This window comes from Roseateles sp., from assembly GCF_039929605.1.
Classification (GTDB): domain Bacteria; phylum Pseudomonadota; class Gammaproteobacteria; order Burkholderiales; family Burkholderiaceae_C; genus Pelomonas.
In genome coordinates this window covers 1-40,409 of record NZ_JBDSQX010000168.1, presented here as the reverse complement: position 1 = coordinate 40,409, position 40,409 = coordinate 1, and the positions used below count along the sequence as shown (strand labels likewise).

Below are 40,409 nucleotides of genomic sequence, written 5' to 3'. Positions count from 1 at the left end.
GCGACCTACTTTTGGCGCCGCCCAAAAGTAGGCAAAAGGCTCTCCCCTGCGAAACCGCCCCTGTCGGGGTTCCCTGCGATGCTCGAAACCCGGGGCCGCGCCCAACTCACTTCGCTACGCTGCGTTCAGACAAAGGGGCGCGAAGTCAGTTGACGAAGCGCGCTGCGCGCGCGCCCCGGGCTTCTGCGCTTCTCGGCGGTTTAGAAGGGGAGGCTCCGGAACAGCCAACAGCCAAACCCGGAAACCGTTCGCCACGAGGTATTTCTATTCCCCCCTCTGAGCCCGCCGAGGAACGGAAGGGCTTGAGGCCGTGCGCGCAGCGCACTTCGAGAACTGACTCCGCGCAACTGTTTGACCGCAGCGTAGCGAAGGGAGTTTTGCGCGGGGCCTCGAGCCCTGAGTACCGCAGGGAACCCGAAGCGCAGCGAAGGGCGGGCGGATCGGGGGCGCTTTCTTTGCCTACTTTCTTGTGCGCACAAGAAAGTAGGTCGCCCGCCGGGGCGAAATCCCGGCATGAGCCTGGCCGTTAACGCGTCGCTCCGAAGCACCAACCATGCCCCGCAAACGCGCCCCCACCTTCGACGCCCAACGCGCCGACATCCTCGCCGCCGCCGCCCGCCTCTTCGCGGAGCAAGGCTTCAGTGCCACGTCGATGAACCAGGTCGCCGAGGCCTGCGGCGTCGCCAAGCCAACGCTGTATCACTACTTCCAGGACAAGCAGGCCCTGCTCGCGCAGATCTGCGACAGCCACGTCCACGCGCTGCTGGCGCTGGTGAACGAGGTCAAGGCTCAAGACCTCCCGCCCGACCAATACCTGCGCACGCTCATCGAGCGCTTCACCCGCGCCTACGCCAACGCGCAGCCTCAACACCGGGTGCTCACCAGCGAGATCAAGTTCCTGGCCGACGCCGAGCGCGAGCGGTTGCTCGACGTGGAGCGCCGCGTCGTCAACGAGTTCGCCACGGCCGTCAGCCTCGTGCGCCCCGAACTGCGCGACGCCAAGCTGCACAAGCCGCTGACCATGCTTCTTTTTGGCATGATCAACTGGACCTTCACCTGGCTGCGGCCCGACGGCGAACTCACGCACGAGGCGCTTGCGAGTCTGGTCAGCGATCTGTTCTTTGGCGGGCTCGGTGCGGTGCAAACCCGCCCATCCGCCCCATTCCATAACCACGAGGAGACGACCCCATGAAGCAATTCAAGCAACTCGCCCTGGCCCTGGCGGCCACGCTGAGCCTGGCGGCTTTGCCGGCCTCTGCCGACATCAACGTTGGTGTCACGCTATCGGCCACCGGTCCGGCAGCCTCGCTCGGCATCCCGGAGAAGAACACCGTCGCGCTGATGCCCACCACCCTCGGTGGCCAGAAGGTCAACTACATCGTGCTGGACGACGCCTCCGACACGACCACCGCCGTGGCCAACACGCGCAAGTTCATCACCGAGAACAAGGTGGACATCGTCATCGGCTCCACGGTCACGCCCAACTCGCTGGCGATGATCGATGCGGTGGCGGAGTCCGGCACGCCGATGATCTCCATGGCTGCGTCGGCCCGCATCGTCGAGCCCGTCGACGCCAAGAAGCGCTGGGTCTTCAAGACGCCGCAGAACGACATCATGATGGCCCTGGCCATCGTCACGCACATGGTGGACAACGGCATCAAGACGGCCGGCTTCATCGGCTTTGCCGACGCCTACGGCGAGGGCTGGTGGGGCGAGTTCAGCAAGATCGCCGCGACCAAGCACCTCAACGTCGTCGCGAGCGAACGCTACAACCGCACTGACACGTCCGTCACCGGCCAGGTGCTCAAGCTCGTGGCTGCCAAGCCCGACGCCATTCTCATTGCCGGTTCGGGCACGCCCGCCGCGCTGCCGCAGAAGGCGCTCAAAGAGCGCGGCTACGCCGGCAAGATCTACCAGACCCACGGCATTGCCAACAACGACTTCCTGCGCGTGGGCGGCAAGGACGTGGAAGGCACGCTGCTGCCGGCCGGCCCCGTGTTGGTGGCAGCGCAATTGCCGGCCGACCATCCGGTGAAGAAGAGCGCCGAGGCCTACATCGCAAGGTATGAAGCCGCGCATGGCAAGGGCAGCGTATCCACCTTCGGCGGCCATGCCTGGGACGCCGGTCTGCTGCTTGCGGCTGCCGTGCCCGAGGCGCTGAAGAAGGCGCAGCCGGGCACACCCGCTTTCCGCGCGGCGCTGCGCGATGCGCTGGAAAACGTGAAGAACGTGGCGGGCGCGCATGGCGTGTTCAACATGACGGCTGGCGACCACCTGGGCCTGGACCAGCGCGCCCGCGTGATGGTGCAGATCAAGGATGGCAAGTGGGTGCTGCTGAAGTGAGCACGCTTCAAAGCTATATCGGCGGTCGCTGGGTCGGCGAGCGCGCCGCCAAGCCGCTGGCGAGCGCGATCAACGGTCGCGTCGTCGCGCATACGCACGAGGAAGGACTGGACTTCGCCGAGGCCATGGCCTTCGCGCGCGGCACGGCCCTGCCTGGCCTGCTGCGCACGCACTTCCAGGACCGTGCCCGGGTGCTCAAGGCTCTCGCCGCCTACCTGATGGAGCGCAAGGAGGAGCTGTACGCGATCAGTGCCCACACGGGCGCGACGCGCAGCGACTCCTGGATCGACATCGAAGGCGGTATCGGCACGCTGTTCGCGTACGCCTCCATCGGCGGCAAGGACCTGCCGAGCAGCAATGTCTTGCATGAGGGCCCGCCGATGCGGCTCGGCCCTAACAACCACTTCATCGGCAGCCATGTGCTGGTGCCCAAACGTGGCGTGGCGCTGCACATCAATGCCTTCAATTTCCCGATGTGGGGCATGTTGGAGAAGTTCGCGCCGAGCTTTTTGGCCGGCATGCCTTGCCTGGTGAAGCCCGCCACGGCAACCAGTTATGTCGCCGAGGCCTGCGTGCGCGTCATCGTCGATTCGGGCCTCGTGCCGGCCGGCGCGCTGCAACTCATCATCGGCGGCACGGGCGACCTGTTCGAGCGCCTGGATGAGTCGGATGTCGTCACCTTCACGGGCAGCGCCGACACGGCGCTGATGCTCAAGGCCCACCCGAATCTGCTGAAGAAGAGCATCCCCTTCAACGCCGAGGCCGACAGCCTGAACTGCGCCATCCTCGCGCCCGACGTGACGCCGGATGACCCCGAGTTCGACCTCTTCATCAAGGAGGTCGCGCGCGAGATGACGGCCAAGGCGGGACAGAAATGCACGGCCATTCGTCGCGCCATCGTGCCCGCCAACCGTGTCGATGCCGCCGCTGCGGCGTTGAAGGCGCGGCTGTCCAAGATGGTCGTCGGCGACCCTGCGGTGGAAGGCGTGCGCATGGGCGCGCTGTCCAGCAAGGCGCAGCAGGCCGACGTGGCCGAGCGCGTGGCCCAACTGGCGAAGAATTGCGAGCTGTTGCTGTCCGAGCGCGACGGCTTTGCGCCGAAGGGCGAGGGCGTCAGCGAGGGCTCCTTCTTCGCGCCGACGCTGCTGCTGGCTCGCGACTCGGCTACCAGCGACGCCCACCACCTCGAAGCCTTCGGCCCCGTGACGACGTTGCTGCCTTACGGCGACTTCGAAGAGGCACTGCACCTGGCCACGCTCGGCCGTGGCAGCCTCGTCGGCACCATATGCACCAAGACACCGGCACTCGCCGCGCAAGCCGTGCCGACCTTTGCCGCCTGGCACGGCCGCATGCTGGTGCTGGACCGCGAGGCCGCGCTGGAAAACACCGGCCACGGCTCGCCGCTGCCCAAGCTCAAGCACGGCGGCCCCGGCCGCGCGGGCGGGGGCGAGGAACTGGGCGGCCTGCGCGCCGTCAAACACTATCTGCAGCGCTGCGCCGTACAGGGCTCGCCGACGATGATCTCGGCCATCACCGGCGAGTACCAACGCGGTGGGGCAGTGACCGAGAGCGATATCCACCCCTTCCGCCGCTACTTCGAGGACGTCGAGGTCGGCATGAGCCTGCTGACGCACCGCCGCACGGTCGGCGAAGCCGACATCGTCGCCTTTGGCGGCCTGTCGGGCGACTACTTCTACATGCACTTCGACGAAGTCGCGGCCAAGGAATCACCGTTCGGCAAGCGCATCGCCCACGGCTACTTCGTGTTGTCTGCGGCGGCGGGTCTGTTCGTCAGCCCGGCTCCTGGCCCGGTTCTGGCCAACTACGGGCTGGAGAACCTGCGCTTCATCACCCCCGTGGCGATTGGCGACACCATCCAGGCGCGCCTGACTGCCAAGCGCAAGATCGACCGCCCGCCGCGTGACGACCAGCCTGCGCAGGGTGTCATCGGCTGGGACGTGGCGGTGACCAATCAGCGCGATGAGCTGTGCGCGAGCTACGAGATCCTGACGCTGGTAGCCAAGCGTGTGGCGGGGTGATCGCCCACCCCCGAGGCGCCGCGCGCCTCCCCCTCAAGGGGCGCACCCAGTGGCTTGGCTGAGCCAGTTCCACGGGTGCTGCTGGATGAGGCGCGTGGCTCGCGCCCCGCTTCAACGAACCGCAGGCAGTTCGGCCGCAGCCTTTAGGTCGGCGCGGCGACCGCCCGTGAAGCGCTTGGCCCAGTAGGAGTCACGCATGTCCTCCACGCGCACGGCGCTGCCGGCGCGCGGGGCATGGATGAACTTGCCTTCGCCGACGTAGATGCCCACGTGGCTGAAGGTGCGCTTCATCGTGTTGAAGAACACGAGATCGCCCGGCTTGAGTTCATCACGGCGGATGGACATCAGGCTGTTGTCCTTGGCCTGCTCGTCGGCACGGCGCGGCAGCACGAGGCCCACGCTCATCTCGAAGATGTGGCGCGTGAAGCCGCTGCAGTCGAAGCCGTTCTCGACCGAGTTGCCGCCGCGCGTGTAGCGCACGCCAAGGAAGTTCATGGCCGACAGCACGAGGTCCGACGCGGTGTCACGCACGCTGGCCAGCAGGCGGGATGACCCGCTTACTTCACCAACCTGCAGCGTCAGGCCGCGCTCGCTGAGGAAGCGGCTGACGGCGTCACCGGCAGTAGTTGACTGTGCCGGCTTGGCTGCCACGGGCGTGGCCTTGTCCAGGGCGGCCTGCTGTTGCAGGCTCTGACCATAGGCGCCCGTCATCGTGCCCGGGGGCGGTGTCGCCAATGCGGTTGTCGCGGCCTGGGCCATGCCTTGCGCATGCGCCGCGCAACCGATGACCAGGAGGCCGGCGGCAGCGATGCGATTCAGCAGGGCGGTGGGGAAAGCCAGGGGCATTAGAGACAGAAACCGGGGCGGGCCGCAAAGCGGTCGCGAGTAGCAGAGTTGGGACAGCGGCGCGGAGGGTAGGAGGGGACCCTCGCACCGTCAATCAAAGCTGGCGGAAAACCGGCGATTCTGAGGGCAAACCCCGGCTGCCCAGGGCGTTGACCGGGTAAAAACCCTGAAACATTTCACGCAAAGCGCTCGTGAGACCGGCGCCCATGCCGGCGTAGGACGATGCCGCTGCATTTGACCTGGGTCAGATTGCCGTCAGTGCCTGCGGCCCACACTCGCCCGCATGATGCAGACCTATGCCGACTTCCACCAACGCTCGCTGACCGATCGCGACGCCTTCTGGGCCGAACAGGCCCGGCGCATCGACTGGCAAACGCCGCCGCAGCAGATCTGCGATGCCAGCAACCCGCCGTTCGCGCGCTGGTTCGTCGGCGGCACGACCAACCTCTGCCACAACGCGGTGGACCGCCACGCCGCAGCACGGCCTGGGGACCGGGCGCTGATCTGGGTGTCGACCGAGGTGGTGGATGTGAGCCCCCGGGCCGGGTCGGCTACCCGGCCTCCCCCCGAGGGGGGCGAGGCGGCTCGGGGCGGCCGAGCGCCGTTTCAGGAGCGCGTCTACAGCTTTGCCGAACAGCAGGCCGAGGTCGAGGCGATGGCCGCGATCTTGCTCGCCGAGGGCGTGGGGCAGGGCGACCGCGTGCTGATCTACCTGCCGATGATTCCGGAGGCGGCGTTCGCGATGCTGGCCTGCGCGCGCATCGGCGCCATCCACTCGGTCGTGTTCGGCGGTTTCGCCTCCAGCAGCCTGGCCAGCCGTATCGACGACGCGACGCCGAAGCTCATCGTCAGCGCCGACGCCGGCAGCCGCGCCGGCAAGCGCATTGCCTACAAGCCGCTGCTGGACGAAGCCATCGCGCTGTCCACCCACAAGCCGGCGGCCGTGCTGATGGTGGACCGTGGCCTCGTGCCCTTCGAGCGCGTGGCCGGCCGTGACCTGGACTACGCTGAATTGCGCCGTCAGCACGACGGCGCCCGCGTGCCCTGCGTCTGGCTGGAGTCCAACAGCATCAGTTACACGCTCTACACCAGCGGCACGACGGGAACGCCGAAAGGCGTGCAGCGCGACGTGGGCGGTTACGCGGTGGCGCTGGCCACGAGCATGGACTGGATCTTCGGCGGCAAGCCGGGCGAGACCTACTTCTCCACCAGCGACATCGGCTGGGTCGTCGGCCACAGCTACATCGTCTACGGGCCGCTGATCGCGGGCATGGCGACGCTGATGTTCGAGGGCACGCCGGTCCACCCCGACGCTGCGGTGCTGTGGAGCCTGGTCGAGAAGTACCGCGTGACCGTCATGTTCAGCGCACCGACCGCCGTGCGCGTGCTGAAGAAGCATGACGCCGCGCTCCTGACGCGGCACGACCTGTCGTCGCTGCGCGCGCTCTTCCTCGCCGGCGAGCCGCTGGACGAGCCCACCGCAAGCTGGATTGCCGACGGTTTGAACGTGCCCATCATCGACAACTACTGGCAGACCGAGACCGGCTGGCCGCTGCTGACGGTGGCACACCACATCCCGGGTGTCGAGGCCGTGCCGACCCGCCTGGGTTCGCCGGGCGTGCCGATGTATGGCTACGACGTGAAGCTGCTCGACGAGAACACCGGCAAGGAACTCACCGAGCCGAACCAGAAGGGCGTGCTGGTCATCAAGCACCCGCTGCCGCCCGGCGCATTGCAGACGGTGTGGGGCGACGACGCGCGCTTCGTCCGCACCTACTGGCAAAGTGTGCCCGGCCACGAGGTGTATTCGACCTTTGACTGGGCCGCGCGCGACGCCGACGGCTACACCTTCATCCTCGGTCGCACGGACGACGTCATCAACGTGGCCGGCCACCGCCTGGGCACGCGCGAGATCGAGGAGTGCATCTCGGGGCACGCGGCGGTGGCCGAGGTGGCGGTCGTGGGCGTCGCCGATCAGTTGAAGGGTCAGGTCGCCATCGCCTTCATCGTGCTGCGCGATCCGGGCCAGGCCTCGCCCGCGCTGGAGGGCGCGGTCATGAAGCATGTGGACTCGAAGCTGGGCGCCGTTGCACGGCCGGCGCGCGTGCACTTCGTGACTCTGTTGCCCAAGACCCGCTCCGGCAAGCTGCTGCGCCGCGCGCTGCAGGCTGTGGCCGAAGGGCGCGACCCGGGCGATTTGACGACGCTGGACGACCCCGGCGCGCTGGCCCAAGTCAAGGCCCTGTTGGGCATGCCAAACGGCTGAGGGCTGCGGCCACGCCAGAATCGCGGCCTTCCCACAAGGAGAGCCCGATGAAACCCGCCCTGATCACCCTGGCCGCGCTGCTGCTGACCGCAGCCGCCGCCCAGGCGCAGCCCAAACTGCCCGCCCCGAACTTCCCGACCTACGCCTCGGCCGCCGATGTGCAAACCCGCTGCGACAGCGGCCTCAAGGGCGCCACGCAGCGCGTGCAGGCGCTGGAGAAGCGCAAGGTCGACGCCGGCTGGCTGGCCGGCTACGACGACCTGACGGTCTACCTCGAAGACCATCAGAGCCCCAACGACTTCATCCTCAACGTTCACCCCGACAAGACCATCCGCGACGCCGCCCAGGCCTGCTCCCTGCGCTGGGCCGACTTCGGCTCCAGCCTCGGCCAGAACGAGAAGGTCTACCGCGCCTTGCAGAAGGCACCAAAGGCCGACGGCATCGATGCCGAGTTGGTGCGCCTGGCCTCGGGCCAGTTCGAGGACAGCGGCGTGGCGCTGCCCAAAGCCAAGCGCGAGCGCGCCAAGCAGATCCTGGACAAGCTGACCGAACTGGATCAGCAGTTCAGCAAGAACCTGCGCGACGCGGGCACCCGTGTCGCTTTCACCGAGGCCGAACTCAAGGGCGTGCCGGCCAGCGTGTGGGAAAAGGCCAAGCGCGACGACCAGGGCCGCATCCTGCTCGGCGTGGATTACCCGAGCTACGTGCCCGTTATGCGCACGGCCGAAAGCGGCGAGGCGCGCCAGCGCATGTGGCTGGCCAAGACCAACGAGGGCGGCCAGCCCAACCTCGACCTGCTGGCCCGGATCGTCACGCTGCGCGGCGAGTACGCCAAGCTGTTCGGCTACGGCAATTACGTCGACTTCAACTTGCGCCGCCAGATGGCCAAGGACGGCGCGACGGCGACGCGCTTTCTCGACGCCGTGACCGGCGCTGTCAATGCGCGCGAGAAGGTCGAACTGCAGGAGCTGCGCGCCGCCAAGACCCAGCACCTGGGCACCGCCGTCGATCAGACCCAGGTCGAGCGTTGGGATGCGACCTTCTACAGCGAGCGCGTCAAGCGTGAGAAGTTCAGCGTCGACCAGAACGCCTTCCGCCCGTACTTTCCGCCCCAGGCCAGCCTGGAGTTCGCCATGCACGTCATCGAGAAGCTGATGGGCGTGAAGTACCAGCGCGTCGACAACAAGCTCTGGCATGAGGAGGCGCAGACCTATGTCGTCAGCGACGTCGTGAGCGGCAAACCCATCGCCCAGATGTACGTCGACCTCTACCCGCGCGACGGCAAGTACAACCACGCGGCCGTGTGGCCGCTGCGAGGCAGCGCCACGCGCATCGCCCGCACGCCGGTCGCGGCCCTGGTCGTCAACTTCGACCGCAACGGGCTGACGCTGGACGAGGTGGAGACGCTGCTGCACGAGCTGGGCCACGCGGTGCACGTCAGCCTGTCCAAGACCCGCTACGCGGCCACGTCGGGCACGACGGTCATGCACGATTTCGTCGAGGCGCCGTCGCAGATGCTGGAGGACTGGGTTTACGACAAGCACGTGCTCAAGCTCATGCAGGAGGTCTGCCCGACCTGCAAGCCGGTGCCGGACGCGATGGTCGACCAGGCCCTCGCCGCCAAGCACTACGGCAAAGGCGGGCTGTTCGGGCGCCAGCACCTGTACGCCAGCTATGACCTGACGCTGCACCAGCAAGCCAAACCCGAGCCGCTGCCGCTGTGGGCCAAGATGGAAGGCGCCACGCCGCTGGGCTATGTGCCCGGCACGATGTTCCCCGCCGGCTTTGCGCACATCGCTGGCGGCTACGGCGCGGGCTACTACGGCTACCTGTGGAGTCTCGTCGTCGCCATGGACCTGCGCACGGCGTTTGCGGCCGACAAGCTCAGCCCGGAGGTCGGCAAGCGTTATCGCGACCTGGTGCTGGGGCAGGGCGCGCAGAAGCCGGCGCCGGAGCTGGTGAAGGACTTCCTGGGTCGCGACAGCAACTCGGAAGCCTTCTTCGACTACCTCAAGAAGTAGCGCAACTGCCTGAGCCGCAGTCGTGGCCGTCGGTCTCGGCCACCGGCTCCCGGCACTTCCCCGTCACCGGGTCAAAGCCGCGCTGCTCCATCGTGAACACGAGCGCCGCGTCCATCATCTCGGCGTGCTGCGGGAACCAGCCCGCCAGCTCGGTGCGCAGGATGTTCAACGGCTCGCGGTCGTTGAGCTGGGTCGCGTAGCGCAGCGCCTCGCGCATCACGTTCAAGACCATGGCGTGTTGGCTGCTGTGGCAGTTCTGCGGCTCGAAGCCACAGCGCGCCATCCAGTCCTCCTCCATCGCGAAGTGGGCCTCGGTGTGGGCCAGCAGCGCGTGGTAGGCCTGCAGGGCGTCGATGCCCGCGTCCAGCGCAGCGCCAAAACTGTTCAGCAGGCTAACGAACTCTTCGTGCGTGGTGTCCAGCGTGGGCTGGTTCAACACCAGCTTGTCGGTCCAGGCGAGCGTGGTCATGCCAGGCGAGCGCGGTGGCGTGCGATCTGCGTGCGCACCTGCGCTGGCGCCGTGCCGCCCAGCACGTTGCGCGCGTTCAGCGAGCCTTCCAGCGACAGCACGTCGAACACATCCGCCTCCACGCGGGCATCGAACGTCTTCAGCTCCTCCAGCGACAGCGCCGCCAGATCTACGCCCTTGGCCGTCGCGGCCTTCACCGCATGCGCCACGACCTCATGCGCGTCGCGGAAGGCCGCGCCCTTCTTGACGAGATAGTCGGCCAGATCGGTCGCGGTGGCATGGCCCTTCAGCGCGGCGGCGCGCATGGCCTCGGGCTTGGGCGTCAGGCCGGCCAGCATGTCGGCAAAGATGCGCAGCGTGTCCTTCAAGGTGTCGACCGTGTCGAACAAGGGTTCCTTGTCTTCCTGATTGTCCTTGTTGTAGGCCAGCGGCTGGCCCTTCATCAGCGTCACCAGGCCGACGAGGTGGCCGACGACGCGGCCCGTCTTGCCGCGTGCCAGCTCGGGCACGTCGGGGTTCTTCTTCTGCGGCATGATCGACGAGCCGGTGCAGAAGGCATCGGGCAGCGCGATGAAGCCGAAGTTCTGGCTCATCCACAGGATCAGCTCCTCGGACAGCCGCGAGATGTGCAGCATCAGCAGCGTGGCGGCCGAGCTGAACTCGATGGCGAAGTCGCGGTCGCTCACCGCGTCCAAGCTGTTCTGGCACACACCTTCCATGCCCAACGTGGCGGCCACGCGCTCGCGGTCTAGCGGGTAGCTGGTGCCGGCCAGCGCTGCGGCGCCCAGCGGCAGGCGGTTGACGCGCTTGCGGGTGTCCCCCATGCGTTCGGCGTCACGCGCGAACATCTCCACATAGGCCAGCAAGTGGTGGCCGAAGCTGACCGGCTGGGCCACCTGCAGGTGGGTGAAGCCGGGCAGGATGACGTCGGCATGCTCGCTGGCCTTCTCGACCATCACGGTCTGCAATGCGCGCAGCAGGCCGGTGATCTCGTCGATCTCGCCGCGCAGCCACAAGCGAACGTCGGTGGCCACCTGATCGTTGCGACTGCGACCCGTGTGCAGGCGTTTGCCGGCGATGCCGACGCGCTCTGTCAGCCGCGCCTCGATGTTGAGGTGCACGTCCTCCAGGTCCAGCTTCCACTCGAACTGACCGGCTTCGATCTCGGTGGCGATCTCGTTCAGGCCGCGCTGGATGGCGGCGTGATCTTCGGCGCCCAGGATGCCCTGCGCCGCCAGCATTTCTGCGTGCGCCAGGCTGCCGGCAATGTCGGCGCGCCACAGGCGCTGGTCGAAACCGACGCTGGCCGTGTAGCGCTTGACCAGATCGCTCATGGGCTCGGAGAACAGGGCGGACCAGGCTTGGGACTTGTTGGCGAGTTGGTTGTCTGACATGGAGCGAACGACGTTTTGGCGCGCGCACAATCGCGCGCAGCTCAGGATTATCGAACGGTACACACGAAGCTGGCCCCGGGGTCGCGGGGCAGCAGCATTGCCGGCGCCACTGAAATGAATTCCAAACAAAGCCACAGAGGCACAGAGGCACAGAGGCAGCGGGATGAAGGTCTCTCCGTGCCTCTGTGGCTGTGTTCTCTTGCCGCACGTCGGGCCTGACCCCCTGCCTCGATGCTGTCTCGATTGAGAATGGATCGTTGACATGCCTTTCTTCAAGCGCCGCAAGTCCCCGCCGCGCCAGGGCGCCTGGCAGGACTCCCTGGAGGTCAGCCAGTGGCTGGGTTTCGCGTCGACGCAGCCGCCCCAGCTCAACGCCGCCCCGCTGCTGGACCCGACCCGCGCCTTCGATGTCTGCCACGTCGGCCTCGTGCTGCGCGCGGTGCTGGGCGTGCAACTGCTGCTGGCCCTGGGCACGGCGCTGGTCGCGCGCGATGCCGCGCAGTGGCTGACGCTGGCGGCCAACGGCACGGTCGTGACGATGTTCGCGGCGCTGTCGTGGCTGCTCGTCGTCTGTGCCGCCAAGCGGCTGTGGCCGCGCCTGCCGGAGCCCGCGCAGTGGCTGGCGCTGATGACCCTAGGCGCCGCTGCCGCCTCGCTCGGCTTCGCACTGCTGAACATGACGAGCGACGAGCCCGCCTCGCCCTGGCGCTGGGGCAGCGTGGCCGTCACCGGCGCCAGCGGGGCCGCCCTGCTGCTCGCCTGGCTCAAGCAGCGCGAGCGCACGCAGCGCCCGGCCGACGCGCTGGCCCAGCTCGTCGAGCTGCAGTCGCGCATCCGGCCGCATTTCCTGTTCAACACGCTGAACAGCGCCATCGCCCTCGTGCAGATCGACCCGGCGCGCGCCGAAGGCGTGCTGGAAGACCTGGCCGAACTCTTCCGTGTGGCGCTCGCCGGCTCCAGCGCCTCCGTCACGCTGGCCGAGGAGGTGGAGCTGGCCAAGCGCTACCTGGCCATCGAGCAGATCCGCTTCGGCGAGCGGCTGCGGGTCACTTGGCACCTGGACCCGGCCGCAGACCACGCCAAGCTGCCGCCGCTGCTGCTGCAACCGCTGGTAGAAAACGCGGTGCGCCACGGTGTGGAGCCCAACGACGAGGGCGGCGACTTGGAAGTGACGACCGTCAAGCGCGGCGCCGAGGTCGAGATCCGCATCGTCAACAGCGTCGGCGCGCCTTCCCGCACCAGCGGCCACGGCCTGGCGCTGCGCAATGTGCGCCAGCGGCTCAACCTCATGCACGACGTTGCGGCGCGCTTCGAGCTGGAATCGACCGACACTCGTTTCGCCCTGCGTATCCTGCTGCCGCTATGACCCCTGCCCTGCGCATCCTCATCGTCGACGACGAGCCCCTCGCGCGGCTGCGGCTGCGCAGCCTGGTGGAAGCCATCACCGAGCCGCGCTGCGAGGTGGCCGCCGAGGCCGCCACCGGCTCGCAGGCTGCTGCCTGGCTGCGCGACCATGGCTGCGACCTCGTGCTGCTGGACGTGCAGATGCCCGGCATCGATGGCCTGCAGTTCGCCGATGGCCTGGCCCAGCGCGGCGCCGCCGGCCACGGCGTGCCGCTGATCGTCTTCGTCACGGCGCACGCCATGCACGCGCTGCGCGCCTTTGAGCTAGACGCCATCGACTACCTCACCAAGCCCGTGCGCCGCGAACGCCTGCAGGCCGCGCTGGCCCGCACCGTGCAGCGCCTGAACGAGCGCGCCGCCGTGCAGGTGCAGCAGCCCGCGCCGAGCGGCGACAAGCCCGCCGTGTCGGACGCCGACTTCGTCACCATCGCCGACCGTGGCCGCCTGAAGCGCGTGCCGGTCTCCGAGGTGCTGTATTTCAAGGCCGAACTCAAGTACGTGACGCTGCGCACGGCCAGCGAGAGCCATGTGCTGGATGGTGCGCTGTCCGACCTGGAGCAGCGCCACGGCGACCGCTTTTTGCGCGTACATCGCAACGCGCTGGTGGCCCGCTGGGCCGTGCGTGAGCTGGAGCGACACGCGGTGACGAACTTCGGCGAGCTGGACGGCGGCGACGGCGACGTTGGCGACGGCTGGGCCGTGCGCATCGTGCATGTGGACGAATGGTTAGCCGTGTCGCGCCGGCAGGTGGCGGCTGTGCGGGAGGCGCTGGCGGGGCAGGGGCGGTGAGGGCGCGGCGCAGGCCTCCACGGCCGGTCGTATTCACCAACCGGCTCGGCACGACCGGAAGCGTGCCGCCGATTGCCTATGCTGCGGCGCCATGACGTTGAAGCGCCGACATATCTTGCTGGGTTTGCTCGTCGCATTGCTGGCCGCGTTGCTAGCCTGGCTTGCTCTGCAGCGGACGACGACCGGCGCGACGGGCCCCCGAGCTGCTGCTGAGTCGGTTAGGCCCGCAGCGACGGGTCTTGCGACGCGTGTCGAGCGCTTAGCCTCCGGCGCGGCGCCAGCCGCCGCAGCCGGTCGGTTGGCTGCCTCTGGGCCGTCGGATGCGCGGGCCGACCTCGCGCGTCGCATGAAGGCCGACTGGTGCGGCTTCGGCGCGGCCGAGCATGGGCGGCAGGTCGAAGCCGCGTTAAGTGAAGAGCGCGAGTCGGTAGGGTGGCAGGTGGTTGAGGAAGCAAAGACCGATGCGCGGCGCCGTTGGATTTTGGCGCTGAGCCAGCGTCGCGACGAGCGGTCTCTGGCGGTGGCCGACTACCTTGAGGGTGGCGGCGGCGGCGAGGCGGCGCCAGTGGCCCGGGCGCGCCTTCAAGCCCGCGCTCGCAGCTCCAGCGACCCGATGGTGACGGCTCTGGCCTTGCAACAGCTTTGCGCGCCGGGTGCCTGCGCGAACGTGGAAGCCTCGCAGTGGTCGCGCCTGGAACCTGCCAATCTGCAGGCTTGGCTGGCGCTGGCGTTGGACCCTGCCAGCCGCGCGCGGCAAACGCAAGCCGCCTATGTGCTGGACCGGCTGGCGCAGGAGGCAAAGTACGCGCGCAGCTATCAGCGCGAATTGCATGCCGTGCTGTCGAGCCTGCCGCAGACGCAGATACCGGGGCTGCAGAACGAAGCGGAACTTCAGCTGATGTCCGCTCTGGTGTTCGGCTGGCCCTTGCTCAGTGTGGGTCCGCTCACGGATGTCTGCCGCAGTGGCCTGGCCGATACCGGCACGGCGTCGCGCTGCCAGGCGGTGGCGCAGCTGCTTGCGCGCCAGGACAACATATTGCATCGAGCCGTCGGTCTGGGCATCGCTCGAAATTTGGTGGCAGCGCAGCCAGCGATGCGGGCAGCGTGGGAAGCGCAGGCGCAGGAGTTCGAAGCGGTCAGCGAGTGGCGCGGGGGTGCTGCCGAACGCGCTGCGAGTGCATCCGAGCCCGAGGGGGCGGCACTGGCCTGCGGCGGGCAGGCCGAGGTGCGCCAGGTGCTGAAGGACCACCTGGCCCGCAGCGAATGGGACCGCATGCGCGATGGCATCGACGAAGCCGGCGTGGACGAAGCCACTCTGGCGTCACGCTGGCGCAAGCGGGAGGGGCGCAGCGTGCTGGACCCTCGGCCTGCGCCCCAGCCGGCGTCGGCACCTGCCAAGGCCGGCTGAGCTGAGAGCGTGAGCGAACGCATGACCGCGCCGAGCAAACGCGCCGTGGCGGCCTTCCTTCTCATCGTCGCTGCGGCCACAGGGGGATCGCTGGCGCATTGGCGGGCGCGGACCGTGGCAGTCCAGGCGGGCGGTCCGGCGATGCCCGTTGCTGCTGCATCGGCTGGCCCGATGGTTGCGGTTTCCGGCGCTGCTGCGGTGTCGTCCAGCAGTCGAGCTTCTTCGCCCGCTGTTGCCGTGGCGGCGACTGGGGCGGGGCCGGATGCGGAGGACATGCAGATCCCGCCAGAGGGGCTGGATGTCTGTGGCGTGCGGCGGGTGCCGGCGAACGAGCTGCGGCGCTGGAAGGCCGACCCGGTATTTGGCAAGGCGCAGATGCAGGAGATAGACGAACAGACGCAGCGCATCGGCGCCGCCGGGCTGGCCCGCATCTCCGCGCGTCTGGCTGCGGGCAATGACCGCCAGCAGGTCGCCGCCCGGCTGCTGATGCAGGACCGCGATGGCGCAGCTTTGCTAGCCGAACGGAGCACCGATCCACAGGCCTACCAGATGGCCTTGACGGCATGCGGTGGACTCGGCGGAGGCACGCCGAATTGCGCGCTGCTGAATCCACGCCGCTGGGCAGAACTGGACCCGACTGATGCGCGCCCCTGGCTGCGGCTGATGGAGGCTGCTCATCTGCGCAACGACGCCGTCGGCGTGGATGCCGCGCTGGCAGAGGCTGCCGTCCGGACGCGCCTGTCACGCGGATCTTTCCTTTTGGAGGCGCAGGCCGCGGCGGTGGCGGATGTCTTGCCGGATGCCGCAGCCCTGGGCCACGCATTGGTTGTCGTCATCGGAATCGACGCGGCGATGCCGGGCCTTGACGTCAGTGCGCCACTGCGGGTCTGCAAGGGTGACGGACTGCGCGATGCGACTCGGCTCAGACATTGCCGCGCGTTGGCAAGCCAGACACTGGCGAATGCGACAGACATCACCGACGCACAGATAGCGCTGAAGCTGGCCGAACGCGCGGGCGTGCCTCGCGAGCAGCAGGCTCATGACGCAGCGACGCTCAAGGCGGCACAAGACCGATTCGTTGAACGAGCCATACAAGATTTCAACGTGGATTGCGACTCCATGCGCCGCTTGAAGCGGCTGTCCATCGAACGCGCCGCTTCCGGGGAACTCGCGATGGCCCTGGCTTTGTTGCCGCCCCTTCAGCCGGCGCGCTGAATCAGCCGGCGGCCGACGCGCCCTGCACCGTGCGCAAGTGGTCCAGGATCAACGGATTGACCCGCTCTGCTTCGGCAATCGGCGCCATGTGGCCAACGCCTTCCAGCCCCACCAGTTGCACATGCGGCAGCTTCGCGGCCAGCGTCTGCGCCACGCGCCGTGCGCTGGCGCGCGTGGCGCCGCCGCAGATCAGGCGCACCGGCATCTGCAGCGTGGCCAGTTCGGCATCGCTCCAGCGCGCGGCGGCCAGGGCCTCGAAGTGGCGCCTGATCGTCGGCATGGGCTCGGCCAGGCGGGCGCGCTGGGCGGCGTCCAGTTCGGGCCAGACGTCGCGCCCCTGCCAGTAGCCGACGAAGCCGCGTGCCGCGTCATCCAGGTCGCCACGGTCCAGCGCTGCGGCCACGGCGGCGGCGACCTGCTGGGCTTCCTGCCAAGCTTCCTGCTGTTCGGGCAGGTCCTCGCCCAGCGCCGGCAGCAGGCCGAAGGCGACCGGCTCGTACAGCGTCAGCGAGCGCACGCGGTGGCGCTGCTGCAGCGCAATCTGCAGTGCCGTGGCAGCGCCGTAGCTGTGGCCCACCAGATGGAAAGTTTGGTCGGGCGGCAGGTCCAGGCCGGCCAATACGTTGTCGGCTTCGACGGACAGGCGGCTGGCCACGCCATCGGGCCAGCCAGGGCTGCCGCCGTGGCCCATCAAGTCGGGCGTGTGCCATGTCCAACCCGGGCCGCCTTCGGTGACCAGGCGGCGCTACTGCTTGCCGCCGGCACCGCTGGAGTGCAGGCAGACGACGGGCGTGGGCGTGGGTGACATGAGGACTCCGGAAGATTGCCCCGCACTGTAGGCCGGCGCCTACCGCAGGGCTGGCCTTGGGCCGATATCTGAACCGCAGGCTCGGCGCCTAGTCTGAGCTTCCTTAAAAACTCAGGAGCGCGCCATGAAGCACGCCATGCAATTTTCCGCTGCGGCCCTGGCCTGCGCGTTGTTGGCAGGTTCACCGCTCGTGGCCGAAGCGGCAACGCCGCAGCGAACCGCGCAAGCTGCGGCGCTGCGAGTGACCGGCTTCGACGTGGAGCAGGTCGACCGCCTCGAGCCAGGCGCGGAGCTGAACTTCACGGTCTGGGGCACGCCGGGCGCGGCGGTGCTGCTGCAGATCGACGGCAGCAGGCGCAGCGTGCGGCTGGACGAAACAACGGCCGGGCGCTACCAGGGCATCTACACGGTGGGCCGCTCGGATCGCATCGGCCAGGAGTCGCGCGTGCATGTCAACCTGCGCCAGGGCAACCGCGTGGCCACGGCGATGCTGGGCGAGGCGCTGCAGAGTGGCTGGCCGGTGCCGGGCGTAGCCGCGCTGCCGGAGATCCAGTCGCTGAACGTGGCGCGCGAGCCGGGGCGCGGGCGCACGGAGGCGCTGCGCTACACCTTGCGCGGCACGCCGGGCGGTCAGGCGTCGGTGCAGTTGCAGGGCAGCCAGGCCCGCAATGTCGTGCTGGACGAGGTGCGCGCGGGCGAATATTCAGGCACCTATGTGCTGCCGCAGGGCGCCTGGGTGGACACGCAGCAGCCGCTGGTGGCGCAGCTGCGCCTGGCCAATCGCACGGCGCAGACGAGTGTGGCCAATGCCTACGCCAACGTCGACCTGCGCGCCCGCCGGGCCGGCTACGACAGCTGCATCGACTGCGCGACCGTGCAGGCGGTGAACGAGGTGGTGGTCGACGGCGAGGGCAAGGTGCTGGGCACGGTGGCGGGCGGTGTGCTCGGTGCCGTGGTGGGCAACCAGATTGGCAAGGGCGACGGTCGCACCGCAGCGCGCGTGGTGGGTGCCGTGGGCGGCGCGCTGCTGGGCCGCGAGATCCAGCGGCGCAACAACCAGCGCACGCAGTACGAAGTCGTGGTGCGCATGAACGACGGCATGCAGCGGACGGTGGTCTACACGGAGGCGCCGAGCCTGCGCGTTGGCGACCGCGTGCGCGTCGTCGGCGAGACGCTGGAGCTGCAGCGCTGAGTCGTCAGGCGCCCTCACCGACGACGCGGTTGCGGCCCTGGCCCTTGGCTCGGTAGAGGGCTGCATCTGCGGCGGCGAAGAACTGGTCCGGCGGCCGCTCGCTGTCGTCCATGGCGGCAACGCCGAAGCTGGCGGTGATGTGCAGGCCGCCGAAGTCGTGCGCCGCCACGAGCGCGCGCAGTTTTTCGGCAATCGCCACCGCCTGCGTCAGGGTGGTGTCGCGGCAGATCAGCAGGAACTCCTCACCGCCCCAGCGCCCGAGCAGGTCCTGGCCGCGCACACGGCTGCGTACCAGCTCCGCAAGACCGGCCAGCACCCGGTCACCGGCCTGGTGGCCGTGGCTGTCGTTGACGGCCTTGAAGTGGTCGATGTCGATCAGCACCAGCCCGATCGCATGGCGGTGTTCGCGCCAGTCGGCCAGCGCCCGCTGCAGCGCGCCCTCCAGGCCCTTGCGGTTGAGGGCGCCCGTCAGCGCGTCGGTGTTGACCATGCGTGCGAGTTGGCGGCCGCGCCTTTGCAGGTGGACCACGCGCAGCAGCAGATACAGCAGGGCCAGCCCCAACCAGAGGCTGATGATGCCCAGGTACCAGCGTTCGGTGGACAGCCATTGCGTCTCGAGCTCGATCTTGCGGAGCACGAAGCGGTAGTTGCCGGGCGGCGCATCGGTGCCGGTGCTGACTTCCAGCGCGACGACGTTGGTGAACTCAGGCCGACTCAGGTGCGCCGGGATGTGGAATTGCGCCATCCACCAATTGGCCACGACGAAGTTCGCCAGGTCCAGTTCCACGGAACCGTTCACGATGGACGTGGCATTGATCTCGATCTGGTTGTATTTGGTGGCCTCGGCGGCCGTGGGCGCGATGCCGTAGGCCGGGTTGGCGTTGCGCAACAGCATCCGCAGCGTGGTGCCAGGACCCTGGTAGTCCACCCACAGCCGCAGCCGCTGCACCTCGCTCAGGTCGAGGCCCTTGAGCCGTTTCTGATCGAACTCCAGTGCGATGGCGCAATAGGGATAGGCGTAGCGTTCGCGCAGTGTGCATGCCACGTTCAGCCCGGGGCCGGGCCCTTGCGCGATCTCGGAGTTGCCGCCGTTGAGCTGGTCTGACGCCAGTTTCACGTGAACATGCTCACCGGGCACGATGACGCGAGTGCGGCCCAGCAGCAGATCGGAAAACTGCACCGCCGCCAAACTCAACAGCACCAGCAGCAGCAGCAGGTATTCAGAACGCCATCTCAAGCCCATGCCGCCACTCTAAGCGCGAATCTGGCCCGATCAGCCCCAGGTCAGCCCCTAACGATTCACGCCCGGCATGTGCATCAGCCGGTGTTGCGCAGCCCCGCCGCGATGCCGTTGATGGACAGGTGGATGCCGCGCTGCACGCGCTCCATGGCCGGGTCGTCCGCCGAGATGTGGCGGTAGCGGCGCATCAGCTCGACCTGCAGGTGGTTGAGCGGGTCGATGTAGGGGAAGCGGTGCTCGATGGAGCGCGCCAGCGACGGGTTGGCCGCCAGGCGGTTGTCGTCGCCGGTGATGAGGCTGAGCGCGGCGCGGGTGAGGTCGAACTCCGCGCGGATGGCCGCGAAGATGCGCTTGCCGAGCTTCTTGTCTTCCACCAGTTCGACGTAGCGCTCGGCCAGGGCCAAGTCGGCCTTGGCCAGCACCATGTCGAGGTTGGAGAGCAGCGCACGGAAGAACGGCCAGCCCTTGAGCATGCGCTTGAGCAGGGCCAGGTTCTTCGCACGCTGCGCGGGCTCCTCGCCGAGGAAGGCCTCCACGCCGGAGCCGAAGCCGCACCAGCCCGGCAAGGCCACGCGGGCCTGGCCCCAGGAGAAGCCCCAGGGGATGGCGCGTAGGTCTTCGATCGCGCGGGTGGCCTTGCGGGACGCGGGGCGCGAGCCGATGTTGAGCTCGGCGATTTCGCGGATGGGCGTGCTGGCGAAGAAGAAGTCGGCAAAGCCGGGCGTGTCGTAGACCAGGCCGCGGTAGGCCGCAAAGCTGGCGTCGGACAGGGTCTGCGCCGCCTGCAGGAAGCTCTTGGGCGCGCTCTGCGTGGGGTGCAGCAAGGTGGCCTCCAGCGTGGCGGCGACGAGTGTCTCCAGGTTGCGCCGGCCGATCTCCGGGTGGGCGTACTTGGAGGCGATCACCTCGCCCTGTTCGGTCAGGCGGATCTGGCCGTTCACGGTGCCCGGAGGCTGGGCCAGGATGGCCTGGTAGCTCGGGCCGCCGCCACGGCCGACCGTGCCGCCGCGGCCGTGGAAGAGGCGCAGCGTGATGGGGCCGACGCGCTTCAATTCGTCGAACAGCTCGACGAGTGCGATCTCGGCGCGGTAGAGCTCCCAGGACGACGTGAACATGCCGCCGTCCTTGTTGCTGTCGGAGTAGCCCAACATGATGTCCTGCTCGCCGCCGCTGCGGTCGATGAGGCCGCGCACACCGGGCAGCGCGTAGAACTCGCGCATGATGTCCGGCGCGATACGCAGGTCGCCGATGGTCTCGAACAGCGGCACGATGATGAGGTCGCTGACCGCGTACTCGGCCAGCACGCCGCGCAGCAGGCCGGTCTCCTTCAGCAGCAGTGCCACCTCCAGCAGGTCGCTCACCGACTCGGTGTGCGAAATGATGTAGTGGCGCAGCGCCTCGCGGCCAAAGCGGGCCAGGGCCTCGCGGGCGGCTTCGAAGGTGGCGAGCTCGAACAGCGCCTTGTCGGAATACGTCGCGCCGATGACGCGCAGCGGGCGGGCGTCGTTCAGCAGCTTCAGCAGCAGCTCGCGCTTGGCGGCTTCATCGAGCGCCGAGTAGTCGGACTCGATGCGCGCGACGGTCAGCAGCTCGGCCAGCACCAGCTCATGCTGGTCGCTGCTCTGGCGCAGGTCCAGCGTCGCGAGGTGGAAGCCGAACACCTGCACCGCGCGGATCAGCGGGCTCAGGCGCGGCGCGATCAGCGCTTGCGCGTGGTGGCTCTTCAACGATGCCTCGATGACGCGCAGGTCGGCCAGCAGGTCATCAGGCGAGCGGTAAGGGTCCTGCGGCGCGACGGCGTGGCGCAGCGCCTCGGTGCCGGTCAGCTCGTGCAGCGTGGCGGCCAGGCGCGCGTACATGCCGGTCAGCGCGCGGCGGTAGGGCTCGTCCATGCGGTGGGCGTTCTGGTCGGGGCTGCGCTCGGCCAGGGCCTGCATGTCGGCCGACACGCCCGTCAGGCGCAGTGAGATGGACAGCTCCGCGCCCAGTTCGTGCAGCTCGGTCAGGTAGTGGCGCAGCGCCACCTCGCTCTGGCGCTGCATGGCGCGCTTGAGCGTGGCGGCGCCCACGTTGGGGTTGCCGTCGCGGTCGCCGCCGATCCAGTGGCCCATGCGCAGGAAGCTGGGCAGCGTCTGGCCGGGGAGGTGCTCTTCCAGCTCAGCGTAGAGCTTGGGGATCTGGCGCAGGAAGGTCGCCTGGTAGTACGACAGCGCGTTCTCGATCTCGTCGGCCACCGTCAGCTTGGAGTAGCGCAGCATGCGCGTTTGCCAGAGCTGGGTGATGCGGGCGCGCAGCAGCGGCTCGACGTCGCGCAGCTCGCGATCCGTGCCTGCGCGGTCACGCGCCTCCAGCAGGCCGGCGACAGCGCGTTCGGCGTCCAGGATGCTCTTGCGCTGTACTTCGGTCGGGTGAGCCGTCAGCACCGGCGAGATGTAGCCGCGCTTGAGCACGTCGGCGATCTCGGTCGGGCGGATGCCGGCCTCGTGCAGATGCTCCAGGCAGTAGGCCAGCGAGCCGGGTTGCAGGCTGCCGGCGCGCTCGTGCACGTCGCGGCGGCGGATGTGATGGCGGTCCTCGGCGATGTTGGCCAGGTGCGAGAAATAGCTGAAGGCGCGGATGACGCTGACGGCCTGGTCGCCCGAGAGGCTCTTCAGCAGCTTGTCGAAGCGCTTGCCGGCTTCCTTGTCGTGCTTGTGCCGATAGGCCACGGCGAGCTGGCGAATGCGCTCGACCAGCTCGTAGGCCTCGCGGCCCTCCTGCTCGCGAATGACGTCGCCGAGGATGCGACCGAGCAGCCGGATATCGGCCACCAGCGGTTCGTTCTTGTCGGCCTTTTTGTCGATTTCGGGGCGGGCAGGAGCGGCTCGTGAGGGCATGGCGGTCGTCCGGGAAAAGGTGAGATTAAAAAAGGTAACGAAGTTACCTAAATATGACTCTAGCAGTTTCTTCCTTAAAACGGCCCTCCGGTCGTCGGGTTGTTGCTGCGGTTACGGGGGATTGCGGCCGACGGTAGGCCGACGATGGAGGACTGTGGATGGCGCCTCCACAGTCGCCCGGCAAGATGCGCGTATGCGTCTCGTCCATCAGCTCTCCCTGCTTCTCATCGCCACGGCGCTGGCGGCCGTCGCTGCCATGGCCGGCCTTGTCGTCTGGAACCTGCGCGCCGGCTTCTCGGACTATCTGCAAGCGCAGGACGGCGAGCACCTGGCGCGGCTGATGGACGCGGCCGAGCGTGACCTGGCCCAGCGTGGCGGCACGCCGCAGGACTGGCGGCCCGCGCTGCGGACCTGGCTGGAGGCGTCTCGTGTCGTCGCCACGCGCGGCGGCCCGCAGGACGGCCCTGAGGATCGCCCGGCACCGCGCGAGGCCCGGCGTGACCCGCCGCCGCCTCGGCGTGACCCGTCCAACTTCGGCCCGCGTGTCGTCGTGCTGGCGGCCGATGGCGTGACGCCGCTGGCCGGCCGCGGCGAGACGCTGGACAGGCCGGGCCAGACCCGCGTCGTCAAGCTCAACGGCCAGACGGTGGCGGTGCTGCGCCTGGCCGAGCGCGCCGGGCCGGCCGAGGGCGTGGATGCGAGCTTCCTGAGCCGGCAGTACGTCGGCCTCGCGGCGGTGGCCGGTGGCGTGCTCGTCATCGCGCTGGTGCTGGCCCGCGTCGTCGCTGTGCGCTGGGCGCGGCCGCTGGCCGAGGCGCAAGTGGCCGCTCGGCGCATTGCGGCCGGGGAGTTTGGCGTGCGCCTGCCCGCGCCCCAAACCGGTGGTGCGAGCGAGATCGCCGCGCTGCACGGCGACATCAACGCGATGGCGGGGGCGCTCTCCCGGCTGGAGACGAGCCGGCAGCGCTGGATTGCCGAGCTGTCGCACGAACTGCGCACGCCGCTAGCCGTGCTGCGCGGCGAGGTGGAGGCGCTGGTGGACGGCATCCGCCCGCTGGACCGCGCGGCGCTGGCATCGCTGCAGGAGGAGATCAAGCGGCTGTCGCGCCTGGTCGAGGACTTCCACCTGCTGGCCACGTCGGAGCTGCGTTCGCTGCCCTGTGAGTTCGAGGCTGTCGCGCCGGCGGCCTTGCTGCAGGCCGCGGTCGAACGCATCGCGCCGCGAGCCAAGGCGCTGGGCCTGGTCATCGAGGGGCCGCTTTCCCAGGTACTGCCGGCCGCGCAGTGGGACGCGGTGCGCATCCTGCAGCTGCTGGGCAACCTGCTGGAGAACAGCCTGCGCTATACCGAGGCGCCGGGGCTGGTGCAGGTAAGGGCGCGTTCGCTGGGCGGCGCCATCGAGATCCGCCTGGACGACACGCCGCCCGGTGTGCCCGAGGGCGATCTGGAGCGCCTCTTCGACCCGCTCTTCCGCGCCGACCCCTCGCGCAGCCGCGCCTTCGGCGGCTCCGGCCTGGGCCTGGCCATCGCCAAGGCCATCGCGCAGGAGCATGGCGGGCGGCTGCGCGCCGAGCCGTCGTCGCTGGGCGGCCTGGCCATCGTGCTGACGCTGCCGCTGACGCCGAACAAGGGAGGCGCCCTGTGAATGAACTCATTCTCGTCGTCGAGGACGAACCCAAGCTGGCCGCCGTGGTGCGCGACTACCTGCACGCCGCAGGCTTTCGCAGCGAATGGCTGGCCGACGGGCGGCAGGCGCTGGAACGGCTCAAGACCGGGCCGATGCCGGCGGCCGTGCTGCTGGATGTCATGCTGCCGGGCCTGGACGGGCTGGAAGTCTGCCGCGCCGTGCGCGCCTTCAGCGACGTGCCCATCCTGATCAACAGCGCCCGTGTTGACGAGCTGGACCGACTGCTGGGCCTGGAGCTGGGCGCGGACGACTATGTCTGCAAGCCCTTCAGCCCGCGCGAACTGATCGCCCGCGTGAAGGCGCTGCTGCGCCGCGCCCAGGGCCGGCTCGCGCCGGTGACGCTGGTGCCGGTGGCGGGCGGCTTTGCGGTCGACGAAGCCGGCCAGCGCATCCTCTGGCAGGAGCAGGCCATGTCGCTGACGCCGGTGGAGTTCCGTCTGCTGCGCCAGCTGCTGCAGCACCCGGGGCGGGTGTTCGAGCGGGCCCAGTTGCTGGACCTCATCCACGAGGATTTCCGCGACGTCTCCGATCGCGTCGTCGACAGCCACGTGAAGAACATCCGCCGCAAGCTCGCCGCGTTGCAGCCGGGGCAGGCGTGCATCACGTCCGTGTACGGGGTGGGCTACCGGCTGGACTTGGCCTGAGGAGAGCCCCCCTCCGGGCCTTTAGGGCCACTGAGGTCTTCCAACGTGGGCCGCCGGCCTCGGTGCTTGCCATAAACCCGATGCAAGCCCCAACGGGAGCGACTATCTTTGACAGCGTTGTCTATTTCGGACCAATCGTTAGCATTCGATCTGCGCGAAGGCTCGTGAGATCGCTACCACGCCTATTCGGAAAAGATGGGGCCATGTCCGTCCGACGGCATGGTTACGCCTTGAATCGGACGCGCGGAAGGGGTGTTGCGTATTGCGTGAAAGCGCCGCCAGAACGCGTGTAAACCCCAGCAGAACTGGACAAGGCAAAAAAATACAGTACGGTCACGCGCTTGAAGTGGCAACAACTTCAGAGACTGTTTGTTAACGCTAACATTCTTGATACCAATAGGCCACGCATGACGTCGTCAATCGGCTCAGCCTTGGGCCAAGCATGCAAGGAGACAAAATTGAAACACCCCCAGATTTCCAAAACCCGTCGGCAAGCTGCACGTGCGCGGCTTCACCCTGTGGCATGGGCGTCCACGCTGGCGCTACTGTCCGGTGCTGGTGCCGTCCAAGCCCAGCAGGCTGCTGCCCCCGCCGAGGCGAACCAACTTGAAACCGTCGTCATCACGGGTATTCGCAGAGCGCTTGACAGCGCTGTCACCCTCAAGCGTGAGTCTCGCGGGTTGGTCGACGGCATCGTTGCTGAAGACATCGGCAAGTTCCCCGACACCAACCTTGCCGAATCGATGCAGCGCATCGCTGGCGTGTCCATCGACCGCAACATGAGCGGTGAAGGCTCGCAAGTCACCGTTCGCGGCGTCGGCCCGCAGTTCAACATGGTGCTGCTGAACGGCCGGCAGATGCCGACCTCCAATAATGCCGGCCGCGCCTTCGACTTTGCCAACTTGTCCTCCGACTCGGTTTCCGCGCTGGAGGTGTACAAGACCGCTCGTGCCTCGTCCCCGACGGGCGGCATCGGCGCCACCATCAACGTCAAGACGGCCCGGCCGCTGGATGTGCGCGAAACCATCGCCAGCATCGGCATCAAGGCCAACTATGACCAGTCGATTGGCCGCCTGCCGGGCGAGATTGCGGGCTCGAAGGTCACGCCAGAAATCTCCGGCATCTACAGCACGACCTTCGGGGACCGCACGCTCGGCATCTCGATCAGCGGCAACTACTCGAAGCGCAACTCCGGCTCCAACAACGCGTTCACGGGCAACGGCTGGCAAACGCAGCCCACCTCGACCGCAGCCGGAAACCCTGCCAAGGACACGGCGTATGACGGCGTTCCCGCCGGCAACCTGGTCAATTTCCCCGGCGTCGGCAACTACGTCACGCACACGAATGACGTGCGTTACCGCGTGACCGATCTGGAGCGCGAGCGCTGGAACGGTCAGGCCGTTCTGCAGTTCGCCCCGACGAAGGACCTGAAGTTCACGGTGGACCACACGATTGCCATCAACGCGACCAAGCAGAACGCCGTTGAGAACTCCTCCTGGTTCGGCCCTTCGTACTCGGGCGCCTTGAATGGCCAGCCGCCGACGACGTTCGTTGCGACCGGCAAGGTCTACGACCCAATCATCCAGACGGCCACGTGGGACGGCACGCACGACTACGCGATGTACGTTGCCCAGCAGGCAGTCAAGACCAAGCTGAACTCCACCGGTTTCAATGCTGCATGGAAGGTCAGTGAAAAGCTGAACTTTGATGTCGACGCTCACCATTCGACGTCCCGGACCAATCCGGACAGCCCCTATGGCGACACCAACGTCATTGACCTGGCGATGTTCAACCAGGGCAACACGACGATGTACTACGACCAGAAGTTCCCGGTCATGCAGTCGCCCGGCTTGAAGTACGACTCCAGCAAGACCACGGTCACGGGCTCGCAGTTCACCAACAACATTTCCTATCAGGACGTCGACCAAGTCCAGGCCAGCGGCACCTACAAGCTGAGCGCCGACGACAAGCTGCTGGCGGGTCTTGGTTTCACCAAGCTGAAGAATCGCTCCGCCGGCTCGAACAACTTCCACGGCGACTGGGGTGGCATCGGCCCGCAAGGCACGTTCAAAGACATGACCGTGGCCCAGTACAACATCGCCAGCTTCTACGGCCGGATTCCCGGCAGCAGCGACTCGCGCCAGTTCCCGACGTTCTTCGTGCCTGACTTCAACCAACTGCGTGCGCAGGCCGTCAAGAACGCGCAGACCTATCGTCCGACGTCGCTTGCGGGCACTGGCGGGCTGAGCGCGGCAGAGGCAGACGCCTATTTCAAGCCGTATACCGACTTCACCAACGGCAACGATTGGCGCACTACCGAGAAGTCGACCTCGGCCTTCGGTCAGTGGGACCACGCCTTCGACACGTCCATCCCCATGAACCTGTCGGTCGGTCTGCGCTATGAGCAGACGAAGATCACGTCCTCGTCACAAGTCACCTCCTACAACGCCACCACCTGGTATGCGGAAAACGAGGTGAGGCTCGATGGCGCAACCACGACCTTCGGTACCAAGGACGGCAAGTACAGCTATTGGCTGCCCAGCATCGACTGGGATGCCGACTTGACACCCGATATCAAGGTGCGTGCGAGCTACGGTGTCAACATCGGTCGCCCGAACTTCGGCGACATGCTGGGCGGTGTCGCTCTGAACGCAAACTCGGGCCGCTACAACATCCACGGTGCCGGCTCGACCGGTGACCCGGCACTGAAGCCGCTGAAGTCCAAGAACTTGGACCTGTCCGCCGAGTACTACTACGCCAAGTCGTCGTATGTGGCAGCGGGCGTCTTCTACAAAAAGGTGAGCGACTTCTTCACCACGAAGACGGTTCCGCAAACGTTCGCCGGCCTGAATCAGCCTGCCAGCGGCACGTATTTCGACGCTGCCCGGGCGTCGGGTATTCCTGCTGACAGTCCCAAGCTGCTGCGCAACTACATCTTCAAGAACTACAACGGCCAGCCGGGCGTCACGATCACCGATGCCAGCGACCCGACCTTCCTGAAGGGCAACATTGCGGGCACGGTCGCCGGCGCCCAGCCGCTGATCTTCGACATCACGACGCCGTCCAATGCCGGTGGCGACAACATCAAGGGCCTGGAGTTCAACTTCCAGCACATGTTCGGTACCAGTGGCTTCGGCGTGTCCGGCAACTACACCCTGGTCCGCAGTGGCCTGAAGTACCGCACCGATGCGTCAAGCACCGATGTGCAGTCCCCTCTGCCGGGTGTCAGCGATTCCACCAACTTGGTGGGCTTCTTTGAAAACGACCAGTGGTCGATTCGTGCCGCCTACAACTGGCGCGATTCGTTCCTCTTGGGTAAAGACAACGGCGAAAACCCGCGGTACACCGAGGCCTATGGTCAGCTTGATGCGGGCATCGGCTACAAGTGGGGCAAGAACCTGACTCTGCAGCTCGACTTGCTGAACCTGAACGATGGCTACATCCGCACCCATGGCCGCAGCAAGAACGAGATCATCTCCGCCATCCAGACTGGCCGCCGTTACCTGATCGGTGCTCGCTATCGCTTCTGAGCGATGAGGACTGCCGCTCGGTAACCGCCCCTCGGGGCTGTTCGCCGGGCGACCCACATTGGCCGAGGCGGGCGCGCAACGCCCACCTCGGCCAAACTTCTTTGCAGAATTCCTCGGCCTTTGCGGCGTGCCTGGCACCCGCACGGCCATACTTTCCGGGATGAATTCCGAGTTGACGACAGCTGTTCGACGCATCGTGGTGCTTGGCGGCGGCTCGGCCGGCTGGCTGACCGCTGCGACGCTGGCCGCCGAACTGGGCGGTGATGCGCCCGACGCATTGCAGATCACGCTGATTGAGTCGCCCGACGTGCCGTCTATCGGTGTCGGCGAGGGCACCTGGCCGACGATGCGCGCCACCCTGCATCGCATCGGCCTCAGTGAAGTCGACCTGATCCGCGAATGCGACGCCGCCTTCAAGCAGGGTTCCTGCTTCGACGGCTGGCTGCACGGCGGTGCCGGTGATCGGTATTACCACCCGTTCACGCTGCCTCACGGCCATGGCGAGGTCGACCTGGCTGGTGCCTGGCTGGAAGCGCGCGGCGAGCAGGTGTTTGCCGACAGCGTGAGCGCCCAGCCGCAGGTGTGCGATGCGCGCCTAGCGCCCAAGCAGACGACGACGCCGGACTTTGGCGGCGTCCTCAACTACGGCTACCACTTCGACGCGGTCAAGCTCGGGCATCTGCTGCGCCGGCATGCGACGACGGTGCTCGGCGTCCGCCATGTGGTGGACCACTTCACCGCCGTTCGCTCACACGAGAACGGCGACATCGCGGCACTGGCGACCCGCACGCATGGCGACCTCCAAGGCGATCTCTTCATCGACTGCTCCGGTCTGGCCAGTCTGCTGCTCGGCCAGCACTACGGCGTCGGTTTACGCTCCGAAAAGGGCGTCCTGTTCAACGACCGTGCGCTCGCCGTGCAGGTGCCGCATGCCGATGCCAGGGCGCCGCTCGCGTCAGCCACCGTCTCCACGGCTCATGCCGAGGGCTGGACGTGGGATATCGGCCTGCCCGACCGCCGGGGCATCGGCCTGGTCTATTCCAGCAGCCACACCGGCGACGCGGCCGCCGAGCGGGCGTTGCTGGCCTATTTGCAGCGCAGCGGGCTGGCGCAGGCCGATGTCTCGCCGCGGCGACTGAGTTTCAGCCCGGGCTACCGCGAACACTTCTGGCACCGCAACTGCGTCGCCGTCGGTCTGTCGGCCGGCTTCATCGAGCCCCTTGAGGCCTCCGCGCTGGCGCTGGTTGAACTGTCGGCCGCGATGATCCGCGACGAGATGCCCGCCAACCGGGCCGACATGGATCTCGTCGCGAAGCGCTTCAACGAGGGCTTTGCGTATCGCTGGTCGCGCATCATCGATTTCCTGAAGCTGCATTACGTGCTGAGCCGCCGCGACGACGCCGATTACTGGCGCGAGCACCGCAGCGCTGCAACGCAACCCGAGTCGTTGCGCGAACTGCTGCAACTCTGGGCTCACCGCGCGCCGTCGCGCAACGACTTCTATCGCAACGAGGAGGTGTTCCCCTCGGCGAGCTACCAGTACGTGCTCTACGGCATGCAGTTCAAGCCAGCGCTGCGGGCTCTGCGTGCCGGCCAGCGGGCTGCGGCAGAAGCCGGCCTGAAGGACGTGACGACAATCACCCGGCGGTTGCTGGGCGGCTTGCCCCGCCACCGCGATCTCATCCAACATATCCGCGACCACGGCATGCCGCCGGCCGCGTGACTCCCTGACCCAACCCATGCTGCAACTGCTCAACAACATCCAGCACAAGGACCTGCGCGTCATCACGCAGCGCGGCGCCAAGTGGGGCGACGACATCATGTCCGCCCCCGTCACTGCCGACGAGTTCCGCAAGCTCCAGGCGCATTACCCCATCGTCTTCCAGCCGGATGGCAAGGGCGGTTTTGTGCCGGCCGCGCTGTTCGGCTTGCAGGAAGGCGAGAACCTGTTCCTCACCGATGAAGGCTGGGACGCCGATTACCTGCCGCTGTCCGTGCAGCGCCTGCCGTTCTCCATCGGCATCGCCGACGACGAACTGCGCATGATGGTCGACATGGACAGCAAGCGCATCAGCCATGGCGCCGAGGGAGAGGCCGTCTTCCTGCCGCAAGGCGGCACGACTGACCTTGCCGAGCACGCGAACTCCGTGCTGCGCACGCTGCACGAGGGTTTCGAGGCGACGACCGACTTCGTCCAGACCCTCATGAGGCACGATCTGCTCGAGTCCTTCGTGCTGGACGTGGAGCGCCCCGACGGCTCGCGCGGGCAGCTCGTCGGCTACTACATCCTCCACGAAGAGCGCCTTGCTGCGCTGAATGGCGCCACCGTGGGCTTGCTGCACCAGGCCGACTATCTGCAGCCGATCTACATGGCCATTGCTTCGCTGTCCAACTTCACCAAGCTGATCAAGCGCCACCTCGCCCGCGAGGTCTGAAAAGGATGTCGGAGCGCAGCGATGTAAGCGCCGAGGCGATCCCGGCAGACGTGCTGCAGTCCACCCAGCCCGTGGTGCTGCGTGGGCTGGTGCGGCATTGGCCGATCGTGCAGGCGGCGCTGCGTTCCAACGTCGACTTCTGCGACTACCTGCGGGGCTTTGGCGCCAGCACGCGACTGAGCTTGTGGCGAGGCGCGCCGGAGATTGCCGGGCGCTTCTTCTACAACGCCGACTTCAGCGACTTCAACTTCCAGCGTGAGGTCCACACTTTCGGGGCGCTGCTGGACGAGTTGCTTGCCGGCACGCCCGACGCCCTCTACCTCGGCTCGACCGACATCGACCATTGCTTCCCCGGCCTGCGCCAACCCAACGACCTGACCGTGCTGGCCGGCTTCAACCCAATGGTGAGTTTGTGGCTGGGCAACCGCATGCAGGTGGCCGCGCATTTCGACTTGCCCGACAACATCGCCTGCGTCGTCGCCGGCCGGCGCCGTTTCACGCTGTTCCCGCCCGAGCAGGTCGCCAATCTCTACATCGGCCCGCTGGATCTGACACCCGCCGGCCAGCCGATCAGCCTCGTGGACCATGCTCGGCCTGACTTTGAACGCTTCCCGCGCTATGCCGAGGCGCTCAAACACGTGCAGACCTTCGAACTGCTGCCCGGCGATGCGCTCTTCATCCCCAGCCAGTGGTGGCATGGCGTGGAGTCGCTGGAGCCCATCAGCGCGCTCGTGAATTTCTGGTGGCGGCAATCGCCGCCCTTCATGGACACGCCGCTCAACACGCTGATGATGGCGCTGCTGTCGCTGCGCGACCTGCCGCCGGCGCAGCGCGATGCCTGGCGCGTGCTGTTCGACCACTACGTCTTCGACGCCGACGACCAGACGGCGGCCCACATCCCGCCAGCTGCTCGCGGCATCCTCGCGCCGATGAACGACGCCAGCGCCCGCCAGCTGCGCACGCTGCTGCAAAACCGGCTCAAAAGATAAGGCCCAAGCCCTCATGACCACCGCACCCAAACCCATCCGTCGCGTCGTCATTGCCGGCGGCGGCACCGCCGGCTGGATGGTCGCGGCCGGCCTGTCCAAATGCCTGGGCAAGCAGATCGACATCCGCCTCGTCGAGTCCGAGGAGATCGGCACCGTCGGCGTCGGCGAGGCCACCATCCCGACGCTGCACATCCTGCACCAGATCCTGGACCTCGACGAAAACGAATTCGTCAAGGCCACGCAAGCCACCTTCAAGCTCGGCATCAGCTTCGAGAACTGGCGCAACGTCGGCGAAAACTATTTCCACTCCTTCGGCAAGACCGGCAAAGGCCACTGGACCGCCGGCTTCCACCACTTCTGGCTCGAAGCCCGCAAGCGCGGCCTGGCCAGCGACTACGGCGACTACTGCCTGGAACTGCGTGCGGCGATGGACAACCGCTTCGCCTTGCTGCCGGACAACGGCCTCAACTTCGCCTACCACTTCGACGCCACGCTCTACGGCCAATACTTGCGCCGTTTTGCCGAGAACCTGGGTGTGCAGCGCATCGAAGGCAAGATCGCCAAGGTCCACACCGATGCTGCCAGCGGCGACATCACCGGCCTGCAACTCGACGGCGGCGCGCTGATCGAAGGCGACTTCTTCATCGACTGCACCGGCATGCGCGCGCTGCTCATCGGCGAGACGCTCGGCGTGCCGTACGAGAGCTGGTCGCACTGGTTGCCCTGCGACAGCGCGGTGGCCGTGCAGACCACGCTTGTCGGCGAACCGGTGCCCTACACCCGCGCCATCGCCCACCCCTGGGGCTGGCAGTGGCGCATTCCGCTGCAGCACCGCGTCGGCAACGGTGTCGTGTTCAGCAGCAAGCACATAAGCGACGACGAAGCCAAGGCGGCCCTGCTTGCCAACGTGCAGGGCGAGGTGCTGCGCCAGCCGCGCGTCATCAAGTTCACGCCGGGCCAGCGCGAGCAGGTCTGGAAGAACAACTGCGTGGCCATAGGCCTGTCCAGCGGTTTCCTGGAACCGATCGAGTCCACCAGCATCCACCTCATCCAGAAGGGCCTGACCCGGCTCATCGAACTCTTCCCCACCGACGGCGTCCGCCAGAGCGACATCGACGAGTACAACCTGCAGACGCGCGAGCAGATCGAGATCGTTCGCGACTTCATCATCCTGCACTACCACGTCACCAACCGCGACGACTCGCAGTTCTGGCGCGACTGCCGTGAGATGGAGGTGCCGCCGCTGCTCAAGCACCGCATCCAGCACTTCCGCGACACCGCGCGCATCATGCTGCGCCAGGGCGAGCTGTTCGCCGAGAACTCGTGGGTGCAGGTCATGATGGGCCAGGGCATCGTGCCTGCCAGCCACCACCCCATCACACGCAACATGGACGACCGCAGCCTCGCGGAATTCCTCGGCGATATCCGCAAGGAAGCGGCGCGCACGATGATGAAACTGCCCAAGCACCAGCAGTTCATCAACCAGTACTGCCCCGCGCCCAGGCCCGATATGCCGATGGCCAAGCCGGCGGCAGGCGCGCCAGCGTTGCGCATCAACCCGAACGCGCGGCTGGACGTCGTGGAGCTGGCCGGCGGCGCCAAGGTCTACGTCGTCGACGACTTCGTGCAAGACCCGGACGCGCTCGTCGCGCTGGCTCAAGCCGCGGCGGACCAGTTCCAGACACCGGCGGGCCATCCGTATCCCGGCCCGCAGCTCGCGCTGCCTGACGGCATGGCCGCCGAACTGGACGGCTTCTTTCGTCAGCAACTGCGCGTGCCATTGCGGCTCGGTGCGTCTCAGGGCATGTTCGGCCGCTTCTCGCGGGTCGTGCAGGACGCCGCGACGCTCGACGCTCGCCAGCGCATCTGCCACAGAGACGATTCCGTCGTCGCCCCGAGCGACATGGTGTCGGCCTCCGTGCACTATCTTTTCAAGGACGAGCAACTCGGTGGCACCGTCTTCTTCCGCTCGCTGATGACCGACGGCGACACCGCGCAATTCATGCGCGACTCCAACACGCTGGACGCCAGCGCCTTCGGCGACAAATACGGCATCCCGCCCGCCTACATGACCGAGAGCAATCGTTACTTCGAGGTCATCGGCCGCGTGCCCGCCAAATGGAACCGCGCCGTCTTCTACGACGGTGGCATCTTCCACTCCGGTGACATCCGCGGCGCATCGCCTGCTGCCTACCGCGACGGCCCGGGCCGGCTGACGATCAACGCTTTCTTCAAGAGCGGCCGGCTCTGAGAGCCTGGTCGCATGGCCTCGATAATCGAGGCCACATGACGACTCCCACTTCCATCACCATCGCCACGCGCGAGAGCCGCCTCGCGCTGTGGCAGGCCGAGCACGTGCAAGCTCGCCTGGCTAACGAACTCGGCATCACCGCCACGCTGCTGGGCATGACCACACGCGGCGACCAGATCCTCGACCGCGCGCTCTCCAAGGTCGGCGGCAAGGGCCTGTTCGTGAAGGAGCTGGAGGCGGCCCTCGCCGAAGGCCGCGCCCAGCTCGCCGTGCACTCGCTGAAGGACGTGCCCATGGAGCTGCCCGAGGGCTTTGTGCTGGCCGCCGTGTTGGAGCGTGAGGACCCGCGCGACGCCTTCGTCTCCAACGATTTCGCATCGGTCGCCGAGCTGCCACAGGGCGCCGTCGTCGGCAGCTCCAGCCTGCGCCGCGTGACGCAATTGCTGAGCCTGCGGCCCGACCTGCGCGTCGAGCCGCTGCGTGGCAACCTCGACACGCGCCTGCGCAAGCTCGACGAAGGCGGTTATCACGCCATCGTGCTGGCGGCGGCGGGCCTCAAGCGCCTGGGCCTCGCCCACCGGATGCGTGCGCTGTTCGAGATCGACCAGATGCTGCCTTGCGCGGGGCAGGGCGCCCTGGGCCTGGAGATCCGTTCGGACGACTTTGCCCTGGCCGAGGCGCTCGCCAAGCTGGCCCACCCGCCGACCCAGCTCGCCTGCGAGGCCGAGCGCGCCGTGTCGCGCGCCTTGGGCGGTAGCTGCAGCCTGCCGCTGGCGGCCCATGCCCGCTGGCAGGGCACCACGCTGTGCCTGGACGCGGCGCTTGGCCATGCCGAGGCCCACACCTCGCCACTGCTGCGCACCGGCGTCGCCGCCGGGGTGGCCGACGTGGCCGCAGCCCGCGCACTGGGCGAGCAAGCCGCCGCGCGTCTGCGCGACCTGGGTGCCGGCTCCTACCTGCCTGGATGACAGCACCGACGCTGATCGTCACCCGCCCGCGCCCCCAGTGCGCGGCGTGGTTGGCGCGGCTGGCTGCACTGGGCGTCGACGCCCGGGCACTGCCGCTGATCGAGATCCTTCCGGCCCGCGACCCCGGCCCGGTGCGGGCCGCCTGGTGCGCGCTGGCGGCCGTGGACCTGGCCGTCTTCGTCAGCCCCAACGCCGTCGAGCACTTCTTCTCCCACGCCGATGGCGCCTGGCCGGAGCACACGCTCGCGGCCTGCGTCGGCCCCGGCAGCGCCCAGGCGCTGGCTGAGCAGGGCGTGCCGCTGGCCAACATCGTCCAGCCCGCCACAGACGCCGCCAGCCTGGACTCCGAACACCTCTGGGAGCAACTGTCGCCCCGGCGCGACTGGGCCGGCGCCCGTGTGCTGCTGCTGCGCGGCGATGGTGGCCGCGAGTGGCTGGCCGAGCGCCTGGCCGAGGCGGGCGCCTGCGTGGAGGCCGTCACCGTCTATCACCGCACTGGCCCGCGCTTCGACGCCGCCGAACGGGCGCTGCTCGATGACGTGCTGGCCCGCCCGCAGGCTCATGTCTGGTTGTTCAGCAGCGCCGAGGCCGTCGGCCATCTGCAGGGGCGCCTGCTGACGGGTCAGCGCGCCATCGCCACCCATGCGCGCATTGCCGAGGCGGCGCGCGCCGCCGGGTTCGCGCCTGTGGTTTTGGCGCGACCGGACCCTGAAGCGGTGACTCAGGCCCTGAAGGCCGTCTGACAGAATCCGACGCACTGTGATCGAGCCGATTCCCGTTGTTGTTGCTGCGGCCCCGCCCGTGGCCCCGCCGCCCCCGCCGCCCCCCCTTGTGCCAGCCTGGCTACCCTGGCTGCTTGCGCTACTGGGCGCCGCCGTGCTGCTGTGTGTCGTGCTGGCCTGGCAGAGCCTGTCGCGCCAGCAGTCGCTGGAGCAGGAACTGGTGCGCCGCCAGGAAGCCAGCCAGGCCCAGGCCACCGAGGCCCGTCTGGCCGCCAAGCAGGCGGGCGAGCTGGTGCGTGACACCGCCGCCAAGGTTTCGCTGCTGGAGGCGCGCCTGGCCGAGGTGGCCCTGCAGCGTGGTCAGTTGGAGGAGCTGATCCAGTCCATGTCCCGCTCGCGCGACGAGAACGTCGTCGGCGACATTGAGGCCGCCATCCGCGTCGCGCTGCAGCAGACCCAGATCACCGGCAGCGCGGAGCCTCTGGTGGCCACGCTGAAGCAGGCTGATGAGCGCCTGCTGCGCTACAAGCAGCCGCGCATGGAGGGCATACGCCGCGCCGTCGCGCGCGACCTGGACCGCGTCAAGTCGGTCGCCGTCGTCGACGTGTCGACGCTCACCATCAAGCTCGACGAGGTCGTCCGCATGGCCGACGAGCTGCCGCTGGTCTCCGGCGGTGAGGCCGGCGTCAGCCCGCGCGAAGAGCGCCGCGCCGACGCCGCCGCCAAGGACCGCGAGCGCGTGCTCAGGCTGCAGCGCGAACAGGCCGCCGCCGCGGCAGAAGGCCGGCTGTCGCTGTGGTGGTGGCAGGCCACCCAGCAGCTGTCCAGCTGGACCGGCGTGGCTTGGGGCGAGGCGCGCACGCTGCTGCGCGTGACCCGCATCGCCCACCCCGAGGCCGCGCTCGTCTCGCCCGACCAGAGCTTCTTCCTGCGCGAAAACCTCAAGCTGCGCCTGCTCAACGCCCGCCTGGCCCTGCTGAGCCGCCAGTTCGACACGGCACAGTCCGACCTGCGCGACAGCCAGGACATGCTCAACCGCTACTTCGACACGCGCTCACGCAAGGTGACGAGCGTGGCCGAGCTGCTGCGCCAGGTCGCCGGCCAGGCGCGCCAGGTCACGGTGCCGCGGCCGGATGACACGCTGGCGGCACTGACAGCAGCAGCGGGGCGCTGACCATGCGCCTCGTCATCTGGCTGGTCCTGCTGTTCGTCGCGGCCGTCGTTGCCGCGTTGACGCTGGGTTCCAACGACGGTCTCGCCAGCTTCTACTGGGCCGGCTGGCGGCTCGACATCTCGCTCAACCTCTTCCTGCTGCTCCTCGTCGCGAGCTGCTTCGCTCTGGTCACCGCCATCCAGGCCATCGAGGCGCTGACGACCCTGCCCAAGCGCGCCCGCGAGTGGCGCCTGGCCCAGCGCGAGCGCAACGCCCAGCTCGCGCTGCGCGAGGCTCTTGTCGAACTCTTCGGCGCCCGCTTCAGCCGAGCGCAGAAGGCGGCACAGAAGGCGCTCAGCATCCAGTCCGCCACGCCCGAGCTGGCGGCTGACCAGTCCTTCATGGCCCTCGCTCATCTGCTCGCTGCCGCCAGCGCCCACCGCCTTCAGGACCGCCGCCATCGCGACGAACAACTGAACCGCGCGCTGGAACTGGCCCGCCGCAGCGGCGGCGCCCGCGCCCATGAAGACGGCGCCCGTCTGCTGGCCGCGGAATGGGCGCTGGACGACCGCGATGCCCCACGCGCGCTGGCCGTGCTTGGCGAGCTGCCCCCTGGCGTCGCCCGCCGCACTCAGGCGCTGCGCCTGCGCCTGCAGGCCTCGCGGCTGGCCCGCCAGCCGCTGGACGCGCTGCGCACGGCCCGTCTGCTCGCCAAGCACCAGGCCTTCTCCAAGGTCGCTGCACAGGGGCTGCTGCGCTCGCTGGCTTTCGAGGCGCTGGACGGCACCCGCGATGTCGACCAGCTCCGCACCGTCTGGCTGCAGCTCGACCCGGCCGACCGCCGCGATCCGCTCGTCGCCGCCCGTGCGGCCCAGTGCGCCGGCCAACTCGGCGCGCCGGACGACGGCCGTGGCTGGCTGCGGCCGTTCTTCGACGATTTGGGCGATGTGAACCCCGACGACCGTGGCGAGCTCGCCATCGCGCTGGTGCCAGTGCTGGCCGGCTGCGGGCCGGACTGGCTGCAGCGCCTGGAATCGGCCCAGTCGCGCTTCCCGCGCGAACGCGCCTTGGCCTATGCGCTGGGCCATGCGCTGGCCGAGCGCCAACTCTGGGGCAAGGCCCGCCTGATGCTCGAAGTCGTCGCCGATGACGCAGCCATGCCCAGCGCTTCGCGTAGGCGCAGCTGGCTGGCGCTCGCGGCGCTAGCCGAGCAGGAAGGCGACGAACTCCGCCGCGCCCGCTGCTTCGAGGCCGCAGCGCGCCTGCCCTGAGCCGCGGGCTGGGCTGCGCCGGAACTATTTTCAGGATAATCAGCCAACTCTTGCTGAGGGTCTGCAAATCTGGCTATACTGTGAGGCTTCAGCGGCTGTAGCTCAGTTGGATAGAGTACTTGGCTACGAACCAAGGGGTCGTGGGTTCGAATCCTGCCAGCCGCACCAAAAACAAGAAGAAATGGAAACGCCTCGGAGCTTGCTCCGGGGCGTTTTTCCTTATGCGGTCGAAAACCTCAGTCGCTTCGTGACGAGCCAGAAAAGCGTGGCGCCTTGGCCGGTTGCCAGTGGCCGTCGTCGGTCTGCGTGAAGCTGCCGCGTGCCTGCGCATGCGGATGCAGCGGCGCCTCGGCCAACGTCAGCACCGGTGCGAAGCAGGCGTTGCTGCCTTCCAGCAGTGCGGCCCACTCGTCGCGGGTCTTCTCGTGAATGCGCGCGGCCACGCGCTGGCGCAGCGCCGGCCATTGGCGCTGGTCGTGCTGGGCGGCGGGGTCGACATCACTCAGCCCGAGGCGCTGCATCAGCTCCGCGTAGAACTGCGGCTCCAGCGCACCGAGCGACACGAAGCGGCCGTCGGCGCATTCGAAGCAGTCGTAGAAGGGCGAGCTGTGCAGGAAGAAGTTCTGCGCCGGCTCGTCGCTCCAGCGGCCGGCCGCGCGCAGCGAGTGCAGCAGGCTGGACAGCAGGCCGACGCCATCGACCATTGCCGCGTCGACCACCTGGCCGCGCCCGCTGCGCTGGGCCGCCCACAGCGCGGCCATCAGGCCGAAGGCAAGGAACATCGCGCCACCGCCCATGTCGCCGATCAGCGTGGCCGGCAGGCTGGGCGCGGTACCGGCGCGGCTGGCGATGGAGAGTGCGCCGGTCAGCGCGACGTAGTTGATGTCGTGCCCCGCCGCCTGGGCCAGCGGGCCGGTCTGGCCCCAGCCGGTGACGCGGCCGTAGACGAGGCGTGGGTGGCCGGCCTCGAAGGTCGCAGGCCCGAGGCCGAGGCGCTCCATGACGCCGGGGCGAAAGCCTTCTATGAGGGCGTCGGCGCGCTCGATTAGCGCGCGTGCGTCGGCCAGGCCTGCAGCGGTTTTCAGGTCGAGGCAGATGCGCCGCTTGCCGCGGTCCAGCGCCGTGCCGGTGGCTATCACCTGGCCGCCGGGGCGATCAATGACGAGCACGTCGGCACCGTGGTCGGCCAGCAGCATGCCGGTCATAGGGCAGGGCCCAAGGCCGGCCATTTCGATGACGTGCAGGCCAGCCAGCGGGCCGCTTCTGGGTGAGGAGTCCATGGCGACAATGCTCGCATGAGCAAGGCATTCACCAAGGAAAGCGATGGGCCGGAAGACGATGACGGCGACGGACCTTCGCTGCCTGCACTGCCCCTCGGCACGCGCAACTACCTGACGCCGGCCGGTTATGCCCGGCTGCGCGCGGAGTTCATGACCTTGCTGGACGACGAACGGCCCAAGGTCGTCGAGATCGTCTCCTGGGCGGCCAAGAACGGCGACCGCTCGGAGAATGGTGACTACCTCTACGGCAAGAAGAGGTTGCGCGAGATCGACCGCCGGCTGCGCTTCCTGACCAAGCGGCTGGACATCGCCGAGGTTGCCGACCCGAGCGTCCATCACGGCAGCGACCAGATCTTCTTCGGCGCGACAGTGACCTACGCAAACGCCAGGGGCGAGGAGAAGACGATCACGATCAAGGGCATCGACGAATCGGACAGCCTGGCCGGCGAGGTCAGCTGGATTTCGCCCATTGCGCGCACGCTGCTGAAGGCGCGGGTCGGCGATGAACTGCAACTCGTCACGCCGGTCGGCGTCGAGCGCATCGAGGTGGTCGACGTCAGCTACCCCGCGCCTTCGGCTTGATCAGCTCGTCGATGCGGGCGCGCTCCTCGGGCGTCAGCTTGGCTGAGACGCTTGCCAGCGCCGCCTCGGCCTGCGGGTGGCCGACCGCTTTGCACAGGCTGAGCCAGGCATAGGACGACGGCAGGTCCTTCGGGCCGCCCTGGCCCTGGGCCAGCATGACAGCGAGGTTGAACATCGCGTCGGGCTGGCGGCGCTGGGCAGCAGCCTGGAAGAGCTGGCGTGCGGTGGCGAGGTTCTGCTCGACGACCTCGCCGCGATAGAAGAAGGTGGCGAGCGCGTTCTGCGCGTCGGCATGGCCCTTGAGCGCCGCGTCCTTGTAGAGCACGAGGGCGCGCTCCGGTGCGGCCGGGACGCCTTCGCCGAGGTCGAGCATGCGCGCGGCGGCATAGGTCGCCTCGAGATGGCCGGCCTTGACCGCGGCGCTGTAATAGGCGCCGGCGCGCTTCAGGTCGAGGGGGACGCCGTCTGGCTGGCGGGGCAGTTGGTGGTGATAGAGCTGGCCAAGCATGAAGAGGGCGGGCACATGACCGGCCTCGCTGGCAGCCTGCAGATACGCCAACGCGCGCTTGGCGTCGGGCGTTGTGCCG

Annotated in this window: 30 protein-coding genes and 1 tRNA gene; 23 read left to right on the top strand and 8 right to left on the bottom strand. The window is 68.0% G+C overall.

Annotated features, from left to right (window positions below):
* Positions 1 to 553 precede the first annotated feature (553 nt).
* From ABIS05_RS22830 to paaZ, 3 genes are read left to right on the top strand one after another with little or no spacing between them, the layout of a single operon-like run.
* Complete coding sequence (locus ABIS05_RS22830; protein ID WP_348012097.1) at positions 554 to 1,192, top strand: TetR/AcrR family transcriptional regulator; 639 nt, start codon at positions 554 to 556, stop codon at positions 1,190 to 1,192.
* Entirely contained in the window at positions 1,189 to 2,343 is a 1,155-nt protein-coding gene (locus tag ABIS05_RS22825) for an ABC transporter substrate-binding protein (RefSeq protein ID WP_348012096.1), read from the top strand. Before ABIS05_RS22830 ends, ABIS05_RS22825 begins: the two co-directional genes overlap by 4 nt.
* Positions 2,340 to 4,382: a phenylacetic acid degradation bifunctional protein PaaZ gene (gene paaZ, locus ABIS05_RS22820; protein WP_348012095.1), complete on the top strand. Its 2,043-nt coding sequence runs from the start codon at positions 2,340 to 2,342 to the stop codon at positions 4,380 to 4,382. The genes ABIS05_RS22825 and paaZ overlap by 4 nt, the downstream gene beginning before the upstream one ends.
* Before the next feature lie 111 nt (positions 4,383 to 4,493).
* Here the strand turns inward: paaZ and ABIS05_RS22815 are convergent, their stop codons facing one another.
* Positions 4,494 to 5,228, bottom strand: a complete 735-nt coding sequence (locus ABIS05_RS22815) for a C40 family peptidase (RefSeq protein ID WP_348012094.1) — start codon at positions 5,226 to 5,228, stop codon at positions 4,494 to 4,496.
* Positions 5,229 to 5,514: 286 nt separating this feature from the next.
* On the opposite strand from ABIS05_RS22815, the gene ABIS05_RS22810 reads away from it, so the two are divergent.
* Both ABIS05_RS22810 and ABIS05_RS22805 read left to right on the top strand, forming a co-directional pair.
* Complete coding sequence (locus ABIS05_RS22810; RefSeq protein ID WP_348012099.1) at positions 5,515 to 7,494, top strand: propionate--CoA ligase; 1,980 nt, start codon at positions 5,515 to 5,517, stop codon at positions 7,492 to 7,494.
* 47 nt (positions 7,495 to 7,541) lie between these two features.
* A complete protein-coding gene (locus tag ABIS05_RS22805) occupies positions 7,542 to 9,515 on the top strand; it encodes a M3 family metallopeptidase (RefSeq protein WP_348012093.1) in 1,974 nt (657 codons plus the stop codon).
* Here the strand turns inward: ABIS05_RS22805 and ABIS05_RS22800 are convergent.
* Entirely contained in the window at positions 9,505 to 9,984 is a 480-nt protein-coding gene (locus ABIS05_RS22800; RefSeq protein WP_348012092.1) for a hemerythrin domain-containing protein, read from the bottom strand. The two genes, ABIS05_RS22805 and ABIS05_RS22800, sit on opposite strands and share 11 nt — an antisense overlap.
* Entirely contained in the window at positions 9,981 to 11,378 is a 1,398-nt protein-coding gene (gene argH / locus ABIS05_RS22795) for an argininosuccinate lyase (RefSeq protein WP_348012091.1), read from the bottom strand. The genes ABIS05_RS22800 and argH overlap by 4 nt, the downstream gene beginning before the upstream one ends.
* A gap of 262 nt (positions 11,379 to 11,640) precedes the next feature.
* On the opposite strand from argH, the gene ABIS05_RS22790 reads away from it, so the two are divergent.
* The 4 genes from ABIS05_RS22790 (at position 11,641) to ABIS05_RS22775 (ending at position 16,194) form a co-directional block, all read left to right on the top strand.
* Entirely contained in the window at positions 11,641 to 12,744 is a 1,104-nt protein-coding gene (locus ABIS05_RS22790) for a histidine kinase (RefSeq protein ID WP_348012090.1), read from the top strand.
* On the top strand, positions 12,741 to 13,571 hold the full coding sequence (locus tag ABIS05_RS22785) for a LytTR family DNA-binding domain-containing protein (RefSeq protein ID WP_348012089.1): 831 nt from the start codon (positions 12,741 to 12,743) through the stop codon (positions 13,569 to 13,571). The genes ABIS05_RS22790 and ABIS05_RS22785 overlap by 4 nt, the downstream gene beginning before the upstream one ends.
* A 346-nt stretch (positions 13,572 to 13,917) precedes the next feature.
* Entirely contained in the window at positions 13,918 to 14,979 is a 1,062-nt protein-coding gene (locus ABIS05_RS22780; RefSeq protein ID WP_348012088.1) for a hypothetical protein, read from the top strand.
* A gap of 9 nt (positions 14,980 to 14,988) precedes the next feature.
* Positions 14,989 to 16,194: a hypothetical protein gene (locus ABIS05_RS22775; protein WP_348012087.1), complete on the top strand. Its 1,206-nt coding sequence runs from the start codon at positions 14,989 to 14,991 to the stop codon at positions 16,192 to 16,194.
* 1 nt (position 16,195) lies between these two features.
* Here ABIS05_RS22775 and ABIS05_RS22770 read toward each other — a convergent pair whose 3' ends face one another.
* Positions 16,196 to 16,933 (bottom strand): alpha/beta hydrolase, encoded by a 738-nt coding sequence (locus ABIS05_RS22770; RefSeq protein WP_348012098.1) that lies wholly within the window; start codon positions 16,931 to 16,933, stop codon positions 16,196 to 16,198.
* A 193-nt stretch (positions 16,934 to 17,126) separates the two neighbouring features.
* Here ABIS05_RS22770 and ABIS05_RS22765 point away from each other — a divergent pair, with 193 nt between their 5' ends.
* A complete protein-coding gene (locus tag ABIS05_RS22765; protein ID WP_348063339.1) occupies positions 17,127 to 18,194 on the top strand; it encodes a glycine zipper 2TM domain-containing protein in 1,068 nt (355 codons plus the stop codon).
* Between the two features lie 4 nt (positions 18,195 to 18,198).
* On the opposite strand, the gene ABIS05_RS22760 is transcribed toward ABIS05_RS22765, so the two are convergent.
* Both ABIS05_RS22760 and ppc read right to left on the bottom strand, forming a co-directional pair.
* Complete coding sequence (locus tag ABIS05_RS22760; protein WP_348012085.1) at positions 18,199 to 19,437, bottom strand: GGDEF domain-containing protein; 1,239 nt, start codon at positions 19,435 to 19,437, stop codon at positions 18,199 to 18,201.
* 74 nt (positions 19,438 to 19,511) lie between these two features.
* Positions 19,512 to 22,310, bottom strand: coding sequence for a phosphoenolpyruvate carboxylase (ppc, locus tag ABIS05_RS22755; protein ID WP_348012084.1), 2,799 nt, complete (start codon positions 22,308 to 22,310; stop codon positions 19,512 to 19,514).
* A 193-nt stretch (positions 22,311 to 22,503) separates the two neighbouring features.
* Here ppc and ABIS05_RS22750 point away from each other — a divergent pair, with 193 nt between their 5' ends.
* From ABIS05_RS22750 to ABIS05_RS22695, 12 genes are all read left to right on the top strand, one after another.
* A complete protein-coding gene (locus ABIS05_RS22750) occupies positions 22,504 to 23,955 on the top strand; it encodes an ATP-binding protein (protein WP_348012083.1) in 1,452 nt (483 codons plus the stop codon).
* Positions 23,952 to 24,641, top strand: coding sequence for a response regulator (locus ABIS05_RS22745; protein ID WP_348012082.1), 690 nt, complete (start codon positions 23,952 to 23,954; stop codon positions 24,639 to 24,641). Before ABIS05_RS22750 ends, ABIS05_RS22745 begins: the two co-directional genes overlap by 4 nt.
* Before the next feature lie 518 nt (positions 24,642 to 25,159).
* Entirely contained in the window at positions 25,160 to 28,171 is a 3,012-nt protein-coding gene (locus ABIS05_RS22740; RefSeq protein WP_348012081.1) for a TonB-dependent receptor, read from the top strand.
* Positions 28,172 to 28,343: 172 nt separating this feature from the next.
* A complete protein-coding gene (locus tag ABIS05_RS22735; protein ID WP_348063337.1) occupies positions 28,344 to 29,894 on the top strand; it encodes a tryptophan halogenase family protein in 1,551 nt (516 codons plus the stop codon).
* Positions 29,895 to 29,910: 16 nt separating this feature from the next.
* Positions 29,911 to 30,606: a SapC family protein gene (locus tag ABIS05_RS22730; RefSeq protein WP_348012079.1), complete on the top strand. Its 696-nt coding sequence runs from the start codon at positions 29,911 to 29,913 to the stop codon at positions 30,604 to 30,606.
* 5 nt (positions 30,607 to 30,611) lie between these two features.
* Entirely contained in the window at positions 30,612 to 31,595 is a 984-nt protein-coding gene (locus ABIS05_RS22725; RefSeq protein ID WP_348012078.1) for a cupin-like domain-containing protein, read from the top strand.
* Positions 31,596 to 31,608: 13 nt separating this feature from the next.
* Positions 31,609 to 33,846, top strand: a complete 2,238-nt coding sequence (locus tag ABIS05_RS22720; RefSeq protein ID WP_348012077.1) for a DUF6445 family protein — start codon at positions 31,609 to 31,611, stop codon at positions 33,844 to 33,846.
* 35 nt (positions 33,847 to 33,881) lie between these two features.
* A complete protein-coding gene (gene hemC, locus ABIS05_RS22715; RefSeq protein ID WP_348012076.1) occupies positions 33,882 to 34,814 on the top strand; it encodes a hydroxymethylbilane synthase in 933 nt (310 codons plus the stop codon).
* On the top strand, positions 34,811 to 35,557 hold the full coding sequence (locus ABIS05_RS22710; RefSeq protein ID WP_348012075.1) for a uroporphyrinogen-III synthase: 747 nt from the start codon (positions 34,811 to 34,813) through the stop codon (positions 35,555 to 35,557). Before hemC ends, ABIS05_RS22710 begins: the two co-directional genes overlap by 4 nt.
* A gap of 88 nt (positions 35,558 to 35,645) precedes the next feature.
* Positions 35,646 to 36,710, top strand: a complete 1,065-nt coding sequence (locus tag ABIS05_RS22705) for a uroporphyrinogen-III C-methyltransferase (RefSeq protein WP_348012074.1) — start codon at positions 35,646 to 35,648, stop codon at positions 36,708 to 36,710.
* A gap of 2 nt (positions 36,711 to 36,712) precedes the next feature.
* Positions 36,713 to 37,960, top strand: a complete 1,248-nt coding sequence (locus tag ABIS05_RS22700; protein WP_348012073.1) for a heme biosynthesis HemY N-terminal domain-containing protein — start codon at positions 36,713 to 36,715, stop codon at positions 37,958 to 37,960.
* Positions 37,961 to 38,051: 91 nt separating this feature from the next.
* A tRNA-Arg gene (locus tag ABIS05_RS22695) sits at positions 38,052 to 38,128 on the top strand.
* Positions 38,129 to 38,196: 68 nt separating this feature from the next.
* Here ABIS05_RS22695 and ABIS05_RS22690 read toward each other — a convergent pair.
* Entirely contained in the window at positions 38,197 to 39,240 is a 1,044-nt protein-coding gene (locus ABIS05_RS22690; RefSeq protein WP_348012072.1) for a CaiB/BaiF CoA-transferase family protein, read from the bottom strand.
* Between the two features lie 15 nt (positions 39,241 to 39,255).
* Here ABIS05_RS22690 and greB point away from each other — a divergent pair, with 15 nt between their 5' ends.
* Positions 39,256 to 39,822: a transcription elongation factor GreB gene (gene greB / locus ABIS05_RS22685; protein WP_348012071.1), complete on the top strand. Its 567-nt coding sequence runs from the start codon at positions 39,256 to 39,258 to the stop codon at positions 39,820 to 39,822.
* On the opposite strand, the gene ABIS05_RS22680 is transcribed toward greB, so the two are convergent.
* Positions 39,797 to 40,409 (bottom strand): tetratricopeptide repeat protein (locus ABIS05_RS22680; protein ID WP_348012070.1); only part of this gene is annotated, 613 nt, incomplete at its 5' end. The genes greB and ABIS05_RS22680 overlap by 26 nt on opposite strands.

Bases quoted from the DNA above. Each gene is read 5' to 3' on its own strand.
- ABIS05_RS22830 (WP_348012097.1), top strand. From the start codon at position 554: ATGCCCCGCAAACGCGCCCCCACCTTCGACGCCCAACGCGCCGACATC.
- ABIS05_RS22825 (WP_348012096.1), top strand. From the start codon at position 1,189: ATGAAGCAATTCAAGCAACTCGCCCTGGCCCTGGCGGCCACGCTGAGC.
- ABIS05_RS22815 (WP_348012094.1), bottom strand. From the start codon at position 5,228: ATGCCCCTGGCTTTCCCCACCGCCCTGCTGAATCGCATCGCTGCCGCC.
- ABIS05_RS22810 (WP_348012099.1), top strand. From the start codon at position 5,515: ATGCAGACCTATGCCGACTTCCACCAACGCTCGCTGACCGATCGCGAC.
- ABIS05_RS22805 (WP_348012093.1), top strand. From the start codon at position 7,542: ATGAAACCCGCCCTGATCACCCTGGCCGCGCTGCTGCTGACCGCAGCC.
- ABIS05_RS22800 (WP_348012092.1), bottom strand. From the start codon at position 9,984: ATGACCACGCTCGCCTGGACCGACAAGCTGGTGTTGAACCAGCCCACG.
- argH (WP_348012091.1), bottom strand. From the start codon at position 11,378: ATGTCAGACAACCAACTCGCCAACAAGTCCCAAGCCTGGTCCGCCCTG.
- ABIS05_RS22790 (WP_348012090.1), top strand. From the start codon at position 11,641: ATGCCTTTCTTCAAGCGCCGCAAGTCCCCGCCGCGCCAGGGCGCCTGG.
- ABIS05_RS22785 (WP_348012089.1), top strand. From the start codon at position 12,741: ATGACCCCTGCCCTGCGCATCCTCATCGTCGACGACGAGCCCCTCGCG.
- ABIS05_RS22780 (WP_348012088.1), top strand. From the start codon at position 13,918: ATGAAGGCCGACTGGTGCGGCTTCGGCGCGGCCGAGCATGGGCGGCAG.
- ABIS05_RS22765 (WP_348063339.1), top strand. From the start codon at position 17,127: ATGAAGCACGCCATGCAATTTTCCGCTGCGGCCCTGGCCTGCGCGTTG.
- ABIS05_RS22760 (WP_348012085.1), bottom strand. From the start codon at position 19,437: ATGGGCTTGAGATGGCGTTCTGAATACCTGCTGCTGCTGCTGGTGCTG.
- ppc (WP_348012084.1), bottom strand. From the start codon at position 22,310: ATGCCCTCACGAGCCGCTCCTGCCCGCCCCGAAATCGACAAAAAGGCC.
- ABIS05_RS22750 (WP_348012083.1), top strand. From the start codon at position 22,504: ATGCGTCTCGTCCATCAGCTCTCCCTGCTTCTCATCGCCACGGCGCTG.
- ABIS05_RS22730 (WP_348012079.1), top strand. From the start codon at position 29,911: ATGCTGCAACTGCTCAACAACATCCAGCACAAGGACCTGCGCGTCATC.
- ABIS05_RS22725 (WP_348012078.1), top strand. From the start codon at position 30,612: ATGTCGGAGCGCAGCGATGTAAGCGCCGAGGCGATCCCGGCAGACGTG.
- ABIS05_RS22720 (WP_348012077.1), top strand. From the start codon at position 31,609: ATGACCACCGCACCCAAACCCATCCGTCGCGTCGTCATTGCCGGCGGC.
- hemC (WP_348012076.1), top strand. From the start codon at position 33,882: ATGACGACTCCCACTTCCATCACCATCGCCACGCGCGAGAGCCGCCTC.
- ABIS05_RS22710 (WP_348012075.1), top strand. From the start codon at position 34,811: ATGACAGCACCGACGCTGATCGTCACCCGCCCGCGCCCCCAGTGCGCG.
- ABIS05_RS22700 (WP_348012073.1), top strand. From the start codon at position 36,713: ATGCGCCTCGTCATCTGGCTGGTCCTGCTGTTCGTCGCGGCCGTCGTT.
- ABIS05_RS22690 (WP_348012072.1), bottom strand. From the start codon at position 39,240: ATGGACTCCTCACCCAGAAGCGGCCCGCTGGCTGGCCTGCACGTCATC.
- greB (WP_348012071.1), top strand. From the start codon at position 39,256: ATGAGCAAGGCATTCACCAAGGAAAGCGATGGGCCGGAAGACGATGAC.